At 49.5% G+C, this 57671-nt stretch carries 43 protein-coding genes, 2 pseudogenes and 2 CRISPR repeat arrays (1 of these 47 running past the window's edge); of the genes and pseudogenes, 18 read left to right on the plus strand and 27 right to left on the minus strand.

All coding sequences use genetic code 11. The annotated features are described in order from the left end of the window. Positions 1–122, plus strand: a pseudogene (locus BTA51_RS26160) (IS3 family transposase); the annotation flags it as partial. A gap of 1442 nt (positions 123–1564) precedes the next feature. Here BTA51_RS26160 and BTA51_RS26165 read toward each other — a convergent pair. The 6 genes and pseudogenes from BTA51_RS26165 to BTA51_RS30715 form a co-directional block, all read right to left on the minus strand. Continuing rightward, positions 1565–3718 carry a DEAD/DEAH box helicase gene (locus BTA51_RS26165; protein ID WP_094712035.1) on the minus strand — a complete coding sequence of 718 codons (2154 nt, stop codon included), beginning with the start codon at positions 3716–3718 and terminating at the stop codon, positions 1565–1567. Continuing rightward, positions 3715–5034, minus strand: coding sequence for an ATP-binding protein (locus BTA51_RS26170; RefSeq protein ID WP_094712036.1), 1320 nt, complete (start codon positions 5032–5034; stop codon positions 3715–3717). Before BTA51_RS26170 ends, BTA51_RS26165 begins: the two co-directional genes overlap by 4 nt. Positions 5035–5056: 22 nt before the next feature. Continuing rightward, positions 5057–7144 (minus strand): TerB N-terminal domain-containing protein, encoded by a 2088-nt coding sequence (locus tag BTA51_RS26175; protein ID WP_168188295.1) that lies wholly within the window; start codon positions 7142–7144, stop codon positions 5057–5059. Positions 7145–7968: 824 nt separating this feature from the next. Continuing rightward, the gene (locus BTA51_RS26180) at positions 7969–8436 is read right to left on the minus strand and encodes a hypothetical protein (protein WP_094712038.1); all 468 of its coding nucleotides are present in this window, start codon (positions 8434–8436) and stop codon (positions 7969–7971) included. A 205-nt stretch (positions 8437–8641) separates the two neighbouring features. Beyond that, positions 8642–8960: direct repeats of the CRISPR family, unit length 35 nt; unit sequence GTCTCAATAGCCTAAACGGCTACACCTGCTGCAAC. Between the two features lie 311 nt (positions 8961–9271). Next, positions 9272–9529, minus strand: a pseudogene (gene cas2 / locus BTA51_RS26185) (CRISPR-associated endonuclease Cas2); the annotation flags it as partial. 207 nt (positions 9530–9736) lie between these two features. Beyond that, positions 9737–9925 (minus strand): hypothetical protein, encoded by a 189-nt coding sequence (locus BTA51_RS30715; RefSeq protein ID WP_246841203.1) that lies wholly within the window; start codon positions 9923–9925, stop codon positions 9737–9739. 107 nt (positions 9926–10032) lie between these two features. Here BTA51_RS30715 and BTA51_RS26195 point away from each other — a divergent pair, with 107 nt between their 5' ends. After that, on the plus strand, positions 10033–10269 hold the full coding sequence (locus BTA51_RS26195) for a hypothetical protein (protein ID WP_094712040.1): 237 nt from the start codon (positions 10033–10035) through the stop codon (positions 10267–10269). On the opposite strand, the gene cas6 is transcribed toward BTA51_RS26195, so the two are convergent. Further along, positions 10244–11278: a CRISPR system precrRNA processing endoribonuclease RAMP protein Cas6 gene (gene cas6 / locus BTA51_RS26200; RefSeq protein ID WP_094712041.1), complete on the minus strand. Its 1035-nt coding sequence runs from the start codon at positions 11276–11278 to the stop codon at positions 10244–10246. The genes BTA51_RS26195 and cas6 overlap by 26 nt on opposite strands. Positions 11279–11501: 223 nt before the next feature. Continuing rightward, positions 11502–12308: a CRISPR direct-repeat array (repeat unit 35 nt; unit sequence GTCTCAATAGCCTAAACGGCTACACCTGTTGCAAC). Between the two features lie 680 nt (positions 12309–12988). On the opposite strand from cas6, the gene cmr1 reads away from it, so the two are divergent. The 10 genes from cmr1 to ccoG all read left to right on the plus strand — a co-directional run bounded on the left by cmr1 (position 12989) and on the right by ccoG (position 25477). Next, positions 12989–14320: a type III-B CRISPR module RAMP protein Cmr1 gene (cmr1, locus tag BTA51_RS26205; RefSeq protein WP_210404928.1), complete on the plus strand. Its 1332-nt coding sequence runs from the start codon at positions 12989–12991 to the stop codon at positions 14318–14320. Next, positions 14320–16107 carry a type III-B CRISPR-associated protein Cas10/Cmr2 gene (gene cas10 / locus BTA51_RS26210; protein WP_094712042.1) on the plus strand — a complete coding sequence of 596 codons (1788 nt, stop codon included), beginning with the start codon at positions 14320–14322 and terminating at the stop codon, positions 16105–16107. Before cmr1 ends, cas10 begins: the two co-directional genes overlap by 1 nt. Beyond that, the gene (locus tag BTA51_RS26215; protein ID WP_094712043.1) at positions 16104–17252 is read left to right on the plus strand and encodes a type III-B CRISPR module-associated Cmr3 family protein; all 1149 of its coding nucleotides are present in this window, start codon (positions 16104–16106) and stop codon (positions 17250–17252) included. The genes cas10 and BTA51_RS26215 overlap by 4 nt, the downstream gene beginning before the upstream one ends. Before the next feature lie 17 nt (positions 17253–17269). Continuing rightward, the gene (gene cmr4 / locus BTA51_RS26220) at positions 17270–18172 is read left to right on the plus strand and encodes a type III-B CRISPR module RAMP protein Cmr4 (protein WP_094712044.1); all 903 of its coding nucleotides are present in this window, start codon (positions 17270–17272) and stop codon (positions 18170–18172) included. Then, the gene (cmr5, locus tag BTA51_RS26225; protein WP_094712045.1) at positions 18169–18615 is read left to right on the plus strand and encodes a type III-B CRISPR module-associated protein Cmr5; all 447 of its coding nucleotides are present in this window, start codon (positions 18169–18171) and stop codon (positions 18613–18615) included. The genes cmr4 and cmr5 overlap by 4 nt, the downstream gene beginning before the upstream one ends. Beyond that, the gene (gene cmr6, locus BTA51_RS26230; protein WP_094712046.1) at positions 18612–19703 is read left to right on the plus strand and encodes a type III-B CRISPR module RAMP protein Cmr6; all 1092 of its coding nucleotides are present in this window, start codon (positions 18612–18614) and stop codon (positions 19701–19703) included. The genes cmr5 and cmr6 overlap by 4 nt, the downstream gene beginning before the upstream one ends. Continuing rightward, a complete protein-coding gene (locus tag BTA51_RS26235; protein ID WP_094712047.1) occupies positions 19693–20919 on the plus strand; it encodes an SAVED domain-containing protein in 1227 nt (408 codons plus the stop codon). The genes cmr6 and BTA51_RS26235 overlap by 11 nt, the downstream gene beginning before the upstream one ends. Before the next feature lie 514 nt (positions 20920–21433). Beyond that, on the plus strand, positions 21434–22183 hold the full coding sequence (locus BTA51_RS26240; RefSeq protein ID WP_168188297.1) for an ABC transporter substrate-binding protein: 750 nt from the start codon (positions 21434–21436) through the stop codon (positions 22181–22183). 249 nt (positions 22184–22432) lie between these two features. Beyond that, the gene (locus tag BTA51_RS26245) at positions 22433–23842 is read left to right on the plus strand and encodes a PLP-dependent aminotransferase family protein (RefSeq protein WP_094712049.1); all 1410 of its coding nucleotides are present in this window, start codon (positions 22433–22435) and stop codon (positions 23840–23842) included. 243 nt (positions 23843–24085) lie between these two features. Further along, on the plus strand, positions 24086–25477 hold the full coding sequence (ccoG, locus tag BTA51_RS26250; protein WP_094712050.1) for a cytochrome c oxidase accessory protein CcoG: 1392 nt from the start codon (positions 24086–24088) through the stop codon (positions 25475–25477). A gap of 127 nt (positions 25478–25604) precedes the next feature. On the opposite strand, the gene BTA51_RS30290 is transcribed toward ccoG, so the two are convergent. Together BTA51_RS30290 and BTA51_RS26260 are read right to left on the minus strand one after the other, a co-directional pair. Then, positions 25605–26234, minus strand: a complete 630-nt coding sequence (locus BTA51_RS30290; RefSeq protein ID WP_168188298.1) for a hypothetical protein — start codon at positions 26232–26234, stop codon at positions 25605–25607. A 135-nt stretch (positions 26235–26369) separates the two neighbouring features. After that, positions 26370–26870, minus strand: coding sequence for a hypothetical protein (locus tag BTA51_RS26260; RefSeq protein WP_141215682.1), 501 nt, complete (start codon positions 26868–26870; stop codon positions 26370–26372). Positions 26871–27097: 227 nt separating this feature from the next. Between BTA51_RS26260 and BTA51_RS26265 the strand changes: the two genes are divergently transcribed. Continuing rightward, positions 27098–27793 carry an HNH endonuclease gene (locus tag BTA51_RS26265; protein WP_094712053.1) on the plus strand — a complete coding sequence of 232 codons (696 nt, stop codon included), beginning with the start codon at positions 27098–27100 and terminating at the stop codon, positions 27791–27793. A gap of 429 nt (positions 27794–28222) precedes the next feature. On the opposite strand, the gene BTA51_RS26270 is transcribed toward BTA51_RS26265, so the two are convergent. The 3 genes from BTA51_RS26270 to BTA51_RS26275 all read right to left on the minus strand — a co-directional run bounded on the left by BTA51_RS26270 (position 28223) and on the right by BTA51_RS26275 (position 31429). After that, the gene (locus tag BTA51_RS26270; protein ID WP_168188299.1) at positions 28223–30304 is read right to left on the minus strand and encodes an alkaline phosphatase family protein; all 2082 of its coding nucleotides are present in this window, start codon (positions 30302–30304) and stop codon (positions 28223–28225) included. 62 nt (positions 30305–30366) lie between these two features. Further along, entirely contained in the window at positions 30367–30522 is a 156-nt protein-coding gene (locus tag BTA51_RS30295) for a hypothetical protein (RefSeq protein WP_168188300.1), read from the minus strand. 247 nt (positions 30523–30769) lie between these two features. Beyond that, positions 30770–31429 carry a hypothetical protein gene (locus BTA51_RS26275; protein ID WP_094712055.1) on the minus strand — a complete coding sequence of 220 codons (660 nt, stop codon included), beginning with the start codon at positions 31427–31429 and terminating at the stop codon, positions 30770–30772. 209 nt (positions 31430–31638) lie between these two features. Between BTA51_RS26275 and BTA51_RS26280 the strand changes: the two genes are divergently transcribed. The 3 genes from BTA51_RS26280 (at position 31639) to BTA51_RS26290 (ending at position 35436) form a co-directional block, all read left to right on the plus strand. After that, entirely contained in the window at positions 31639–32532 is an 894-nt protein-coding gene (locus BTA51_RS26280; protein WP_094712056.1) for a LysR family transcriptional regulator, read from the plus strand. A 317-nt stretch (positions 32533–32849) separates the two neighbouring features. Then, positions 32850–33413 carry a hypothetical protein gene (locus tag BTA51_RS26285; protein WP_094712057.1) on the plus strand — a complete coding sequence of 188 codons (564 nt, stop codon included), beginning with the start codon at positions 32850–32852 and terminating at the stop codon, positions 33411–33413. Positions 33414–33999: 586 nt separating this feature from the next. Continuing rightward, positions 34000–35436, plus strand: coding sequence for a trypsin-like serine protease (locus tag BTA51_RS26290; RefSeq protein ID WP_094712058.1), 1437 nt, complete (start codon positions 34000–34002; stop codon positions 35434–35436). A gap of 641 nt (positions 35437–36077) precedes the next feature. Here the strand turns inward: BTA51_RS26290 and BTA51_RS26295 are convergent. Both BTA51_RS26295 and BTA51_RS26300 read right to left on the minus strand, forming a co-directional pair. Continuing rightward, positions 36078–37685 (minus strand): RICIN domain-containing protein, encoded by a 1608-nt coding sequence (locus tag BTA51_RS26295; protein WP_094712059.1) that lies wholly within the window; start codon positions 37683–37685, stop codon positions 36078–36080. Positions 37686–37733: 48 nt separating this feature from the next. Next, on the minus strand, positions 37734–39479 hold the full coding sequence (locus BTA51_RS26300) for a right-handed parallel beta-helix repeat-containing protein (RefSeq protein WP_210404929.1): 1746 nt from the start codon (positions 39477–39479) through the stop codon (positions 37734–37736). A gap of 734 nt (positions 39480–40213) precedes the next feature. Here BTA51_RS26300 and araC point away from each other — a divergent pair. Together araC and BTA51_RS26310 are read left to right on the plus strand one after the other, a co-directional pair. After that, positions 40214–41101, plus strand: a complete 888-nt coding sequence (gene araC, locus BTA51_RS26305) for an arabinose operon transcriptional regulator AraC (RefSeq protein ID WP_094712060.1) — start codon at positions 40214–40216, stop codon at positions 41099–41101. Between the two features lie 164 nt (positions 41102–41265). Continuing rightward, the gene (locus tag BTA51_RS26310; RefSeq protein ID WP_094712061.1) at positions 41266–43179 is read left to right on the plus strand and encodes an Ig-like domain-containing protein; all 1914 of its coding nucleotides are present in this window, start codon (positions 41266–41268) and stop codon (positions 43177–43179) included. A 63-nt stretch (positions 43180–43242) separates the two neighbouring features. On the opposite strand, the gene BTA51_RS26315 is transcribed toward BTA51_RS26310, so the two are convergent. The 13 genes from BTA51_RS26315 to BTA51_RS26375 all read right to left on the minus strand — a co-directional run. Beyond that, positions 43243–43980 carry an isoprenylcysteine carboxylmethyltransferase family protein gene (locus BTA51_RS26315; protein ID WP_141215683.1) on the minus strand — a complete coding sequence of 246 codons (738 nt, stop codon included), beginning with the start codon at positions 43978–43980 and terminating at the stop codon, positions 43243–43245. A gap of 184 nt (positions 43981–44164) precedes the next feature. Beyond that, positions 44165–45193, minus strand: a complete 1029-nt coding sequence (locus BTA51_RS26320) for a Gfo/Idh/MocA family protein (RefSeq protein ID WP_094712063.1) — start codon at positions 45191–45193, stop codon at positions 44165–44167. Positions 45194–45267: 74 nt separating this feature from the next. After that, positions 45268–46074 (minus strand): 5-deoxy-glucuronate isomerase, encoded by an 807-nt coding sequence (iolB, locus tag BTA51_RS26325; protein ID WP_094712064.1) that lies wholly within the window; start codon positions 46072–46074, stop codon positions 45268–45270. Positions 46075–46078: 4 nt separating this feature from the next. Next, positions 46079–47578 (minus strand): CoA-acylating methylmalonate-semialdehyde dehydrogenase, encoded by a 1500-nt coding sequence (locus tag BTA51_RS26330; protein WP_094712065.1) that lies wholly within the window; start codon positions 47576–47578, stop codon positions 46079–46081. 106 nt (positions 47579–47684) lie between these two features. After that, on the minus strand, positions 47685–49520 hold the full coding sequence (iolD, locus tag BTA51_RS26335) for a 3D-(3,5/4)-trihydroxycyclohexane-1,2-dione acylhydrolase (decyclizing) (protein WP_094712066.1): 1836 nt from the start codon (positions 49518–49520) through the stop codon (positions 47685–47687). Further along, entirely contained in the window at positions 49513–51459 is a 1947-nt protein-coding gene (iolC, locus tag BTA51_RS26340; RefSeq protein WP_094712067.1) for a 5-dehydro-2-deoxygluconokinase, read from the minus strand. Before iolC ends, iolD begins: the two co-directional genes overlap by 8 nt. Before the next feature lie 5 nt (positions 51460–51464). Next, entirely contained in the window at positions 51465–52424 is a 960-nt protein-coding gene (locus tag BTA51_RS26345) for a TIM barrel protein (RefSeq protein ID WP_094712068.1), read from the minus strand. Positions 52425–52517: 93 nt separating this feature from the next. Continuing rightward, positions 52518–53459, minus strand: a complete 942-nt coding sequence (locus BTA51_RS26350) for a sugar phosphate isomerase/epimerase (RefSeq protein WP_094712069.1) — start codon at positions 53457–53459, stop codon at positions 52518–52520. Positions 53460–53480: 21 nt separating this feature from the next. Continuing rightward, positions 53481–54653 (minus strand): Gfo/Idh/MocA family protein, encoded by a 1173-nt coding sequence (locus BTA51_RS26355; RefSeq protein ID WP_094712070.1) that lies wholly within the window; start codon positions 54651–54653, stop codon positions 53481–53483. An 82-nt stretch (positions 54654–54735) separates the two neighbouring features. Beyond that, positions 54736–55740, minus strand: coding sequence for a Gfo/Idh/MocA family oxidoreductase (locus tag BTA51_RS26360; RefSeq protein WP_094712071.1), 1005 nt, complete (start codon positions 55738–55740; stop codon positions 54736–54738). Positions 55741–55750: 10 nt separating this feature from the next. Beyond that, positions 55751–56650, minus strand: a complete 900-nt coding sequence (locus BTA51_RS26365; protein WP_094712072.1) for a sugar phosphate isomerase/epimerase family protein — start codon at positions 56648–56650, stop codon at positions 55751–55753. A 74-nt stretch (positions 56651–56724) separates the two neighbouring features. Continuing rightward, the gene (locus BTA51_RS26370) at positions 56725–57549 is read right to left on the minus strand and encodes an ATP-binding cassette domain-containing protein (RefSeq protein WP_094712073.1); all 825 of its coding nucleotides are present in this window, start codon (positions 57547–57549) and stop codon (positions 56725–56727) included. Beyond that, positions 57546–57671, minus strand: the 3' end of a protein-coding gene (locus BTA51_RS26375) for an ABC transporter permease (RefSeq protein WP_094712074.1). 906 nt of this gene lie beyond the right edge of the window; only the last 126 of its 1032 coding nucleotides appear in the window; the start codon falls outside the window, past its right edge; the stop codon is at positions 57546–57548. The genes BTA51_RS26370 and BTA51_RS26375 overlap by 4 nt, the downstream gene beginning before the upstream one ends.

The raw sequence follows: 57671 nt of genomic DNA on the forward strand, positions 1-57671 counted from the left end.
AAGCGCGAGCAGATATTTTTGATTACATCGAGCGGTTCCATAATCCTAGGATGCGGCGTAGAGTTGCCCTTCAGGATCGGAAGTTATCAGCCGTTTTAAAACCGTCCGTGGAAACGGGGTAGAACCCGTCACAAGAATCGTGTGTCAGTGAAGTACTTTATTACTGCGGTAAGTCAGATCAGGTTTCTCAAAACATTCTGCCTATTGATATATTGAAACAGGACCGCGATACGGCTGCTGAACGAGTGTTTATTACCTGTGAATGTCATTTTTACAATATTCTTAATTTACTTTGGCCCAAAACCCTCTGGACTACGCTGAGAGACTGTTATCCAGAAATGCCCCCCATACCTATTAACGTTGACTCCGCCAGCATCTGGATCAGATTCTCTGAGATCTGTCCTGGTGGAGACTTTTTAACGGACACAATTGGAAGATGGGCATATCGGAATGGTTATAGCGGTGTCAGGTTCCCGAGTGCACGTGCTTTCGAATTGGTAAGCAATCGACTTCACCACTGTGGGGCGACTCTACGAGACATTCTCAATGGTAGCCCCATAGGTGATGATTCGATCTACATCGATGATGTAATGGAACAGATTAACCATAGAGCTACAAATGTAGTTCTTTTCTCGGGAGCAGTAATTCTTAATGGAATTACAAGATATCGAGTCGCTTATGCTGATGGCTCTACATCAGATTGGATAGATAATAAACTACAGACTAAGCCAATGACGGAAATCGAATCTTTAATCGTAGAATCTGGAGGTTACTCCTGCTCTTCATTACACACTTATTGTCGCGAAGACTTAGTTATCGACCCTAAAGACCAACCACCACCATGGATCCCATAGATAAGTATTATTTGAAGTAATGACCCCTAGCCAATTATTTCAAGGCAATATGAACTCCCGAAAAAGCATCAATGCTTTTGTCTTCTGCGAGATAGCAAGCACTTGATCATAAGATGAATTCGAGAAATCCCAAAATTTAGGCTACCTGAGCTGATAGAAGGGTACCCGAGGCCCCTGCTCTGTATTGTATTTTCAGTTATTCGCAGGTCGGCAAGAGTTTCATGCGTTACACAATGCCGTTCCTGGTTCAGGAACTTGGAATGAAATAAAGCAGAGAACCTGCTTCATAGAATATTTCTTGCGTCAGGGCACTTTTCTGAAATCTTGATGGTAGCTAAATTGTGCAGGCGCTGCTTGCACAATTGCCCTGGTGCGACATTCAGCTCCTAAATATCGAGAGAAAAGCACAACCAATTTTAAACAGATCTAAAGCTACAGGGTAAGGATCATCATTAGAGTTTTTGATTAGCCAGCCCCCGCCCCCATCAATAGTTCCAGATCCAGAATTCATGCCTCTCTTAAAGAAAGATTCAATAAAATTGAAGACCATTCTTGATTCTGGAACTGAAATTATGCGCGATTATGCGTCCTATGCATAATTATGCAAAGGACGCATAATTTCAGTTTTTAAAAAACTAGGCCAGATAGCAAAGCTGACCTTGACCTGACAGACACCTCCTAAAAACCGGTCACTGTCAGGTCTGAACCATTCACATCAGGCCACTGATGTAGGCGGCTGCCCTTTCAACATCGAGCTTTTCCCGAACAAATGCCTCTCTTATCACGTCTTCAGAGAGGGATTCATCGAACTTACCTAGAGGCTGTGGCTTTATCTCGGCGGCCAGATCGTCTTGTGTGCAGTTGGTCAGGTAATCATGGATCTTACCGATCAAATGCTTTGGGTCACCGGTATATTGCACCATGACGCACGGCCCCATCCGTTCAGCAGGGTAATCGTTCAGCGTGGCCAAGATCTTCAGCGTATCGAGCATGCGGTCGTCATCCCAGATAAACCAAAATAAATTTCTGTCGTCCTGGACAAAGTGTCTTGTATCAACATGTCGATCATGAAAGTACTGCCGTGCGCGAGCCACCAATTCAGCAGATTGTGAATCACAAAAACGAGGAATATCATCGCGTAAATATAACTCGCGCATACGTTGACGAATACGCTGATGAACGGGCGCGGACTCCCCACCAAACGTGGGAGCTAGACCACTCTTAGCTCTGACCAGCGTCATCACCTTGGCCTGAGGGTCGATTGACTGAACCGCCCATCGGCGACCACTGAATATTAATAGCTGGCCTTCCATATAAGGGGTTGTCACGGGCAATGTACCAAGGGTTTTGCCTTTGGCTACTAGTCGATACTCCTCCGGCACTTCAAATGCAGTGTAAAAGGTATGGCTACTAACGATCCTCTCACCGACATCATCGACTATGAGTTCGCCAGTGGGCAGTTGTCGAACCACTTGATTGGCGCCAAGGCCCCTTAATACTCGGGCAAAAAAATCCGGAGTAATATTCTGCCAAGGCCCTTGCTGGCAAAGAGTTCTATATGCGCTGGCCGCGTTAATCCCCCCTTTGAATGCAATCATCGAAAGAATCTGCTGTACCAATGTGGAAAGGTGTAACGAATACTGATCCGGTGGCTCTACCCACCGTTCCAGCATCAGCTCAATTACTGCGATAGCCTGAAATAACTCAGCCTCAAGGAGGTCAATTGGTGATGGGTTATGACGATCACCATGACCTGTGACCAGCAATCGTAGTATGGCTGGCGTTCCCTCTCGGCGACCAGAGCGTCCCAATCGTTGTCGGAGGCTGCTGACATTCGCTGGCGCGCCGATTTGCGCAACGGATGTCACCTCGCCGATATCGATACCAAGCTCTAGCGTGGAGGTTGCCACCGCTGTTGTAGGTTTCTCTCCGTCCTTCAAGCGTTGCTCAACAAAGTGCCGAACATCTCTGCTCAATGAACCATGATGGGCGAAAAACTCCAAAGGTAACCCTCGGGTTTCACAAAGTTTCCCCAGCCGGTCGGTGATTTCCTCTACGGTTCGCCGACTATTGGCAAACACCAAATGGCTACTACCTCGAAGCCACAGGAAGAGATCCTGTGCCATTTCAATGGATACAGGCAGGTCATCTTGTGGCGGGATGTATGATTTCAGCATCAACTGTAGCTGCAGCGACTCATGCGCAACATCCAAATGGATTCCTGAGCGACTTCCATCCGGGCGGAGGAAGCCTAATGCCATATCCGGATCCCCAATAGTGGCGGACAAGGCTATCCGACAGAGAGGCCGACCAATAAGCTGCTCCAGACGAGCCAGTAGCGACAGTAGTTGTTGGCCTCTTTCGCGACCAATGAACGCATGAAACTCATCAATCACCACATAATGCAGATTCTGCACCCGTGCTTTGAGTTCGTGAGCTCGGGTCACAAACATGGCTTCCAGAGACTCCGGTGTAATCAGCAACACTCCCTGGGGCGACTTCCATGAGCGCTTTTTCAGGCTGGAACTGATATCTCCGTGCCAGGGGGTAATTGCCGTCCCAGAACTCTCACAAAGCAACTCCAAGCGCTGGAATTGATCATTGATCAGGGCTTTCAGGGGGCTTAGGCATAATACTCCGTATCCACATTCAGGCCCGCTATCTTCCAGCCAACTGATAACGGGTAAAAAAGCGGCCTCAGTTTTCCCTCCGGCTGTAGGTGCCGTGATGAGGATGTCTTTGCTAGCATCAAGGATTACGGGAGTTGCTTTTTCCTGGACCGCACGCAGCGACTGCCAGCCCTGACGGTATATCCACCGCTGGACCCCATGGCTGAGCCGGTTAAAGCTATTTGACTCACTCACAGCTTAAAGTTCTCGAGACCACCTGTGTTGCTCTCACTGGCATCGTGAATGTCATGCTCTGAGGGGCGATCCTCCTTAATGCGGACCTGCTCAATAAAATCGCGCCAATGTTTAGCAGGATATTGCTCAAGCATCGAAAGCAGGTTCACAAATCCTCGCACGGTTTCCCGAGGGGTTTTGAAATAAGCCGCCCCGATAGTTTTCTGGCAGTGATTCATAAACGCTTTCAGGCCTTCATCATCAATGAGATATTGATCCGAGTCTCCACCAGCGAAAACATTCCGAATATTACCAAGGAGGAGGAACAGCTCTTCTGGAGTGAGGTTCTGCAGATGGATACTGGGTTGATTGAAGTCGACAAGTCCGGACTGCTCAGCAAAGCGATTCGGTGCCAAGCGCGAAGCTAAGGCGTCATATGAGCATAATCCGCGGCGAGGATCGAATAACGCTTCTGGTGTGATGCCAATTAATACGCCTAAGTTCTGGGCGCCGGCACCGGATTGTAGAGTGTCATTCAGAATCCGCAAGATCATCTCGTAATTGGTCGTTCGGGATTGAGAATTGGCTATTTTGAAGAGATTGACTGCTTCATCGAGCATGACAAACAATCCCCCGTAGCCAGCCATGGTGACGAACCGAGTCATCAGCTTGAGTGCATCGTAGATGTTCGAGTCATCAATGATGGTGCGGACATCCAGCTCCTTCCGAGCCTCTGTCTTAGTGGTAAACTCTCCTCGCAACCACCGCAGTGCAGCCGCCTTCAACGATTCATTACCCTGTTCATGGCCACGGCAGAAACTGGCGACCACCCGGGCGAAATCCCAGCCCGCCACCAAGTCCTGAAGCGAGGATAATCGCTCTTCAATAACTTGATCCGCCGAGACAGCTTTTTCTTCTGCATCTTTGAGGGCTTGTGCCACGAACATTTCGATGATTCCTGCCAGGGCATTGCCCTCTGGACGGTTGCGTGTGGCCATATTCGAAATAAGTTCTGAATACAAACTTCTCGCCTGTCCCCCTGATGCTACCAGTCTGCGTTCGGGAGAAAAGTCTGCATGGACGGTCACGAGCTTATGCTCAAAAGCTACTTGTCGCACCAGATGCAGGAAAAAGGTCTTCCCAGCGCCATAGTCACCAACAATCAATTTGAACACCGACGAGCCATCCGCCACAGCTTCCACGCTTCGTATCATGGCCTTGATCTCGGGGGCACGCCCAACCTGGATAAATTGTAGTCCTTGTGCTGGCACAACACCCGCACTGAGCGCACGTAATATGCCGTCACGTACACGGGGGCGTATTTTCTTCGCTGTCATTGTTATCTCCAAAATTTTGTACTTACGCCGGCATCACGTCGCGGTAGACTTCAACCGGGTCACCCAGCTCAAGCAGGCTATCTCCCAGAGCTTCAAAGGCTGCATCATTAATCGCTTCCAATGCCCCCTGGGCCAGCAGGTCAAGCTCACGGCATTTTGAAGTGATCTGGTCCATGCTCCATTCCTCTCCTGTCAACAGCCATGAGGCTAGTTCTTCATGTGCCGGGTCAAGTCGGCCTTCATGCCAAACATCACTGGCCGAGTTAACGTCAGCCTGAGCTTCCTCTATCTCTGGTTCATCCTGAAAAATGCGATGCAGGACGTCCTGGACCTCTTTAGTGGATTCCGCATGAGCTATAAGTGCCGATTCATCGAGGCGAATTTCACTTCCCTGATCTTGATCTGTGGTATCTGGTGTTAATGTTTGTGTGGGACTGACAACTGAGGTATGCAGGTATTGGGTGACCAAGGCTGGATCAAGACCTAGCCGTCCGTAGAGTTTCTCAAGTTGCTTGATTTCGCTACTTGGTAGCTCTCCGTCAGCTATCGCCACACTGATCAGCGTTTTACCGATCTCATTTCTTTGAGAGTCTGTAAGAGTGTCAATCTGTTTCTTCAATCCAGCGGTGCTTGGTGGGTGTCCTAGCCGCCAGTCAAGATAGGCTTCGAGGTATTCTCGTTCCCTGGAGTTTGGATGTGCATTGACTATGCGCTGCAGCGCAGTTTTCTCGTTACGATGAATGTTGCCATCTGCTATGGCAAGAATACAGCCCATATGTACTGAGAGGGCAACCCATTGGCCTTCTGGTGAAAGTTCACCTAGCCGTGGCCCACGATATACAAGGACGGTGTCCTCAGCTTTGATGGCTGAAGAGGTAATTTGTGGATCCGGAACCAATACGTAGCCACAGGTTTCTAATGCAGTGGCCATTTGTTTCATCTGGGCGGCACTTACCTTTTCTTCCACGGGTATACCGATCAGCTTACCAAGTGTAGTGACATCCGGTGATCGGTGCTTTTCAATAAACACTTTCACCCGCTGGATAACTTGGTGCAGCTTAGGTACTGAATCAGTGGGCACTCCTGAGGGCCACGCCGCAAGGATGCCCGCAATATCTTTCTTCGCAACTGATTTGGCCAACGTTCGGAGTGCAGGCATTACCTCTTCATGGACTGCTATGAGCTGAGATATGGGCCGCTTTAAACCAGTGGGGTCGCACCAACTATCTGGCACTTGCAACTGAGACACGTCACCCAATCCCCGTGATGCAGTATTTACCCACAATTGGAGTTTGGTTTTGCACGAAGGTACCTTCAATCCGCCTTTAGTTGCAGTTTCATATACTGCTTTAAATAACGAACGGAGCACCGGGTACTGCTCACGGATGGTCTTGGTTCTGCTAACCGGGCCAAAGCCCAATATCCAATGTAAAGCCCAGTCAAAATCCAATGGAGTATCCGGAGTGGTATTGGCCACTTGCGCTATCGCATACTGGGCAGCAATCGATTTGTTACTGGGGAATGAGGACTTTCGTTCACCTAAGCGGTTAGGCCAGTATACAACGTAGATGACATCCAACAGCTGAGTGGAATAGCTTTCGAAGCTACGGTTGTGTGCGAACAACTTACGAAGGCGTAGTAGTTCACCAACAATGTCAGAAAGGTTTTGATCCCTCTGTTCAACTGAATCCTGGCCTGCGTCGCGTAGCACGTAGCGCTCGAAGCCATAAAAGTACAAAAAAACGTACCCTAACTCATCTGTATCCCCCCTTCCTTCACATAGCCACGTTAGGTACCGATTACGCTGAGCGGCGTTGATTCGCGAATAATTCGGCCAATAATCTAGAGGATCAGCCAGCTTCACTTTTTTCACGGGGAGTTTGGGGTTGATAACCGCCGGTTCTTCATCGAACGTTTGGTCTGAAGTGTTACCGAGATAGATCAGACCTCCAAGCTCATAACCGTGGACGCTGACGCTTTCTCCCTTACCAAGGAATCTGAACTTTTGCTTTGTCTGCTTGGGAATCGAATACGACGCCGACCCAACATTTACGGTTCTGGATCTTGGCTTCTCAAACGACGACCTGACTTCAATTGTTGTGCTGATCACAGGCTCTTCTATCTTTGCGCTGGGCGGTTTTCGTGAGCGGAAAATTAGATATAAGGCAATAGGAAGTCCTATGAACAATACTATGATCCCAACCCCGGGATACCCTTGGCTGCCCAGAAGTCCTACTGTAAACAGCCCCCCTAGAGTGGTAAGCAACGCATACCACAATTTCTTTAATAACGACTTCATTCCCAATTCGTCCCTTCACTCTCTGTAATCTGACGTTTCCTATACTTCGGCCAGCCATTAATGGCAATGAAGTGAAGCGCCTCAAGGTTGTTCGAATCTTATTGATACGTCGAACCCCTAAGTCCCATCATTCTGCGAGATAACCCACATCAATTGCTTATTCTTTCTATGGCTACTCAGACTCACCCCATCAAAAATGTTGGTGAACAATATGATTTTAGCTAATTATTTGAGGAGGAAAATTGAGACTGGCTTTAAGACCAACTTTTCCCGTGAAGTAGGCTACTTTTTGGACATTCTTAATAAGCAGCATTCATCGACGACCATCGATGTGGCTAGAAGAATGTATCGGGATATTGCATGGACTTGGCTGTTTGCATCGCCTAGGGGGGAGAATCGCAGCAACCTTGATGTTGGCTCACCAAGGCTGCTGACCGGCACTGGTTTCAGGTATACCTGCCACAGCACCCATAAAAGAGAATTACTCTCATGAACGGTTAGAGACTGTAACAACCCTTGTTTAGCGAAGCAACATGCAAAACGCTATTACCCTGGCGATAACGTTGAACACCAGACGGCTGTAGTCCGTTAGTTTGAACACTTCTAAAAAGGGCGCAATGTGTCAGAGGGATAGGTTATTTATAGGCTAACTCTAAGGCCTTGAGTACAACATGTTTCGGAGGGGAAGTGATGTCTGGCAATAGGGGCTGCCCGTCACTGATCGTTATGCGAAAGCTATAGTCATGCTGAAGGTTTGTAATTCGATAACTATTGTCCTTTGCGGTTCGAAATATTCCCCATTCCAGGTCGTTCCATTGGGCAACTTCCTTTTCCGTTCCATCAACATTGGCAATCGCTACCAACGCTGTTTCAAGCCGCTCCACTCTCTTCTGAGCTTCTTCAAGCGCCTTTCGGGTCGTCGTTTGTGTCTGCAGTTTCTGATTCAGGGACTTCTGAATATCTTTGTTTCTTTCTCGTTGCTGAGCGAGGTTTTTCTTGGCTTTGGCAAGTTCTTTGTCTTTGTTTTCAGATTCTCTGATGTACTTTTTCCAGCTTCTTCTGTAAAACCTGAAGTTGCCGGGATAACGCCATGATCTGATCATCCTTGGTAATTTCTTCAAGTCTTTCAATAAGCTGAGCTGTTGATACTTCGGTCTGCATACCCTTCTCGGAACCTAGCTGGGATCAATCGAAGACTATTTCAAAAAATGATCAACTTCAAGCAAGGAGGGGCTTGCTATTGATCATCTATGCACCTCGGAAAGCGTACATTCACATTGTTGTACGCAATCAACCGAGAGGTTGCTTTTATCCTAATTTACATGGGCTAAACCTGCTGCAACCTATCTCTACTACGACAATCACCGTGGGTATGATTTGTCTCAATAGCCTAAACGGCTACACCTGCTGCAACAAAGTACTTCCTACCCTTTCCGAAAAGGTCAAAAGTCTCAATAGCCTAAACGGCTACACCTGCTGCAACGCAATGCTGTACTCTGCGCATGAGATGAGCAGCACACTGTCTCAATAGCCTAAACGGCTACACCTGCTGCAACCGGTCTTGATAATATTCAACCAGACGGCACATACACGTCTCAATAGCCTAAACGGCTACACCTGCTGCAACAGCACCCCTTTTTTTCCTTTGGGATACAAGAGATTATAGCCCCAATTCGGCGAGTCGAAACTTTTCGACTGAAAATACCAGTCTATTTTGCTGATTTTGCCCAATATGGTCATCTAACCTATTGATTCTATTGAACTGGTGAGACAAGCCTCATGCCATTCCTAATAAATATACCCAATCTGTTTGATTTAAAGGCCCTTTACCAGCCAAACGCCTGCGAACACCAATATTAATGATTTATATCGCCAATTTTGGTTTGTGGTGCAGGTTTATAACTCTGGAGTATGAGCAGAGCTTCTCGCCTGCCAGGCTCATACTACGATGATTCCTGGGAAACAGCCAACGGCTTCTCCGCTTGGTGTCAGGGATTTGGCTCGACAGTCCGCGCATAACCGGTACAGCGTTAACCGGTCACCTTCTTCCAGGTGCGTTTTTAGATTCTCATAGAGTTCTGTCAGGGCTTGGCGGTCCGGGACGGCAATTTCATAAACCGAATACTGCACCCGCTCACCATACTCTCGGAGATAACGCCCCACACGATCCCGGGAGCGGTCATCGCTGATGTCGAAACAGACGGCATAGACTTCCCAGCGGGGTTAGCTCTTCTAGTCTATCTGAACGATTTGTCCGGGCAGCCATCATCTGTAAACTTCAGTCAATTTTTGGACGTAGCCAACAGGGAGATGGGCTTAGTGTGCACTGAAAATCTTTATATCGTAAAAGAGGAGTTGTATCGGATGGGGAATGCGACCTCTCCGCGATTATCAAAAGTACGCTCAAAGGAAATTACGACGATTGAAACGAATGGTATAGAAATAATTGTCGCGAATGGCAATGGCGTCAGTGTGTTTAATAGAGAGGGTCTGGACCGATGCCCACTCGTTGGCTGGGTATGGGAAATCAGCAAAGGGACACCATTCCCGCCGGGCCTCAAACTTGTTCAGGATGGGTCTTTTGACCATCACATGATAGTCCCTACACAGAATATGCCACTGAGCAAGTACATTGGGTTGCTTGAGCAAATGGCGATACACTGCAAAAAAGCATTTAAGAAACTAGCATAGGTTGGCACATGAGAGAATTAGAACTGAAGGTAAGTCGATCAGCCTTCAATATGTTGTGGTGTTCTCTGCACGACAGGGAAGCAGCATTGCTACGAGTAGTGGAAAAGTACGGAATTGACTCTGATGAGGGTGCTGATGCATTGAATGATGTGACGGCCTTAAGATGCTACATGGCGGAACTCAAGGATCAAGCAGAGAAGGTTTTTGACGCCAACGCCTTTATAATCGAGGATGAATATCTCTGAAGATAGAGTGGCCCATTCGGGCAGCAATCACAGGGTATCCTGACAGGCTGGCCGGAGGCAGGTTGCGCTCCAGCAATGGCGTGGCCGCCTGCACTACCGGTAACGCCGAAACCCCTTCACTGTCGAACAGTTGATAGCGGCCCAATCCGAAGGCCCGGCGTTGCCCGATGCCGGTATATTGCCCCAGAACAAACAGCGAATACGTGGTATGGCTGAGCCGGTCGGTGGCAAGCTGGATTTCGCCGCATAAGCCGCCGACAGGCTTGGACTGTCCGCTGTCGTTTCGATAGGATGCATCTACCCAGAACAATTGGGTGGCTTCGGGGATCATATCCAACACTTCACCGCCGCTTCTGGCAGGTGTCGGCACCCCACGACGTCTGATCAAATCTGCGAGGGCATCATAAGTCCGGTCAGCTAACAATGAGGACGTCAGATCTTCCCGGCAGCGGCAGTAACGCTGCTCTCCCTTTAAACCCTCACGCCTGGCCTTGTCCCGTAGAAGCCGGACTGGGCTGAGCCAGCGCAAGGTCAAGTGGCTGCCCCGTAGCATACCGGTGTCGTCCGCTAAATGCTGTGCCGAATATTGAAAAAGGTCCTTCACCCTGGTGACGGTGGCACCTGTCCACAAGTCTTCCAGGCGGACGCACATCAGGTTGTCCCGTAACGGCATACGATCATCCAGCCCCGTCAGGCCTTCCGGTAATGCGTGTAATCGAGCCATGATTTTTGCAAGTAATAGCTCCGCGCCGGCAAAGGCATACACCACAAAGCGATAGCAGTCTCCGGGAACATACGTGCCCCGTCCTGATTCTGGCGCATCCAGGGTGAACAGCGTATCCAGATGATCTCGGGTATCGGTGAGTCGACACAGAAAAGCGTACAACGCGGGCTGGTGGAAAAAAGAGAAATGGGCCTCGGTGGTAAACCTGAGGGTGACCGTCATGGCCCGCAGAGGGAGCAGTGTTTCCAATGGCAGCAGACTTTCTTCGGTTTGGGGCTTCTCCATGGTCGTCCTTCCACGTTAGATACAACACCCGAAACAGGCTCGGACTGCCGCAGAGGACACGGCGCCAGAACCTGAAGAAGATATTAGACCATGTCGAGGGAAACGCAATTTTGGGTGAAGGAATAGGATAAAGGCGACCCGCAGGAGGACATTGCCGACCACGTTTAACGGCTAAGCCTGCTGCAACCTCTAGAAGCTCTTGGTATTAACGTAGAAACACAACGTCTCATTAGTCTAAGCGGCTATACCTGCTGCAACCTACGCTGACCGGTGGGAACTGGGCTACGCTGACGTCTCAATAGCCTAAACGGCTAAGCCTGCTGCAACTGTGTGATGTAGGCACCTAGTACGCCAACGAATGTAAGTCTCAATAGCCTATACGGCTACGCCCGCTGCAACATCGCCGGTGGCAAACGATACGTAGGTAGCCTTGCTGTGTCTCAATAGCCTAAACGGCTACACCTGTTGCAACCTCCAACAGAGAAAAACGAGATCATTTGGACAGAGTCTCAATAGCCTAAACGGCTACACCTGTTGCAACCTCCAACAGAGAAAAACGAGATCATTTGGACAGAGTCTCAATAGCCTAAACGGCTACACCTGTTGCAACCATCCTCACCCTCTCTGGCTGCAAAAGCGGAGGCGGTCTCAATAGCCTAAACGGCTACACCTGTTGCAACACGTAAACAGGAACGTGAACGTTGTATGGCGGTCCTCAATAGCCTAAACGGCTACACCTGTTGCAACGGATATAAAGGATCTAACCTGAAAATCACTATTACAGTGTCTCAATAGCCTAAACGGCTACACCTGTTGCAACCATGGATTGGCGGGAACTCGTTTCCTGGTATCTGTCTCAATAGCCTAAACGGCTACACCTGTTGCAACCTGAAACAGTGATTAAGATCTTCAACCAAGAAATTGGTCTCAATAGCCTAAACGGCTACACCTGTTGCAACCTTCTAACTGGATTTTCCATTAAATGGATTGAGTTCGTCTCAATAGCCTAAACGGCTACACCTGTTGCAACAGCACCCCTTTTTTTCCTTTGGGATACAAGAGATTATAGCCCCAATTCGGCGAGTCAATAATTTTCGGCTGAAATCCCTGCCGTTTTTTGCCTATTTTGTACTTCAATCTCATCTAACCTGTTGATTTGGTTGAACTGGCGAGACAAACCTCATGTCATTTCTGAAAAAGAATGTTGTCCTCTTTGATTCATCACCCCTTTTTCGGCTGAAGGCCAAACAAGGCCTGGTTTGGCGCTTTATATCGCCAGTTTTAGTGGGGACCAGAGCATATAAACCAGGCTTCTAAATAGCAGGGAAATTATGGTTCAAGAGCGTCATTTCTCTTATGCTCAATCAGTATATATTTTGATCAGAAAATTATAACACTTTGCCTGCATCCTGGAATTCCTTTGCTACACTTTTTCTCGATAGCGGCCTGGAAATGATCGCCGGGCGTTGTAGCTAACGTGGAAGGATGACTATGGATAAGCTCGAAACCGAGGAAAACAGGTTGCCCCAAGGGGAACTCCCCCTTGATCCAACAATCGTCACTGTCTTGAAGTTAAACCCCTGTCTATCGCCTCCCTCTTTTTGTTTTCCCCCATGACTATTTCCTATTTCAGCCAACGGATATCTGTTGATCAAGCCGCGTTCTTTAGACAGAGAGTCGGCACCTGTAACGGAATGAGGGAGAATCGTTGTGTCCAGAGTCAGAAAAAGCCTCTCGAAGGAGGATCTCGCGTCACTACTTATTGACGACGATCCCTCCGGTCAAAAGCAACCACCAAGCTGGGAAACCTATCATTGCGAGCTGAAGACTCCCCTGTATGGCGGTGGTGTTGAGGCCGGCGTTGTCGATGAGGAGATGCCGGTACGGGCAACGGAAATCCGGGGCCAGCTTCGCTTTTGGTGGAGGATTGCCTGTGGGCCTGACTCCCCGGAAGACATGTTCCAACAGGAAACGGCTATCTGGGGAGGTATCAGCAAAAAAGGCGCGACGGCCAGCCGGGTGGAGATCAGGGTCACGGATTATCTGCAAGTAACCACGGAACCAGCATTTAAGTGCAATAAAGGCAACGGTGGAGCTAAGATGAAGGCCCACTCGAAATATGGCGAAGGCTACGCCCTGTTTCCCGCTCAGGGTAAATTAACGCCCGACAAAACCGCTGTGGAAAAGGCACCAGACAAATTCGCCATTCCCGGACTCACGTTCAAGCTGCATATTCGTTTCCATGATAAGCTCAAACCGTCTTTAACTGAGCAACAGAAAGGCCAGGTAAAGACCGCATTGCGCTGGTGGGTATCCTTTGGCGGCGTGGGTGCCAGAACCCGAAGAGGCCTCGGAGCGCTCAAAGTTGAAGGTCTTCAGCCTGTCACTGTAGCCGAGGTTAAAAGTCGCAACGGCGATATTCGATTTTATCGCTCCGATAACCCCGTACAGTATCAAGTTGCGGTGCAAGCCTGGAAGAAGGCCATCCGTCAATTGAAAGGTTTTCGTCAGTACGTTAGCAAAGATGAAAACTCTTGTTCGTCAGCTTGGCCAGAAGCGGATTGGATACGAAATGTCAGTGGATGCAGCCTGCCAAGGCATCGACCAAATAACGCCTACAATCTTTTTCCCAGGGCGGTATTCGGGCTCCCCATCGTATTTCACTTTAAAGATGGGCCAGATCCAGACAGTAATAACAATCCTAAGCGAAAGGACCCTATCGACCATACTCTTGAACCCGCTGACGTATACGACGCAAGCGGCCTGAAACAGAAATACGAACGAATGGCAAGCCCACTGATTCTGCGCCCCTACTGGAACGGCGAAACCTGGCAAGCCATGGCGCTACTACTTCCCGGCTGGCAGAAAGCCCTTAATCAGCCGTTGAAATTTCGCAATCAGGAATACCCTGAATCTCCACAGCACTGGCCGGAGGATTCAGCGGCGCAGAGAGATTGGGCAGCCACTATCGCCCCGATGAAAATGAGCTCTGCGACAGACCCTCTGAGCGCGTTTATGGACTATTTCGGCGGGGTGAAGTGATGGCGGATTATCTGCTTAGCATCAGTATTGGCCCCGTACAAAGCCTGATTGACGCCGGCCGGCGAACCCGTGACCTGTGGTGTGGTTCCTGGCTATTGTCGGAATCGGCCAAGGCCGTAGCGTTAGCCTTACACCAATATCAATCCGGTTGCCTGATTTTTCCTTGTCCCGATAACCCGGATCAGGAGCTGCTACCGCAAGTCCAGTTTCAGGAAGAGGCCAATATTGCCAATGTGATCCGGGCGTTAGTCACCGCCAATAGCGAAACAGACATTCAGACACTGGCCGAAGATGCCAGCGAGGCGGCAACGGAACGTTTAAGCGCCCTGTGCGAAAACGCCAGAAAAGCGCTTGGCATCCTGCCCATTCACGAAGAAATCTGGAAGAACCAGCAACAGGACATTCTGGAATGCTTCGCCGCCTGGGTGGAGTGCCGGGAGGACTATTCTGCCGCGTCCCAAAAACTGAGAACCTTGTTGATTGCCCGTAAAAACAGTCGGAATTTTTTACCGATGGGCAATACCCTCCCCGGCATTCCAAAGTCTTCCCTGGATGGTGCCAATGAGTCCGTGATCAATGTGCCTCGGAGGGAACGAAACAAAGCGCGGTACCTGACAGCTCTGCGAAGGCTGGGGGGACTTGATGGCGAAGAGCTGGACGTTCTCGGTGTTACCAAACGCCTTGCCGGAACAGCGGAGCAGTTTACCGCATTTAGCCGGATTGCTGCGGATAGCTGGCTCAATACTCTGGAAGACGAATGTCGGGAACAACTCCGCAAGCAATACAAGCCACTGGTTGATTGCAAGCTGGCAACTGAGGTCAAAGGCAATGGTGGAATCTATCAAGCCTTTCCCTATGATGCCCAATTACTGTTTCGATGCCGGCTCGAAAACGCCCTGGGAAGTGCCAGTACCAAAGATATTCTGCCCTTACTGCATCATCTGCAAAGTGCCCTGGACACTTTAGAAAGTCAGCCGGTCCCCTATGGGGTACTGCTTAAGGCCGACGGCGATCATATGGCAGCGCTGTTGAACAAAGCGGAAACGGCGACGCAGTCACAAGAAATTTCCAAAGTGTTGCACGGTTTTGCTAGTGAAGTTCGGCAGGTGGTTCAACGTCATCGTGGCCATGCGATCTATGCCGGTGGCGACGACGTGCTGGCGTTTTTGCCTTTGCAACAAGCCCTTGGTTGCGCAGAAGAACTGGCCAGCAAATTCAGTGACACCATGAGGCCCGTTGCCAGAGATCTAGGCCTGACCCTGGAGCAGTTTCCCACACTCTCGGTCGGGCTTGCCATCGGACACATTATTCAGCCGATGCGTCGATTACGAAACCGTGCCATTGAGGCTGAGAAAGATGCCAAGGGAAATGACCGCCCGCAGCCCCGCAATGCTCTGGCGATTCACCTGGGCATACGATCCGGGCACGAGTTGAGCTGGCGTTGCCGTTGGGACGATGAGGCATCCCTTAGCGCCATGGAGCAATTTATACAGGCATACCGTCATGAACAGTGTCCTTCCCGTATCGGCTACGATCTGCGAGCTGTTGCTGACCGTTTGCAGTGGGTTAGTGGCGAAACTTTGCCCGGTATTCATCAAGCGGAACTGGAGCGCATGCTGGACCGAGCCAACCTGCCCGGAGGCGATGGTCTAAAACTGGCTCAGGCACTGAAGGAGACGCTGCTTGCGCAGGCCCAAAGCACAGGCATTTCCGCACTCTCGGACCAACTGATCATTGCCCGGTGGCTGTCCTCAAGAACCAGTGCCGATATAGGAGTGAAGGAATGAACCGGGATACCCAGCAGACTTACCTGATAGAGCCCACCGCACCGTTGATTATCCGTACCGGACGGCCGTTCGATGAACTATCCGGAACCGATCCGGCCCGCTTCCCGCCACCTTCCACGCTCGCGGGGGCGTTACGCACGGCCCATGCCCGCTGCATGGGAAAAGCTCTGAACCCGGAACTGGCAAAACTGGCCGTTGCCGGCCCATTAGCGGTGATGACGGACCTGGATGGCAACCCTCACCGGGTGTTAGTGCCACAGCCGTCAGATGCTCACTACTATCATGACGGCCATCAACGGCAACTGGTGAGAGCCGCCCCCAGAGCGCTGGCCAGTGGAGAGGGTTGCGACCTCCCCGAGGGGTTATGGCCACTGCAATTGGAACAGCAGTTCCCGGGTAAAGTTTCCCCAGGGCCGGATTGGTGGGCGATAGAGGACTTGCTGGCGTGGCGGCGAAACGACAGGTCATTGTCGTTTGGTCAGGTTGAACAGAATGGCTGGATGCCGCCGCCTGATGATATTCGCACTCATGTTGCCATCAATCGACAAACTCAGGCATCGGAAGCCGGCAAGATTTTTCAGACGGCCGGACTCAGCATGTGGCAGTCCCCCCATTCACCACAATGCTTGCCACAGTTTGCGGTTGGTTTACTGGGGCGCATCGAAGGCAACATTGAGCCTGGCGTACTCAACCTGGGAGGCGAACGACGCCTGGCCAAGGTAAAGCCTTGGCAGAATATCTGGCCCGGGATACCCAGTGCCTTGGTATCTGATATTCAACAAGCCGGCGCCCTCACATTGACCCTGTTGACTCCCGCCCTGTTCAGCGCCGGATGGATTCCCGGCTGGCTCGACCGCGACTCTTTGCAGGGCATCCCCCCTGGATGTTCCCGTTTGCGCCTCAAATTACGGGCAGCGGCAGTCAAACGCTGGCATCCCCATTCAGGCTGGGACCTGGCGGCCAACAGACCTCGAGCCAGTCGCAAAATGGTGCCTGCCGGTGCCACCTATTGGTTCGACATACAAGATGATCACGCCGACGACATCGAACGGCTCTGGCTGAATCATCTCAGTGATGAGAATCAGGATCGCCTGGATGGTTTTGGTCTGGCCCTGCCATTTCCGTATGTCAGAGCAATGTCTTAAGTCTTCGGAGTATTGACATGGAATTGAACACCTACCATTTGTACACTCACACGGTTCTGCATTGTGGTACCGGACAATCCGTTGGCGTTGTAGACCTGCCGATCGCCCGTGACCGCGCCACCCACTTGCCTTTGGTTCCCGCCTCCTCCGTGCGGGGCGTATTACGGGAGGCGATTACCGAAACCAAAGGTGTTGAAGTCGCCAATCGATTGTTCGGACCGCAAAAGGTCTCCACCAATGAAGACAGTTATGCAGGTGCTCTGTCCATCGGAGATGCCCACCTACTGCTGCTTCCGGTCAGGGCTCTGCAAGGCATTATTGCCTATGTGACCTGCCCGTTTATCCTTAAACGCTATCGCAGGGACATGAAGCTGAATATGGACGTCCCCGTGCCCGAAGGCGGCACAGCATTGCATGCCGAAAAGAATCAAAACCTCCTTATTAACAAAGACGATTCGGACGCTAGCCTGATTGTCCTGGAGGACCTGGATCTGAAGCCGCAAAGACATGACTGCGCGGATCAATGGGCGGATGTTATCGCCGCTGTTATTTTTCCTGGCGAAGAGAAGGAAGTGAGAGATGCCCGCGACGATCTCACGCAACGATTTCTGATATTACCAGATTCGGTGTTTATATTTCTGGCCGAAACTGCGACGGAAATCCGCACCCGTATTCGGATCAATCAGGAAACTGGCGTGGTGCAGAAAGGAGCGTTATGGAGCGAGGAAAATCTGCCAGCAGAAACTGTGCTTTGGGGAGGCTACGCACTGACTGAAAGCCGAAGCAGGGAAAATAACGCCACTGCGGAACAACTCGCTGTCCACATTCCGACCACCGAGTTGTTGCAGTTGGGCGGGAACGCCGGTATCGGCCATGGTCTGGTGCGGTTTTTCAAGGAAGCATCAGGAGGCAGCCAATGACACAACCCCACAGCCATCAAATTGCAGCTGTCGCCTATGAACGGGTAGAATCCCGTAAATATGACCATCAAGATCAACAAAAATGCTACGGTGCCCTGGTACATAAGCTGCCCGCCATGATCCTGCAAAATGGGTTGGCACATGCCACCGGATTCCTACTGGCTAAGGGAAAAGAGGAGCACCGGGCTGTATTAGAAGACCTCAGGAATATATTTAATCAGACCGGTCACCGCTACGAGGATGATCAAGCATTTCATCAGGCGATCATTCAAGCCGATCTACAAAAAACAATGATGATCACCCGTCATGCACTAGAGGTTGCCGGATGGATGCGTCGTTATGTACAAGGCATTCTGAAAATCAACTCGACGGGTGACAGTGACAAGCAAAATGAATCTGAAACAGCGAAGGAAGCGGATTTGCAGGAGGCGTCACAATCATGACTTTATTGATACGCCAGACATTGCGACAGTGCTTTGGCCAAGCTGCCGAGGCCCATCCAGGATTATTACTACAAAAGGGTCTTCCGGAAATTGAAGAGAACGGCAATGGTCAGCCTCAGGAAAATGAGTCAGGAGAAGCCTCTCCAAAAACCGCACACATAAAAAGAATGTGCAATATCCTGGCCCCGGATCGCTACATGAGGGCTTTTGACCGCTGGAATGATCTCACAGCCGATTCAACGCGTTTTGAGCGCTGTGTGATGAAGCTGGAAAACCGTATGTTGATCGGCTTGTCCGGAACCGGTGCTCTGGAAACCGGCTGTACTCTCAGTCATTGCCACGGTATGCCCTATATTCCCGGATCCAGCATCAAAGGAGTTGTTCGCGCTTGGGCGGAAAAACAGTTACCCGGGAAGCAGAAGATCATTCAGCAATTATTGGGAACGCCCCAAAATGAGCTACTACCGAACCTCGCCGGTGTGGTGAACTTCCATGACGCCTGGTGGATACCGAACAATCAAAAGCCATTTGTTCAGGAAATCGTGACCAGCCACCACAAGGATTATTACGCCGACGGTGGAGCGACTCCTGCCAGCGACCTGGACAGTCCTGTGCCTAATGCTCTAATCGGTGTACGTGGCAGCTTTTTGTTTGTCCTGGAAGGCAGAACCGAATATACCGGGCCTGCCATGAAGATGTTGAAAAGGGCTTTGCAGGAAAATGGCATCGGGGCCAAAACGGCGTCGGGGTATGGGTATATGCGACCAGATCAAAAACAGGAAAATCGCCTGCAAGGAGAAACTCGGCAGCGCATGGAAGAGCGGGAAGATGCCCGACTGACTGACACGCATAGGATAATTAAGAATCTGACCCAAATGCTAGAGAAGAAGGAATCCAGTCATGCTTCCGGTCATCTGCGTCAAGCTCTCAAGCAAGCAATAGGGGGCGCCACAGGCTGGCCACACAGCGACCTTCTCGCATTGCAACAAGTCACTATCGATTGTGTTCGCTATTGGGACCCCAGAAAGAAAAACCGCAAATTGAAAGAGCTGAAAAAAGAGGTGGAGGATCTGTTAAATGGAAACTGACACTACCGGGACCTGCTTTTTAAGTTATAAACGGGAATGCCATGAACAGGCGGCCAAGCTAGTTGAGGCACTACGGGACCATGGAATTCCTGTGTGGCAGGATATCAATGATTTAGCGGCGGGGGTGACGGAAACCGAAATCAGGCAAGTGCTTGAGGCCCCAAATACCGCGAGTGCCATTATGCTGGTATCCCCGGAAGTTAAAAACTCTGACATGATTCGCGAAGTGGAAGCTCCCGGAATTTTCAAGCGTTTCAATGACAAGAATGGGTTCTTTGTTGTCTTGGTGGCCGCTGAAGGTGTGGATTATTCCGATATGGCGGACATCCTCGGACCTCGGACCGGCATAACTGCTGTCAGTGGTGTGAACAGTTTAAAGACCGTCGGAGCAGTAGAGCAATCGTTTGCCACAGAAGTAGCGCAAACCGTATTAAAAAACCGTTTACGGGAAATCTTAAAAGCACTTCCTTCATCAGTGCCAATCAAGATTCAAGTCTGTACACGCGCCTTAGTCAATGAGCCCGGTATCGCATTATGCGTAGATCTTCGTCACCGTTTTGACAACCGACTGGCAAAGGAAAATGCCTGGGAGGATTTTATCAAGCCGGCAATAGCCAATCTCGTAGAACAGTTACAGCAGTCTCCCAGGAGACCTGTAGAACTGAGCGGTAAACTTTCCATCCCGGCGGCAACGGCCTTGGGGGTTGCATTTCTATCCATAGCCGGACTCAAGGCTGGCTGGTTAAACGATAACGCAAGTACTGGCAAAGCACCGGAACACTGGGGATTGTACATTCCCAAAACGGCCAGCGGGTTTATCACAGACATTGAACCTCAGAGTACATCAGCGGATGATTACGCTCTGCTGATATCAGTAAACGGAGATGTCATGGACGATTTCCGGCACTCCAGCAAAAGCTTATCTCTGCGAGCCATCGTTCACGTAAAGCCAGAGTATAGAGACGATACTGGAGTAGAATTGACCGCAGGCGCAGCCACGGACATTGCCCTTATGGCAGTTGATGCGCTACGTCGTGCCAAGCAACAATACGGTAAAAGAGGCACGGTACATCTATTTATGGCAGTCCCTGTTGCCCTCGCCTTTATGGTGGGCCAACAACTAAATACTTTTGGAGAGGTTCAAACCTACGAATACCTCGCCGAGGCAAAAGAGCATCCTTATGTACCTGCTGCCAAGCTACAGCCCTCTGGGTAATAACAACGGGAAATCCTCCAGGTTTAAAACTTTCCACTCGCCGAAACGATGCGTACAACTTGTAAACCTCCCATAATTACTGGCTCTCATAAATGGAGCCTTCCAGCCTTTGATGTTCCCGCGAGCTCAAACCACAACTGGTCGGGGAATTAAGTACTTTAGTTGGAGAGATGATCCGACAACAAATAGAAGCTAAAACTAAGATAAAATTAAGTACTTTAGTTGGCGTCGAAAAATCTAAGTGATTGATATATGGAAGAACCTTGTATCGAAGACTTAAGTACTTTAGTTGGGCGTCCACACTGGACGCGTTCCTCCCTACATTAGAGGTTTCACCCCGTATTACTAACGGGGCGACCTCGCCCCCCCCTCTTTTTCACTTTCTCTGCACCCCTGCGCATTAGAACTATAATTTGAATGTGACGCATTGCAGGAGTCGCTGCAAAGCAGAAATTCAGATGTGCGCTTATTAATTGCTGAGCACCCTAACCCAGGCCGGAAAATGGAGAGAAAAATGTTGCATCGCTATAAAGTGCTGTGTTGTTTGCATCTCTTGATAACTTTCGCGATGCCGGCTATGTCAGAAGAACGGAGTGTGACCTTAGAGTCATCGGAATACCCGCCGTTTTATGGCAAGGAACTTCTGAACCAAGGTGTCATTACTGAAATTGTCGTGAAGGCCTTTAAAAAGGTCGAATATAAAGCCGATGTACAATTCAGACCATTCGCAAGAGCGTTGAGTGATGGCAAGGATGGCAAAATCGATGGGGTTATAGCGCTCTGGCATACGCATGAACGCGAGCAATGGTTCGCTTTTTCAGATCCGCTACCAGCTAATCAAATTGGATTTTATAAAAGGAAAGACAAGACCATTCGTTATAAAACGTTATCAGATCTGGCCCCTTATAGAATTGGCGTTGTTACAGGGTATGCCGTGCCGCCTAGGTTCAAGGAAGCAAACTTAAAAACCGAGGATGTATCAGAAGACTACAAGAATTTATTGAAGTTGCAGGGCAATCGATTCGAACTAACTCTAATCGATAAGTGGGTAGCGCAATACTTGATTCGCAACAGGTATCCACACCTTGAACAGGAATTGGAATGGATGGAACCACCTTTGGAAATCAAACCTCAATATCTTGCATTTTCCATAAAGTCTCAAGGCTATAAACAACGGTTGAATGACTTCAATGAAGGGCTCCAGCAATTGAAAAAGACCGGTGAGCTCGAAGCTATTTTGACGAAGCACGGATTTTCTGAATAGCGACACCCTCTACTCCATCTCTATAGCTTCCAGAACCTCTACACCTTCGTTTCATGGGGAACAGACCTCAAAATCATGCTTGGTGAAGTTTTAGGAAGAAGATTCAGCTGGCAGCTAAAAACACGCACCAGATTAGACCTTTGACATCAGTGCAGCCTATATTACCGTCCTGATGAATGTCGTAACGGCAAGAATTAACCAGTAAGCCAACGCTATCAGGCTTAGACTCACGAGTATTTTAGGAAAGACATGAAGCGGTACGAACAGCTCGCCAATGATATAGCAGAACTGATTCGATCAGGTGTATTGAGTGCGGGGCAACGCGCGCCCTCGGTCCGCCAGGCCAGTAAGAATTATGGCGTCAGTGCCTCAACCGTATTCCAGGCTTATTACTTGCTGGAAAACAAGGGATTGCTGCGCGCAAAGCCCAGATCCGGCTATATTGTGTGCAGCCAGCCGAACCATCATGTCCCGGCGGTGGAACGGGCCCAAACCACATTAACTTCCACCCCCGTCGATGTCAGCAAACTGGTATTTTCTGTCCTCGGTTCCGTCAGGGACCCCTCTATCGCCCCCTTTGGATCAGCCTTCCCCAGCCCTGCCCTATTTCCCATGCAACGCTTGGCAAAGTCGATGGCCAAGGCGACCCGGATGATGGATTTGAGGTCACTGGTGTCTGACCTCCCTCCAGGTAATCAGATGTTACTCCGGCAAATAGCCCTCCGTTACGGTGTTATCGGCGTCAAAGCGCCCATTGATGAGATCATCGTTACCAATGGCGCCATGGAAGCACTGAACCTATGTCTACAGGCAGTCACACGCCCCGGAGATCTGGTCGCGATTGAATCTCCAGCGTTCTACGCAAGTCTACAGGTTCTGGAACGTCTCCAACTGCAAGCCGTCGAGATCCCTGTGGACGCAAAAACTGGCATTGACCTGAATGGGCTTGAAGGAGCCTTTAAGAAACACCCCATCAGGGCCTGCTGGTTTATGACCAATTTTCAAAATCCTGTTGGTGTCTCACTGACGGAAAGAAAGAAACAGGAATTGGTGAACCTGCTGCATAGATACCAGGTTCCACTCATAGAAGACGATGTCTACAACGAGCTCTTTTTCGGCAAGACACCGCCCAAACCGGCAAAGGCGTTCGATCAGGAAGGTCTGGTTATGCATTGTTGCTCCTATTCCAAGAGTCTGGCCCCGGGCTACCGAGTGGGCTGGGTATCTGGAGGAAGATACGCTAAAGAAATAGAACAACTGAAATTGATGACTACGATTTCAGCTGCCATCCCCTCACAAGTGGCACTCGCTGATTACCTGGAATTTGGTGGATACGACCGCCACTTACGAAAGCTCAGAAATAATCTCGAAATCCAACAAAATAAGATGCGCGCAGCGATTACTCGGTACTTACCCGAACAGACTCGGGTATCCCGTCCAGAAGGCGGTTACTTTCTTTGGCTGGAGATGCCTGAACAAGTAGATTCCCTCAAACTCTTCAATTTGGCGCTGCGCCAGGGCATTAGTATTGCGCCAGGCCCAATATTTTCGGCGACCCGAAGATTTCGGAACTACATCCGGCTCAACTATGGTTATCCATGGGGCCCGAATTCTGAAGCTGCAATGGAAAATCTGGGCAAAATTGCCCGCTCTCTATGACTCTCCCAATAAACTTCAACGCTCACGAGTTTCAAATTTTCTAACCAATTCACAGTCTGTTCTATCTCTGGATAGAACTCTGCGATTCTGTGCTGCTCTGAAACTGATATGCTTTAATTTCGCGAAACTGCATCTGTTCTGAGTCTGCACCTCTAACCAATAATTCCGCTCGACGTTTTTCTGCACACCACCCATCCGTAATCCTGTAGCCGACAGATGCCACCAGGGTAAAGAGTAACGATTATGAGCGAGCTTATTCCAGTCCATAACCTGCCATCAGAATCCATGAGATTTTTTACTCCCGCAAAGATACATACCCGGAGTTTTACAGGTTATTTTCGTCGTCTCAGGATACTGGGGGTACTTTCTCTATTCATACTATTCTTCGGCACTGCGTGGATGGATTGGAATGGACGTCAGGCCGTACTTTGGGACCTGTCAAAAAGTAAATTTCACATCTTTGGCAGCACTTTCTGGCCACAGGATTTTATTCTTCTATCAGCGATTCTGATCATTTGTGCATTTGGCTTGTTCTTCATTACCGTCCTGGCCGGCCGGGTTTGGTGTGGATATAGCTGTCCTCAAAGTGTTTGGACATGGATCTTTATGTGGGTTGAAAAAGTCACTGAAGGTGATCGTAACCAACGTGTAAGGCTCGACAAGGCCGCATTCAGTGCCAACAAGCTCCTACGCAGAGCCGCGAAACATGGCCTCTGGTTATTAATCAGTCTTGTTACCGCCCTGGCTTTTGTAGGTTATTTCACACCCATTCGAGAGCTGGTTACTGATCTTGCAACATTCAAACTTCAGGGTTGGCCCCTGTTTTGGACCTTCTTTTTTACCATAGCCACCTATCTAAACGCTGGATGGTTGCGTGAAAAAGTCTGCTTTCACATGTGCCCTTATGGTCGCTTTCAGTCCACTATGCTTGACGCCGACTCCTTAGTGGTAAGCTATGACTCGGCACGCGGGGAAAATCGCGGCCCCAGAAAAAAAGGGGTGAGTCCCTCTCAAGTTAATTTGGGAGATTGCATCGACTGCTATATGTGTGTCCAAGTATGTCCAACCGGCATCGACATCAGGGACGGACTTCAGATGGAATGCATCGGTTGTGCTGCTTGTATCGATGCCTGTGATTCAATCATGGATAAAATGGGGTACGAACAAGGTTTGATTAGGTACACCAGCGAAAGGGAACTCAGCGAAGGTAAACGCCAAATTATCAGGCCTCGCTTGGTTAGCTTTGCGGTCGTCTTACTTACAATGATCGCATTGTTCTTGTGGGCATTATCCGCCAGATCTTTGGTTACTCTGGATGTTGAAAAAGATCGCAGCCTTTATCAATTCAACGCGGACAATGAAATAGAGAACACCTACATACTAAAAATACTCAACAAGTCGCAAATTCCGCACACCTTCGCTGTAACGGCGTCCGGCCTCGAAGGCTTGGGGATCACGGGATCTAATATTGTGGAAGTTGATGCTGGCAGCATGGTTGAGGTCTTCGTATCTCTGGCAGTGCCTCCTGAAAACATCCATGAGAGGAGCTATAAAATTCAACTTAACCTCACCGCAACGGATGATTCTAATATACAAGCCAATTCAGCCAGCATTTTCACTGGACCGGTATTTTGATAGCAGACAGGTTTAGGCGGTGTCGATAACCAAAGACAGTATTGTCAGATCAGTGTGGTACTGTATCGAAAGACGGGGCCTTAAATAAAATAATGTTGATCTCGCAATATACACCCCCTATGTCTAATTATTTCTGCAGTTTGGCACGTAAATAGTTAGCGATGTAGTACTGTTTTTTTGAACTCAACCCCCAGCCTAAATTTAGCCGTTTGCTACCCTCAAGAGATATGTATTTATATTGACCTGAGGAATTTTCAGTAACTCTATCAATTGTTCTCCAGTCAAACCGCCGATACCAGCCTATGGAACCAATGCCGATAAATACGAGGGCTTTTCCGTTTTCAACGGAAACTAATGTACGGCCAAATAGGCTCATTAAGCAGAGAGTAATAAGAACGATACTACCAAACAAAAACGGCAGGCCAAATATGGACAGAACAGGATCAAACTTGCCACTCACTAGTTGGCTACCGTAAATACCCGAAAGAGATCCTCCGGCCCACACTAAAGTAAACGGAACAAAGAACAGTGCCATCCAACTCCTATGTGACCCGCCCACTGTCCAGCTATTCCCTCTGTCCTCAACAGATGTTCCGTGGACTGGATAGAGAGGATCAAAGCTCTTGCTCGGAGTGGATTCAAGTAATGCAGACAAAGACGTAAGGTTCTCACAGCTTGAACAATATGCCGTATCTTTAGTCACATTAATATTTTCAGTTTTAATCTTTTGCTTACAGCTAACGCAGATGACTTCCATATTTAGATAACGCTTCTCCTAAAATTTAACATAGCCAGCAAATGCTCGGAGCACGCAGTGCGAAGACGCTGCATCCAGTTTTTTGCCCCCCCTAACAGGAGTAATGATGAGTTCTATCCAGTTTTTTGCCCCCCCCTAACAGGAGTAATGATGAGTTCTATCTTCTTCCTCTGATAACTCGGCCATTCCAGCCTCCTCATCAATCTCCAAGTAGCTGTAATAAACGGAGAGAACGCCTTGATCGAACCTAAATGTATACCAATCATTTCCCTCCGTACCAATGGAGATAAAAGAGCCATCCTTTACGTATTGGGAGATTGGATGATAAAAGGCATAGATTTCTTGGTCCGAGAGACTATCCATCCAGCCTTTTTGAAAACCAACGATATTTCCTTCATTATCGTTGCTCATACTACATTCGCCAAACCATCCAGCAATCGCTGCCGCTTCTTCAAGAGTCCGTGATTTATGAAACCCTTCAAACTTCTCATGGTCATTGCCGAAACTTTGGCGAAATAAACTAAATTCGTTGTACTGATGTTTTAGAGCTTCCAGGGCTTTCAATTTGTGCTGATTGGATATAAAGAAAGAAGTTTCTTCTAAAAAAGCTGATATACCCATCATTTCCTCCATCATTTTCAGTTGACTACTGCAACGCCCTCAAACAGCTGGCACTTTCACACGTTTATCCCTGCAAAACAACAATAGCGATTTAGCGAATTGGAAACTTCACATGATATCTATGGAAGTTTGACGCAATTAAGAGTGAGGGATGAAACGTGGCAGCCACACGCCTCTTGTTATGCACTTTCATATCGGCATAATGCACCGGCATTTTTGACTCACTACGGAAATCTTTCATCATGCGAACATTTATCAGGCTGACCTTGGTCATCCTATGCCTCTCTTCGGCCGTCGTATACTGTCACCCCGGCCGACATGACTCTCAAGGCGGTCACTACGACCGACAATCCGGCGAATATCACTGCCATCAGGAGCCGTGCTTTTCCAATCAGCAACAAGTTCAAGCCGCAACAATAGATGCTGAAACGAACGGGCGTGCCTTTTCCGCAGTGTATCGCCGTGAAGATTGGAAGCATTGGTCTGACTTGGATCATAATTGCATGAACACCCGACACGAAATACTGAAGGCGCAGGCAAAAACGCCGGTGACATTGTCCGATAATCGCTGTGGCGTTTCTGCGGGCACCTGGGATGACCCTTATAGCGGCAAGATCTATCACCTGGCCAGCGATTTAGATATAGATCATATTATCCCGCTGAGATGGGCAAATGATCATGGTGGATATGTTTGGTCATCTCAACAGAAGGAGGTCTACGCCAATGACCCTGACAACCTGCTTGCCGTGGATGATCGCTTAAACCAACAGAAAGGAGCCAAAGGTCCTGATGAGTGGATGCCACCCAATCACCAATATCGTTGCGAATATATAGTGCAGTGGACCAAAATACTCAACAAGTACTCGGACCTGATAATGACGTCGAAAGAAAAAAGGACTTTTAGCCGGCAGCAGGAGGCCTGCGGTATTTCACCCTGATCACCAACTGACACTATTGTCATCGGGTAAGTAGTATTTGCCTACCCTAAAAATGAAGCAGCATTATCTGGATTTCTTAGAATACCGATTCAATATTCTTGATAGATTTTGCTGCATCGCTTGTATTGCACTTCGAAAATATTGAAGTCGGTGAGTTGTACATTTTGCTGGATGAATGGTGCGAAGATGGCGTCAAAACAAAACCTGCAGACCTTCCCTAATTAGCGGCATTCAAAATTAGAACTTTCTAAGCTTAGCAAAAATCGGTGAGGCGGGAGGCCTCACCGTATCGGAGGTTATTTAAAAACACTTGGCGGGCAGGTTTAGAAGCCATAACGAGTGCAAGGATTATAGGGGTAGCTTCCAGGTACTAATCTTTCACTACTGAGCCCGCCTCATGAAAACCTAAATAATCCCGGCATTAAATGATCATTCCACCGGCAAAATAATCCAATAGTCGCCCTGCTCTCTGGTGGTAATCCACCTTCCCTGCAGCGGCCGTTTATCCTGACTCAGTCGTTGATTGGTAAAGTGTTGGTTGACCAGGTAAACCTTGTCGCCGAACTTGACCGAACCTTCGCCTTCCAGCTTTTGAATTTGCCACAATTGCTTGGGAGCATGTTCGCCACGCAGGTAAATATTGAAGTAAAAACAGTCATGAGATTCATTCCATGCGCCGAGATAGTTAAACGAGCCGAGACCTTGTTCGTCAGAAACAATGCGCAGGACATCGTTGTGGCAAATCTCTTTAGGGTCCACGACATCGGCTGCCAGGCAAAACAAACGGGGTTTACCCTCTTGACCAAGCGTCGGAAATTTCTGCATCAAATTCAAATCGAATGCAATACCATGAATAGACTCTGGGATGTAGCTGACCGGACCCGCCAGTTCAGCCAACTTAAAGTCACTCAAGATATCCCCGTTTTGGTTTTTTAGATAGAAGCGGTCGCCATAACTGACGGGTGAACCCATCTCGCGGCCAAGGTTGAGGAAACCGATATCGCCGGCATCGCTCCTTGGTGTGTCCCGTGTGATGGTGTGGTCAAATTTTGGCGCTGCTTTGGTACGCTCGCCAAACTCGGCTGTTTTGCCGGCCATACCACACCAATCCAGTACTGTGCTGATCACCGATGTGTGATCAAAAGGCACATCCGTTTTGGAGCGGAATACGGTGCCTTTTTCAATTAACGGAGAGGCCAGAATAGCGGGAACCCTGCCGCCGAAACGGTTGAACTCAAATCCTTCTTGCAGCTTAAAGCCAGGTTGACCATCCCCCCATGGAGGCGTTGCAGACGGTGGTTTGACATGGTCGAATGAGCCGACCGGCTCATCGAAAGTGATGATAAACAAGGTCTTATTCCAGGACTCCTTGTTGGCTATCAGGCTTTCATAAATGGATTTGACGTAGTTCTCAGCTTCATTGAGATTACCTGGTGGGTGGTAATCGTTACCCATGGCAGTAAACGGGCGATAATAGCTTCGGTCGACGGTTGTTTTGGATATCGTCCAATAAGGTTCTATGTAACTGTATTTGGGTAACTTGCCAGCTCTGGCCAAGGCATGGAAATCGTCGGTCTTAGCGAAATGTGAAGCCGCATCCGGAATATTTTCTCTGACTTGAGAATAAAGCCGGTAGCTGTAACATGACTCAACTTCACCGGAAGAGATTTCATAAAGATAGTCTGCGTAAGGCGATATTTCGCTGAGCTTTTCTTGCAGCCATTTACCAAAGTCGCCGAGATAAGGCAGGATCTTCGACACCTCATTGCCGTATTCGATCAGTCTGGAGATCTTTTTGGGGATCATCGAGGTTTGGAAAAACACCTTCCAATCGTGCCCCCCCTCTTCAAGCGCATTCCATAAGGTTTTTTCCGGGAAACGGTCGTCCCCTATCCCCATCCCCAGGATGTCGCTGAGTTTTTGGGCATAAGGGTTGTCTTCCAAAAAACCATTATCAACCAGGCCATGGGCATCACCAGTTAAACCGAATGCCCGGTTGGTGTTTGTCTGGGAAGGCACAGAGGAGAACCATTCGTCGCAAACAGCATAATGTTCAGCCAATTGATTGAGCACCGGCAATTGCTCAGGAGTAAAGCTCTGCATCACCATATCGGCCATCGACTTGATTGCATCTTCTTTATACCCCCCCATTCGCAACATATCCGCATAGTCCTGCATATAGCCTTTCATGGTCGGGGTGTCACCCGTGGCCACATCATGCTTGCCAAATAACTGCATATTGATATGGTGATACTCTTCACCTGGGTGAATGTCCGGCACACTGGCGCCGATGGCGCCTCTTATCGGCGGAGAAGAAATATCGAGTTTTGCTACGTCATTGGTAAACGATGCGAGATCAACCGATTGCAAACCACGATACTCATCGCCCGGTGTTACTGGAGGGATATTGCGCTGTGGGGATTTATGCTGATACAGCCAGCCGAGTACCGAATCAAAAGACCGGTTTTCCAACATCAAATGCACTACATGCTCAATTTTATTCATCGACATAACAGATACCTTTGTCCTTGTCATCCGGAGAGAATCTGGATAACCCTAAAGTTCTGAGATAATTACAACTTTTGACGTAAATGGCTGAAGATATAGCATCCAGCCCAAACGGTGACGCTCCAGCAGATGACGGAAGTTGAGGATTGTGGTTTCATCCGGTAGTCAGTCTGACGTTTCTTATTCTGGTGTTCAGCTTCGGAGAAAGTCACCTGTTCCATGGGAAGTATTCCTGATGAGTTAATCGGACCGTATTAGGACTGATTTGGGGAGATGCTCAGAATCTCCCTGGCTACTCTTTATAGACTGAATATAGAACACTTATAGATTGAATATAGAACACGTGAAAAAGAATTCCATTGCATATCGCTGGAAACGGCAGAACACAAGGACTTGATTTGTAGATGGATGGCTTGTTAGTGAGCTGGACAGTGTCTGCAAGCGTTCCCTACTTAAAGTTTTGCTTCCCTAGATTTCATTGGCAGCATATACAACCTTAAAGTCGCTTGCTCGACCACGACGCCCCATTAAAGAATAGTCACGGGCATACAATGCAGGCTCAATACCTCTATCAACTACCCTTATTGCAGAATCGGAATTTCCTCTATTTGAAAAATCACTCTTCCTGAATCTCGGGCCATAGTTACTATATAGTGTTCCTTCATAGCCCGTCACCTGGATGCCTGGATACCGATCACGCATTGCATCACACAAGTCCTGTGCATAGCACCTACCATCATCATCCCGCGCAACCCCGCTATTGCAACAGAATAGGCGAAGGTCCACAAAATCCGTTCGCAATCCCTCTTTGTATAACGTGCTAGCTAAATGCTCTGGGGTATAGTTCTTCCATACATCACCTCTACGCGCGCCGATTAACTTTATACCATTATAGTGGTGTCGTTCCGACCGACCATGTGCCATGACATACAGCGTATCGGCGGTGGTAAGTTGTCTTAGTGCCCCTAATCCGAACAAGTGGCGCAGACCTTTTCGATTTAGTCCGTGACTATCCTTGTTAATGAGAATCGTGACATCTCCCCCTATTTTCTTGAAACCTTCAACCCAATCCTCGGCATTTCCTAGCATTTCATCGTTCGGTACGGGTAAAAATATATATGTCGGCATCTATTAACGACTCTTCTGGTTGGCAAGTGAGCAAGCTTAGAGCTCGCACTAACTCAACAGAAGACATCATCTGGAAACATGATGTATTGTGGAATAACACTTGAATTTTCGTGCGAAGAGCGGCCACCCCTATTTGCACTAAAATTTAATCGGGACTAAGACTACAGAGGGTTCTCCAACCTCGCACCGGAAATATAGAATAGTGCATCATGGATAAATGGATCGGCATTCAAGAATTCGTTACTGCTACCAAATATGGCTCATTCACATCAGCAGCCGAATACCTAGGTACAACCAAATCAAATATCAGCAAGAAAATCACCTACCTTGAGACTCGCCTGGGGGTCACATTGCTACATCGGAGTAACCGACGCTTGGTACTGACAAGTGCGGGCGAGGTATATTTCGAGCATTCGGCCAAATTGCTGAAGACGTTAGAACAAAATGACCAATTGGTGATCGAAACACAGGAGCATTTATCAGGGCCTATTGTTATTTCTTTACCTCCTGGAATTGGAGAATCACTGCTGATGGAACCAATATGCAAGTTCCAGCAGTTACACCCTGACGTCACCTTCGTTACAAATGTCTCGATCCAATGTATTGATCTGGTTGAACAGCCGTTCGACTTGGCATTTCGACTATCTCCCACCATTGATCCAAACCTGATCGCACGACCACTTAGGCGAGCGCCATACCGTTTATGCGCAAGCCCCCGATTCATCAAAACACATAGTCCTAATGAGATCCAAGATATCACTCGGTTACCCTGTCTCGCTTATTCGGATCAACTTTCCCCCAAGAGTGTAGCTTGGTCGTTCAAAAATCCGCAAAACCAGCAGGCTTTTCAATTAGAAATTAATGCCTGCATTTACTCAGATAGCGTCACTACCCTCGTTCAGGCATGCCACAAGCATGCAGGTATTCTTTTTTGTTCTGATTTTTTTGTGGCCAAACATATTGCAGAAGGTAGTCTCGTATCCCTATTTGAAGAATGGATAAACAACGAGAATCAATTATGGCTGGTGTATCCGGACCGGAAATCGGTCAAACGCAGAGTGCGGGCATTTATAGATTTCGTGCTTGAAACAGGCTTCCTGTAGATTCTCTTCGTGCTCACCGAATAACAAAACCAGTCCGATTAAAATAACATGGAACCTATACGGCTGCATTCACTGAAGTTTCCTCTGCATAACCTCTGGGCTCCACACAAAACACGGTCAGATATGTACTGATTTTGAAAACATGTAGTTTCCAAACGAGGTCTAATCATTCCTTTTTTAAGTTGTAGAATGCCGCCCGCTGAAGTTCACAACCTTCTTACTGAGGGTTAGAGCGTACTTTAAGCATCAAATGAAATTGGATTTATATCTAATCTCTAATCGGATCATTAATTTAAAACACAAAGGATAGTAAAAGAATGAAACGCATCATCAAGAATTGCGCTACATTGGCTGGCCTGGGGCTTTTCGCAACGTTACCTTTCCAAGCAATGGCGAAAGAAGGCGCTCATGGGCGCGCTTACTATGGCTTCACCAACGATACGGGACAAACACTGTACATAAAGCTGTCTGAGAATAACGTTACCTACGACGAAATGTGGCTAAAACCTGGAGAGGGTTTTCAGTCTAAAAACCGAAGCGACACGTTTCTCGTTGACCCTCCCCTGACAGACCGTGGTAAATATCTCAAATACGATAGTTTCGTTAAAAAAGGGAAGCGTGAATATCACAACCTTGAGCTGAGCGTCATAACATTGGGTGGTAAAGTGCTTGGCACCTATTTTGAGAGAGTAAAGCTTGAGCGCCCCGGCAATGGCTTTAATGATGATACGGATAAGCACGCTCTCTGCAAGATCAATACGACAAATATAGATTCCTTTCTCAATGAATTTTTAGACTGGAATGTGTTCTCAAAAGACCGCACGGATAACGGCTATGGTGCCGACGGTTACCACTGCACCCGCTATTTCCACTTTTATTAATAGTGCTATAGTCACTATCTATCTATAGCCTTCATCTGATATCTGAAGCCACTGCCCTTTATAAGGGTAGTGGCTTTTCTCACGCATTTTGCTCCTAACCTTAACCTGCCCTCAATATTTAATCCAACCGGCTAAAGAGGTGCGCAATTAAATGAATTATTATCTTTTCACCCGTTTATAGCGGCGACGATTGTTGTGGCTGCATTGCCTATTGCTACAATCACCAGTGTATCGGCGGACGCTTCCTCATTTCCATCTATCTCTTTGATTCAGGATTTGACTGCGCCATAGGGAACGCCAATCGTCGGCTAAGCTAACTTTTCAATACTTCCAGCCTCATAGATTGAACGGTGTTAAAAATAATTCCTGTCAGCATAAACCCAAATTAACAAACCATCGTAATTAGATAGTGCTTACAGGCGACCTTCTGTCGTCATGTATTCATTAAGAAAGGAAGTGATTGAACGCCAAGACTTTTTATGCAGGGCAAGAGATTTCAGCCCGGCCGGTGTTCCATCCTCGTGGGATGGCCAAAATAAAAAACCATCCTCCCTCCCAAAATACCTCAAGGAAAGGGGATTTTTAAATGAAACTGTACAAACGCAATATTTTACTCGGGACATTGGCTGGAATTTTCTGCGTCGGCCTGGTTCAGGCAGATTCCGGTGAGCCGGAGACTGCCAGTGGCTCGCGCAGCACTCTCCACAAAATTGTGGGCGGAGAGGAAGCCACACCGGGTGAATTTCCTTTTATGACATCACTGCAACTCAGCGGTTTTGGACATTACTGTGGTGCATCGGTTGTTGCCGACTCTTATGTCCTCACTGCCTCTCATTGTACCGAGGGGAAATCACCTAGTGATTTTAAAGTAGTTGCCGGGATGCATAACCAGAATGACTCGAGTGGCACCCAGTCAATTCAGGTTACTAAAATCATCAATCACCCCAGTTATGACATCGCATTACTGAAACTGGTAGATAAAGTGGATGACCGGTATACCCGTATCTCTCTCGGTGACGACAATGACGTCTACGACGGCATGACGACCACTGTGATTGGCTGGGGAGCTTTAAGTGAAGGTGGAGGTGGATCAAGCACCTTGCAGAAGGTAGATGTACCGGTTGTCTCACTGGAAGATTGCCGCGACGCTTACGGAAATTCCGTTACTGAAAACGATATTTGCGCAGGATTGACACAGGGCGGCAAGGACTCCTGTCAGGGAGATTCCGGCGGACCTCTGTTCTTTAATCAGGCGGGAGAGTTTCGTCAATTGGGGATCGTTAGCTGGGGAGAAGGCTGTGCCCGACCAGGCAAATATGGGGTCTATACGTCCGTACCAAAGTTCAAGACGTGGATTTTGTCCAACATAGACGACGGAGGCAGTGACCCCCTTCCCAATCGATTGGAAAACGGTGTCCCGAGAACCGGATTGGCTGGCGCTTCAGGCGACATGATGTACTTTATTCTTGAGGTGCCTAAAGGCGCAACCGATCTGAGCTTTGAAATTTCCGGCGGCTCAGGCGATGCGGACATGTATGTAAAAGCCGGCAGCAAACCAAGCAAATCGGACTATGATTGCCGCCCCTACAAGAACGGGAACAATGAGACCTGTGCCGATATGGCGGTGACACCAGGAGACTACTTCATTATGTTGCATGGGTATAGTAGCTATAGTGGCGTCAGCCTGGTTGGTTCATACGCCGGAGGTGATGACGGAAAAGAAGGCAGCGGCAAAGAGAGCAATCTTTCAGCAGCACGAGGTGAATGGCTGCATTTCAGTGATCGTATACCCGAAGGCACCAGAACGCTAACCGTTATTATATCTGGCGAAGGCCGTGGCGACGCCGATCTATATGTGCGTCAAGGCAGTAAACCAACAGATACTGAGTACGACTGCCGCCCATACAAAAATGGCAATAATGAAACCTGTGTTTTCGATAATCCTGCCGCGGAAGAATGGCATATGAGCCTGAAGGCTTACAGCGAGTTTAGTGATGTAACTCTGGAGTGGGTTTCCGAGTAACACCGTTTAATCAGGCAATTCTATATTGATCAGCCAGGGACTCGGCATGACATGAGCGGCACAGGGATGTGCTTTCCAGTCAATCTAGACAATACAGAGCTGCTGTTTAGCGCAGCTCTCCCCTTTTTTATAAACAATGAAGATGGCGTGATATGTCATTCAAGCCAGAAAGGTAAGTGCCCTCCCGCACGTAGTGATAGCCTTCACCTCTTATCATTTGCTTTTTCCCTGATCGATTCGCCGATATCAAAAAAGCTAACCTTGAAGGTATTAAGGGGCAGCACAAAAGAGTTACCCCGTACCAACCAAGAACCCAAATGATCAGTTACGGTGTTTAAAAAATAGTAGACCCAACCCTACGACCTGGAGTTGCTCTGGCGAAAGCAACAATTCATCGGCATTACTCAATATAAAGCTCTAGTGAGATTGGGTTGCGTAAGATACACGAAATCAAAAGGTTACGACGTACCCAGCCACCACTTGGTGCAGCAGATTACGGGGTATCTTTTTGAATCTACCAAAAATCCCCCCCCTCCCTCTTTATTTTCGACGACATAGCGGTTATGCCGCAGATGCCGACGCATTATGCGACTTCGGCACCCTGGCATTTTGTCCTGAGATGGTTACTTGTCCTGAGAGGACTACTGAGGACCTGAACCAGCCTTAAGTATTTCCGGCAAGGAATCCGCGCTATCCAGGCTATAGGGGTACTGAGGTGTATCCGAAAGTACCCAGGGACTCCCCGAGTCCTTGTACGAATCCGTTGCGGATCGTCCAGTGTATCGATTGCTTGCAATGTCGGCGTCCAGATACCCTCCCCCATGATTCCAGTGAGGTTTGGTGCTGTTTTCAAAGAAGCTTGATTCAAGCCGTGCCTGAGCTTGCTGATCGACGCTGATGGCGAAATACGTAACGTTGCGCCAGTAGTTGTTGAATATGTGTGCCCGGGTATTGGAACCGACAATTTTCGGATTTCGCCCAGATACGTTATTCCAGAAGTTGTGGTCCAGGGTTACCTGGGTGTCCTGAACAAGGCTGGTGTAATGGTGCTGGTTACCACACACCAGAGGGTTATAGCCATCGAACTGATTCCAGCTTAATGTCACGTTCTGACTGTTCTTCATGTCCACGTGGCCATCACTGATGTTTTGAAACTTAAGATGGTCCAACCATATGTGGCTGCTGTTATCCAGGGTGATGCCATCACCCGCTTCTACCAGTCCGGGGTTGACGTTTTTAATGGTCAGATTACGAATAATGACATTTTTTGAGTTGCCAAGCGTAAAACTGGCCCCGGTAATTTGCGCGTTAGGGCCAAGTCCGATAATTGATTTGTTCGATTTTACATGAATATGCCGGTCATTACGGTTTCGGTATACCACTGAGTCTGTATTTGATCCCAGCTCTGTACAGGTTTGGCTCCCCACAGGCACGCGGTAAAACGTTTTATTGGAGTCACCAGAATAGCTTGGGCACTTAATGGCACAAGCCACTTGTCGACGGTTCGCGGTATGACAATTGATGGTGGTATTGTCGGGGATGTAAATCACTCCAGGCCGCTCAGAAGATACTGCGGTAACCAGCGCATCACAACTTCTGACAATCACCCCAGTTGCATTGCCTCCCCCAGTGGTTGTATGAAGCCCGTCTTTTCCCGCAACAGACGCAAAGCCGCCCATGTCGCCCTGTTCTCCACAGGTTGAATCGACCGGATTGAAATACCAGCGTTGGGAGGCGTTGGCTTCATCAGCATTCTGGTAAATATTAGCCCCTCGATAAGAGCCAGCCACTGTCAGAGACAGTCGGCTGCTCCGGGACACAATGTTATAAGCGCCATTGGATGATTGTTTTAGCCGCCATTCCTGATTGGCACTTCCGGTGGGATTCCATTGTATGATGTTGCCTCCATTTGATGTTGAAGAGCCCAGAACATCCAGATTCATGCCACTATGGGCGGCCCGAATAGTCCAATAACCGTCAGCTGTTTCATGGAGGTAGAAATGCTGGTTGGAACCTCCCCGGTACTCCCAGCTAATGACGTTGGCCAGCGCGTCCTTCGACTTCTTTTCAACGTCAATCGCCGCTCCCGAACTGTAATTGATAATACTGTAGAGTTTTCCGCTAACAGGCATTTCGGAGCAATTTTCCGCGAACACCGACGTTGAGCTCATCGCCAAGCCCAATATTCCCGCATAGAAACAGCCGACCTTACCCAGTGCCTGACCACCAACGGCGCACTTCACAAACATAAATAGATCTCCCTTGTTATTAGCATCTGTTTAGTTCCAGAAATAAATCTAGTGCGATTCAAATGCACCAATATCGGGAGCTGAACCGTTATACGAACGACCCACATTGACTCCTGCGTCAATCAAGTCACTGCCTCTGATCAGGTGAAAGTAGTCGACATCAGGAAGGCTTCCATCAGCTTTGCGTGGTGCCAGCAGGTCATCGATATTGATACTGGAGAAGTCATTAGAGTCAGTGGAAGCTGACTGCCAACTGTTATTGGAGATATTCGTAGAGCCGGCCTTCAGGCTGTCACCCGAATGTCCATCGTAAGAGATGGTGTTTTTGACGATCAGTTGTTGAGCCGAGTTAGAATTGCTGAAGCTTATGTTCCTGCCATTTTGGTGTGCTATGGCATTGTATATAGTGACCTTGCCGCGGTTGCTATTGTGATCATAGCCGTCGTGAGAATTGCCAGCGGCGATGGTGTTAATGTAAATGGCGTTGTGTTTGAGATCCTTTGTATCGCTGCCACCTGTTTTGAAACCATTACCGTCGCCAGCGACAAGATTGTTGTGCATGTCGTAGCCGTTACGAATTGCCCAGGTGTTTTCGTAGGTGGTGGTGACATTATTGGCGCCACGAAGATACCCATCGAATCCATCGTCAAGGTTATTCCAGGCACGACATCCTTCGAATTTGTTACCACTGCCCACGTCCAGCTTTGCGGCAAAACCATCGGCATTCTCCAGCGTGGAATCAGCATTAAAATACGAATCTACATTCTTAATCAGGTTGTGGCTGGCACCGTTCCCCAGCTGCAGACCGGTATCGGAGTTCCGCGAAAAGGTTGAGAATTCAATCGTATTATTAGAGCCGCTTATGAACATCCCGTTATCGCCGGCATTCTGCACATCAATACCGTAGATGTACCAATAGTTGCCCCCTAGCTCTAAGCCCCGATTACTGGAGCGCTCAGACATACTGGAAAAATCAAACAAAGGCCTTCCAGAGTCGCCAGGATATTTGCTCAATTTAATCGGATTTGACGCGCTGCCACTTTGATCTATTTCGATGGTGTCATCGAAGTAATAGGTGCCTGCGCGGATATAGATAATATCGCCCGCAGAAGCAGTAGCTATTGCTGATAGGATTTCTGACTCCGAACCCACTACCACCCCATCCGTTGGATTGCCTCCGGAAGAACTGCCTGCGGGAGTTGCCTTGAAAGCACTGGAGTTGTGATAGGTTCCATCACTGGCGAGAAATTTGACCCAGAACCAGTAGCTTTTTCTGTTAATCAGATTTGAGGCTGTGTAACTCTGTACACTCGGGCTGACTATCGCAAGACGGGATCTGCCTTTTGGATTGGCGTCGGTATCATAATAGATTTGATAAGGAGACCCGGTTCCGGCATCTGACCAGGTGAGAGACACCTTCCTGTCACCTGCCGCCCCTGTCAGTGCAACTGTACTTACAGAGCTATCACCTGCCGAACCGCCGGTACTCGAAGATACGCCAGAAGGTACTGAACATTCCTTTATAGATTTCGTAGGAATGGGATCGCTTCCAAAGGTGCCTGCTGAGCATGAGAAGCTTCCGCTCAGGACTTTATAGACAAACTTTCGCGAGGCCCCGAAAGCAACCTTTGTGGTTTGACCAACGGAACAAATGTCATTGGTTTTACAAATGGTTGAATATCCGTCAGGACGATTGGTGGCGGCCTGGGATTGAAAGGCTACCAAGGCCAGTACTAGTGCACTTTTACTAAAGATAGGCCCTTTTAATGTACGGCTGTACATCTTGATATACATGTTAGAACTTCCTTGAATACCGGTTTTGGCGATGAATAAATATTTTTGCGAGTGTACCTATTCTTGTGAGTGTACCAATCCGGTCTGAAGGAAATGTATGGGGCAAATAACTCTATATATGGACAAATTGACTGTTTGAATGGAAAGCAAATCCAGTTTCAAAAAAGGAAGAGGGTTATCTGTATATTGGCCGACAAAATCAAGTAAGCCCGCCCTGGCCGCATTCCTTCCACACTGGATGCTTGATTATCAGGCACCAGCGCTAATCAATACAACAAAAAAGCACTGATGTACATAACACTTCTCATAATACTTCTTATTAATATTGTGAGTGGTTATATCTGCACATCATCCGAGAAAATAGATATTTACATATTCTGCTCGCTTTCTCTTTCAGCGATCCGAAAGACTGGCCACATCCGTAATAACCCATTGATCATCATCCATTTTTCCTATCATGATAGTATTAGTCCGCAGTCATTTATCCTTCATATTTTCATGTAACAAAGTATTCCATTTTTAAAGTCATTTTTTTAACGAGATTAAATAAAATAAACATATAGACAATCCTGCTACGTTTATTGATTTTTTTGCCAACTCTTTCCAAATAACGACATGTGCATTTGACGTCTATAGAGAATTTATTATTAATTCCTCACGCTTTAATACGTATTTCAATATTGCTTTGATTGACTCTATTGTCAGGCCTAAATTATGAATTGTAGTTCGCAGCTATGGGTAGCTTAAGAAAACTCGATCCCCTAAAGCCGGGGTATCCCTTTAACGCGCATTTGGTTGCTGGATTAACCCCCATTTACAAGGGAGGGGAACTCGATTTCTGGATAGACCGCCCCAAGGGGTTAAAGGGTTATGTGATTAATTTGACGGTTTCCGGTTCGGGGCTGGCTTTTCCCAATAGCGCTTCGCCAGTACAGGTCAAAAAGGGCGATATGATGCTGATTCCCACTCAGGCCACGCATGATTACGGACGCCATTTTGACTGCGACTCCTGGCATCACCGGTGGATCTATTTTCGGCCACGAGCAACATGGACAGAATGGCTGAACTGGTCTCGGACCATTAATAATGTCGGATTCCTCAAGATTCCTGACGAAAGTTATGAAACCATCGATGAACTCTTCCAGACCGTAGATCACTCCAGTAAAAACGAAACTTTTCTTTCTGAGGAGTTCTGCTTGAACCTCTTGGAACAAATATTAATTCGATGCCGGGAATTTGATCATGCCCGGCCATGCACCACGATAGATCAACGAATACTTCGTGCCTGCCATTTCATTCACGAAAATCTGGCAAGGGAATTATCAATACGAGAACTGTCTCACATAGCCTGCATGTCCAGTTCCAGATTTTCCCATTTATTTAAAGATCAATTGGGAGTTTCGGTAAGGCAATGGATTGAAGATCAACGTATTAGCATGGCCCGTCAGTTGTTAATTACATCCAGTCTTCCTGTAAATCAAGTTGCTGTCTACTTGGGCTACCAGGATGCTTTGTATTTCTCCCGCGTGTTCAAAAAGAAATTGGGAGTCAGCCCTCGAACATTCAGGGAAGGCATGCATAAATCTGTGATTAGTATAAAGCCTGAGAGAGGCGTAATGTAATTCCACGAACACCTGTTATTTGCTTAGCACCTCCCAGCTATCATGCCCGCCCAGCCTTTCTTGGATTACTAGAAAACATTTTATCACCTACTAGAATGATATCTGGAAGGCTACGACCGCTTAATGGTCAGGATGCCTAAGGGAATTTCAGGAGGAATCGTAGCATGTCGAATGACCAGCGCACTTTGATCTCAGCTTGGCTATTTGTTGGTTTGTTAGTGGCATTTCCGTTCGCCACATCCGTTCGAGCGGCTCCCTATGTGTCAAATACAAGTTATGTGGCGACAATAAACACGCCCATAGAAATAAATCTGGATACCACGGATAGTGACCAGGATCTGCAGAAGTTTGTCATCCTTGCCTCACCCTCTCACGGCATACTATCTCCACTTTCAGCACTGCCGGGGCAATCAGACAATCATTCAAAGTGGCTTTACTCTCCACAGGAGGATTTTGTTGGCATAGATGTGTTCGAGTTTTATGCCCTGGATTCACAGGGAGAAAGAGCTCAAGCCAGGGTATTCATTTCTATTGAAGACGCCTTCATCAATCGCTACTCCTTTTCACCGGATAGTGGCTACAACGGCGTATCACATATGTATGGTCCCCGCGTGGCTGATGCCGTATACGGCGCGGGAAAGCCCATCAACTTCCCCTATATCCAACCCGGAGATCGTATTGAAATATCTTCAGGTGTCCGTGACAGAACTCTTCGAATCTGGGGACTTCAAGGTACAGAAGATCGCCCCATCGTGATCATTAACAAAGGTATGGTTGAGCTGGAGAAAGGCGGACACACGATTGAATTGGATGCCTGCAAATACGTCCAGATTATGGGCGTAGGTAATGACAATCTAGAGCAAGGCATCCATGTTCATGACGGAGCGACCAAGGGAATACGCATGGGCGAAGCTTACACGCAGTTTATTGAGCTGGCGTACCTGGAAATTGACCACACCGTCATGGCAATCAGTTTTGGCAGCAAGTATCCATTAGGGGGCAACCCACCAATCACTGATGGGATACACATTCATCACAACAACATTCACGACATTGAAGAGGAAGGATTTTACCTGGGTAAATCCGCGGATCAGGCAGGTGGCGCTTATTCGACAACCCGTAATCTGACGGTTGCCTACAATCACTTGCAGGATATTGGATATGAAGGCATTCAGATTCGCGGACTCAGGGAATCGAACAATCGCATCCATCATAACGAAGTGATTAACACTGGCTGGCTGCACAACAATGGCCCCAATGACATGCACGCCATTTATGGGACCGACGTGCATCAGGTGAAAATTTACAACAACATGATAAAGGGCTCGGACAGGGCTGGCATCTATATCAAAGAATACTTCGATACGGGCACCTCTCATTTCGAGGTCTACAATAATGTCGTGATCGATTCCGGCAGACTGGAAAGTGGAGACAAGGGGCACGGTATATTGATTTCAGCCGGTCATAGTGCCGACTTATATAACAACACTATCGTCGGTGCGCGTGTATATGGCATCAGTTATTACAGCAATCTGGATAGTGGTTATATCAGCAACAACCTGTTGGTTGATATCCAGGATATGATCAGCCCCGTTCGCGACATCGGCAACAACGATATTGTGATAGAAGGCAACCAGTATTACGACACCCCATCCCAGGCTCAGTTCGTCAATCCGACGCTGGATGACTATCGCGTGGCTTCGATCAATACCAATGTCGTTGATAATGCCACCCCTCCCCTTATTGCGACGACGGATTTCGCAGACAATCTACGCCCGCAAGGCCCACATGAAGATATCGGTGCTCACGAAAATCTTCTGCCTGTCTCATGGGACCAGACGTTCTTCTATTCAGGCCCCGGCCCCTTAAAAGCTTCTTTGGCAGGGTACGACCCGGAAGCTGACGACATTACCCACACTCTGGCCGTACCACCTGAATACGGAGTTGTAACCCTGGAAGGCGCAAGCTTCGTCTACAGTCCTGCCCTGACCTTCCCAGGGCAGGACCAGTTCATAGTTGAGCTAAGCGATGGTTTTGAACGATCAACTTTGGTGACGATCACCATTACTAGCAAATAAATCATCCGCTGGCTGAGTTTCAGTGGCTTTCTAAAGGCCGCTCGCTCAGCCAGCAGATCGTCTTTATGAAGAAGCTTTTTTCGGGAGGGGAAGAAATCGGCGTACACGTTTCTGATATTGCTCATAAGGCTGTCCGATTTCACTCACCAGATCTTTTTCCTCAATGGGAGTAATGATGAGGATATAAAGGGTGGCCATCAGGGACAGGAGAAGGTGCCCGACCGTCATATCCGGACTCACCCACATCACAACAAACCAACATAAACTGATCGGGTGGCGGGTAAAACGATAGAGATAACGGGCACTAAAACCCGTTGGTTGTGCTGATCTTTTACAGTAGCTCAACCACGCCTGGCGAAGCCCGAAGAAAGACCAGTGATCAATATTAAAAGTGGCAAACACCATGACCATCCAGCCACACAAGTAGATGGCAACCAGGACTGCCCTGATGTATTCATTCGAAAGGGACCAGATGGAAATATCAATAGGTCGCCAGAGATACACAAGCAGATAAAAGGTCACGCCTGACACCAAAATGTAGGTACTTCTCTCAGCCGACTCCGGAATGAGCTGCGTCCACCTACGCTTGAATGCCGGTCGCGCCATCACCGAATGCAGAACGAAATAACCACTGACCAGGAGAAAGTTAACAGCCAAAGATGTCCAAACACCTTCAGCGTAACCGCCGTCGATTCCTTTCGGAACAAAAGCGTTGATAAGAAAGCCCACCATATAAAGCAGGGAGCTTAAACCGATCGCATATGCCAGCACGGCATAGCTCATTAAGATGATTCCTTTCATGTCGTTTTCTCTCAGAAGCTAATTTCCCTATTCCTCTGACATACTACTCCTTCGTCAGGAAAAAACTATGTGCTGAGAGCAAGCGCCGAGGTAGGACAAAGCTTTAAAAAGCATCTGGCGGCCAGAGCTTTCATGTGTCCTGGCTATACCTCTAGGCTATGGTTTTTTGGTTGCGTACTTTGAACTATATTATTTTCACAACCTGACCTTGTGCTGCGCTTAGGGCTGCGGCATCAAGCACCTTCAGCACCTCGATGGCTTCATCCGCAGCTACAGGCGGTTCAGTCCCATTTTTCACAGCTTGGGCAAAGGCCGTGTAGTAATCATGATAGCGGCCTTGCTCCGATGGAATCATTTCATCGCCCCGCTCTGTTCTCAAGTGTCCCCAAAACTCCTCTCGCTCGTAGCCCCAGGTTACCGGATCGTCTGTTGGTCTTTTTCCATTAAAAATGGCTTTCGCCTGGACGTCAGTACCGGAAGCGACGTAGCTGCCAAGCTCTGCGTATACATGAAACTCCCGGGCAACAAGATAGTTGCTCTTACTGGCGGAAAGATGAGAGCTTACTCCGCTTTTATGACGGAGCGTTAAGGTAAAACCAACATCAGTTGACCCTTCCGGCAGATCGACGCAATCCGTTTGAGCGAAAACAGAGGTCACCGGACCTAAAAGCCACAACATCTGATCAACCAGATGACTGCCAAGATCGCGCAAAACGCCGCCCGAAGGCCCGGGCTCAATTGTTTGCGGATTATCAAGGTCCATCCTCGAATGAACCCGCCAAAGAGCACCGAGCCGACCGCTATCTATCACTTTGCGAAGCGTGCGGATATCGGCGTCACATCGACGGTTATGAAATACACTGAGAATTACGCCCTTTCTCTCCGCTGCCAACTTTAACTCTCGGGCACCTTCAGCCGTTGGGGCAAAGGGCTTATCGGCAATAACATGTAGTCCGGCCTCGATGGCCTGAAGCACCAGTTCCCGCCGGGTTTCCGGTGGTGTGGATATCGTGACCGCGTCAACACCCGCTTCGATCATCTCGCGCAGACCGGGATAGATCGGAATGTCCGGCCACTCCTGCTTAACGGCCGCTATTCGTGACGGTGAGCGGGTGACGATTCCGACTAACTGCACTCCTTCGGCGGCCTCAATAAAAGGCGAATGAAAGTATCTTCCGCCGTCGCCGTAACCAACTAGCCCCAGTCTTAACATGCTGATTCTCCGTTCTAAGAGGCGATTCAATTCAAGTATTTGTTAGCGGTGAAACCAGTGAAGTTAAGGGCCCTTCATTTCTTCAGCATCCATTCGTGATCAGGATCATTCTTGAACTTCCAAACCCTTTTTGGACCGGCCATAACATTCAGGTAATAGAGATCATAGCCATAGGGAGCGCCGACGGGGTGATAGCCCTCCGGCACCATGACCGCCTGGCCGTTTTCTACCGCCATGGTTTCATCCAACGTGCGGTCATCGTTATAGACTCGCTGAAAAGAGAATCCCTGGCTTGGATTGATTCGGTGGTAATAGGTTTCCTCCAGGCAGGACTCTTCAGGCATGTTATCGACACTGTGCTTGTGTGGCGGATAACTCGACCAGTTGCCTGCAGGAGTGAAGACCTCCACGACTAACAGACTGTCAGCGCCGTCATCCCAATCCGGTAAAATATCGTGAATATAACGGGTATTTGCACCCTCACCCCGCACCGAGACTTTTTTCTCATCCGGTGCAATCAGTCGGGCAGAGTGATTACCGTGGCCGGGCGCCTTACACACTGCCAACTCAACATCGGTTAGTGCAGTCAACGTCCACTCATTGTCGTTGGGAACATAAACGGCGTAAGGCGGAATCTTTTCAAAAATGCTCATTCGCTGACCGATACCTGACCATAGTTGCCCTGCAGTCTGAACGTCAGCTTTACCGCTTAGTAACACCAGACAGACCTCGCAATCACCAGTCGCCTCAGTCAGCGACTGACCTGTCTTGAGCGTAAAAACTTCAAAACCGACATAGGACCACCCGGCAAGTTCCGGGGTTATTTGCAGAACTCTGCCATTGGCGTCTGGTTTAGTGGGTTTGACTAATAAACGAGACATCGTATTACCCCATCGTCGGCATATTGAAATCAGCCCCCGTTCGCATGCCGGTTGGCCAGCGACTCGTAATGGTCTTCATCTTGGTGAAGAAGCGCACTCCATCCGGACCATGCATGTGTAACGGACCAAATAGGGACCGCTTCCAGCCACCAAAGCTATGAAATGCCATCGGTACTGGAATTGGCACGTTAACACCGACCATACCGACCTTGATGTCTTCACTGAATTTGCGCGCAGTATCTCCATCACGGGTAAAGACGGCAGTGCCGTTGCCATATTCATGGTCATTGATAATTTTCACAGCTTCGTCATAACTGTCGACTCGAACAACCGCCAACACTGGGCCAAATATTTCCTCCTGATGTATGCGCATACCAGGCTTCACATGATCGAACAGTGTCGGTCCCACAAAGAATCCTTTACCTTCGTTAATATGGGAAGTATCTCGCCCATCAACAACCAGGGTTGCCCCCTCACCCACGCCCAGATCAATGTAATTGCGAACTTTGGCGGCGTGCTCGGCGGTAATCAAAGGCCCCATGTGAGGTTCTGGTGTACTCATTCCATCACCAATTTTCATTTTGGCTATTTCTTCGGTCAGGTCGTGTATCAAATGATCCGCGGTCTTTTCTCCCACACAGACTGCCACTGAAATCGCCATGCAGCGTTCACCCGCCGAACCATAAGCAGCTCCCATCAAAGAACCAATGACCAAGCTGGGATCTGCATCGGGCATGACCACCATATGGTTCTTGGCTCCACCCAGCGCTTGTGCGCGTTTACCGTGAGCACAGGCAGTGGAATAGATGTACTCTGCAACAGGTGTTGAACCAACAAAGCTGACCGCCTGGACCTCCGGGTCGGTGAGTAACGCATCAACCGCTTCTTTATCGCCATTGACGATATTGAAAACGCCATCGGGCAGACCCGCCTGTGTTAGTAGTTCAGCAAGGCGATAAGTCGTGCTTGGATCTTTTTCGGACGGTTTCATGACGAAAGTATTGCCACAGGCAATGGCGATCGGAAACATCCACATAGGTACCATCGCAGGGAAGTTAAAAGGGCTGATGCCAACGCACACTCCCAAAGGTTGCATCAGAGAATGACTGTCGACGCCCCGGCCAACGTTAAGACTGTGTTCGCCTTTTAGCAGGTGGGGTATGCCACAGGCAAATTCCACCACTTCCAGCCCACGGATCAGTTCACCTTTGGCGTCTGAGAAGACCTTGCCATGTTCGAGGGTGATCAGTGTTGCCAGTTCATCCGCATGGGCCTCAATCAATTCCTTGAATTTAAACATTACCCTGGCGCGGCGCAGTGGAGGAGTCTTCGACCAGCTCTCGAAGGCGTCCGCTGCTGCCTTTATGGCCGCCTGTGTTTCCTCGGCGGTCGATAATCCAACCTGAGCGACGATTTCAGAGTTGGCCGGATTATGAACATCGAGTATCCGACCGCTGTTGATCGGTGATGACTTGCCATTGATGTAGTTTCCGATAACGGTCATAAGGTTCTCCAATAATGCTCTGTTATTTGGGTGCTCTGTCGATAGCGAGATTTCACCCTGGTTGTAGTTCTGGTTTGGCCTGGATTGTTGCTCTGAGCAGACTTGCCTAATCAAAAGTCCGCTGAAAAGCAGCGCTACGGTTGTATTTTTCCCTTGCCTGCTCCAAGCGATCGGGGCCTCCTGTCTGGGGTACGGCAACGTCCCACCAATGACCACCCACACCGGTGCCGGGAGTCGCGTCAGTATCGATAACGATCACCGTAGGTATGTTACGGCCTCGCGCCGCCACCACTTTGGCTTCGAGCTCCGTGATCGACCTCGCTTTTTCGGCGTACGCCCCCATCGCCGCGGCGTGGGCGACAAAATCGATTTCCGGCTGCACTTCGATATTGGTGTCCTTATACATGTTGTTGAATTCAGCGCCACCACACTCAATTTGCAGACGATTGATACAGCCGTAACCACGGTTGTCTGTCAGTACGATGGTAAAAGGCACCCGCCGCATGACCGCAGTTGCCAGTTCTGAATTGGCCATCATGTAGGAACCGTCACCAACGAAGCAGATCACCTCTTTATCCGGCCGCGCCAACTTAATCCCCATAGCGCCGGCTACTTCATACCCCATGCAGCTATAGCCATATTCCATGTGATAGCCTCCCTGCGCAGCCTGCCAAAGCACCTGTAACGCACCGGGCATGGTTCCTGCGGCGCACATAACGACGCTGTTGTCTTGGGCAACCCGTTGCACGGCACCAATCACCTGTACGTCAGTAGGTAAAGCGACCGAGTCTGTCGACGGAGCGGAAGTGACTTGAGCGACTTTATCGAGCCAATCAAGGCGCGACTGCGTATCAAACATCGGTCCACGATAGCCGGAAAGCTCCTTGGAAAGAGCCGCCAAAGTGGCTTTGGCATCTCCGACACAGGGCATCGCGCCATGCTTACCGGCGTCATATCCATGCAGATTGATAGACACCAAACGCCGCCCTCCGTTTTTAAACAATGCCCAGGACCCGGTGGTGAAATCCTGGAAGCGGGTGCCGATACCAATCACCAGATCGGCCTGTTCACAGAGCTGATTGGCACACTGGGAGCCGGTCACTCCGGGCGATCCGAAGTTGAGAGGATGCTTCCAGTCGTTTGCCCCCTTCCCTGCCTGGGTTTCAACAAAAGGAATATTGTGAGTTTCGGCAAAGGACGCCAGCTCAGCCTCGGCTTCTGAATAAATCACACCGCCTCCCGAAACAATCACCGGTTGCTTTGCAGAACGGATCATCGAAACAATATCGGCCAATTCTCGCGGATCAGGTAGCGGGCGGCGGATTCGCCAGGTTTTTTTCGTAAAGAAGCTCTCGGGATATTCAAATGCTTCTGCCTGGACATCCTGGCAGAAGGCAAGACACACTGGGCCGCAGTTGACTGGGTCGGTCATCACCGATAAAGCTCGCGGCAGGCAAGTAAGCAAATGTTCCGGTCGGGTAATTCGGTCAAAGTAGCGAACCAACGGGCGAAAAGCGTCGTTCGCACTGACGGTACCATCGTCAAAGTCTTCAATTTGCTGGAGTACTGGATCAGGCCTGCGGTTGGCAAAGATGTCGCCGCATACCATTAACAACGGCAGACGGTTGACGTGGGCCAGCGCTGCAGCTGTCACCAGGTTGGTGGAGCCTGGTCCGATTGATGAAGTAACCGCTTGCGCGCGCTTTCGTTTATGGGTTTTGGCGTAGGCGATAGCGGCATGTGCCATCGTCTGTTCATTTTGTCCACGCCAGGTTGGGAAAGCCTCCCCGGCTCCATGCAGGGCTTCGCCGATACCGGCGACGTTACCATGTCCAAAAATCGCCCACATGCCTTCAATAAAGCGCTCCCCGTCTTCTGTCATTTGGACGGACAGCCACTTGATCATTGCCTGTGCGGCTGTAAGCCTGATTGTTTTAGCCATTTGCCTGCACCTCATGCTGGTATCCTCGCATCGCTGCGAATCTTGCTTCGTCCCAAATGTCGCAGAGGCGACGAAAGCGGCTCGTCATGTCTGCAACAGCTTCTTCGTCAGAAATTTTTCCGCTCATCCACGCCCGTGCCGCATCGCCGAATATGGTACGCCCCACGGCGAATCCTTTGACCAGATCAAACTTCGCGGCAATGTCGAAGCTTGCCTGCAGTTCTGCTTGGGGGGCATCCAGCCCCAGAACAACGATTCCGCGGGTGTGCCGGTCATGGGATTCGATGGCATCAATTACGTTGCGCCAGGCGTTTTCGTCAGTCATGGGCTCCAGCTTCCACCAGTCGGGATAAACGCCCAGTTCGTAGAACTGATGAATCAGTGCCGCCACCGTTGTGGCATCAACCGGCCCGACTTTCGAAGGGATAATTTCCAACAAAAACTCCAGCCTGTTGCGGCGAGCGCTTTCAAACAGCCGCTTGACGGTCTCCTCCTGAGCAGAGCGAGTGGCTTCGTCATCATCCGGATGGCAAAAACACAGTACTTTGACAACGTTTTCTTTTGCCCATTCCTGCAGGCCACCAAAGTCAGCACCCAGCTCGGGCTCCAATCTCAATGGCCGTGAACCGGGCCATTCTGTCGGCCGGCCAATCCACAACCCGGAACCGGATGCGGCATGCAACGCTGCTTTACCAATCCGGTTGTCGCATAGGATGCCGTAGCCATCGCGACTGTCCTGCACGGCAACAGCCGCTTGCAGGCAAAGCTTCTTGAAAGCTGCACCTTTATCCGGGTGATAGTCGGCCATTTCCTCCAGCTGCAAACGATGATCAAAGGCAAAGACCCGCATGGTCGACCAGTCGCCCCCATTGCGGGTATGGCGGGTGGTCGCCCAATGAATCTGTTCGAGTGTTTGCTCGTTACGCAAATCTGTACGAACCACTCCTCGGTTAAGGAAAAAGCTTAATTCTTTGAGGCTTGGATAAGCCGGTGTGCAACCGTGCCGGCTGACCGCAAAAGCTCCGCAAGCGTTGGCATAACGTAACGCCGCAGGCCAGCCTTCATCGTCCATCCAGCCTTTTAACAATCCAGAAAAGAAGCCGTCACCAGCTCCCAGGACATTAAATACCTCTATCGGGAAACCCTCACCGGTCAGTCCGTCATCTAACGAATCCGGTACGGTCTGTTCCAACGCCACCGCGCCAAGAGAACCACGCTTACACACCAAAGTGGCTTCCGAATGTTCTCTTACCCTGCGCAGGGCTGATACGGTATCCACTGAACCGCCAGCAATATGAAATTCCTCTTCAGTACCGACAATTAGATCAAACCAATGCAGCGTCGAAAGCAGTTTTTCGGTGACTTTTTCACTGGCCACAAAACGGCTTTCTCCCTCCCCGTGGCCGGCAACCCCCCAAAGGTTTGGACGATAATCGATATCGAGTGCGGTGCGGAGTCCATGTTTTCGAGCCAGTTGCAAAGCTTTTACAACAGCCGCTTCGGTGCGGGAGTGGCTTAAGTGCGTTCCGGTTACGACCAGGGCGCGAGCTGAAGCGATCAGCGATTCGTCAATATCGTCCTCGCAAAGAGCCATATCGGCACAATTTTCCCGGTAGAAAATCAGAGGGAACTGATCTTCATCGCGGATTCCCAGGATGACCAGGGCTGTAAGCCTTTCCGGATCAACTTTAACGCCGTCTATGCAGACTCCTTCACGCTTTAATTGCTCAAGAATAAAGCGCCCCATATGTTCATTGCCCACCCGTGAAATGAGCGCTGATCTTAAACCCAGCCTGGCAGCGCCGCAGGCGATATTGGTTGGGCTGCCGCCGATGTATTTTTCAAAGGAGCCCATATCTTCAAGTCGGCCACCAATTTGTGTCCCGTAAAGGTCAACGCCTGCACGGCCGAGGGTAATGACATCGAGTTGCTTGTTCATAACGGTCAAAATCCTGTCTGCAATAGATAGTTTCGTGATGCGGTCAGGTCGCGAAGTATTGAGCCGGCGTTGCGAGGATCTCGCTCCTGCTCAATAGTGATGTAACCGCGATAACCCTTTTCTGCCAAAAAGGAACGGATGGCCGGGTAGTCGATTGCGCCCTGCCCGATAGCGCACATGACACCCTTCGCACAGGCGTCAAAGAAACGGATGTCTTCCTTCATCACCTCGGCATAAACCTGTGCGTCGATGTCTTTGAAGTGAATGTAATCAACCCGTTGCCAGTAGCGGCTCAATGCCTCCCTGGGATCCATGCCCGCATACAACAGGTGACCGGTATCCAGGCATAGGCCCGCCGTGTCCAGATGGATGTCCTCCACAATCTTCGCCAGCTCATCTTCGAATTCGATGTAACCACCGGCGTGAGGGTGAATCACTGCACGAATGTTGTACTTGTCTCTAGCCAGCTCCGAAATCGCACGGATGTTGTCGATAAGATTCTGCCACCGGGTCGAATCCAGGCGCGGCGCCCTATCGGAATGACCGGCAGCGAAGTCACGTTCGTCGTGCCCCCAGTCCATCACCGTCAGGTAGGGCGCTTGGGGGCCGTCTTCTCCATGTTTTATTGGCTGTTTTTTCAGTGAGCGGGTCTTCTGCGGCCGAGGCAGTTGGCTCAGCAGCCCGCAGATCTCATCTGTTTGTCGCAATAATTGATCACGGTTGGTAATACTGACCAAGTCATCAAAAATAGTGCCGGCAACGATGCTCAACCCTCTATCCCGCAGAGCCGAGGACAGAACGCCCACGTCCAGCGGCATATAACCGTAAGGTCCAAGCTCCAGACCTTGAAAACCAGCCTTAGCAGCCTCATCCAGCACCTGAGTCCAGGCTGGCAGGTGCGGATTCGAAATGTCATCCACTCCCCAGCAACAGGGCGCACAGGTCAAAGAAATGGACATCGTCATCACTGATCTCTCTGTTCTATTCAGCAGCCTGAAAAAAGCAATCGTTTAAAAAAGTCCGCAAAGCGGGACTGGTATTGCTTTGCGGACAAGTGGTCAGCGAATGATGGTCGCCTGGAGAGCGTCAATAGACGACTGAATACCGGCTTCGGTAGACATCGTAAAATCTTCCATCTCCAACGAAACCCAGTCGTTGTAGCCCATCATTCCAACCACCGAGAAGAACTCTTTCCACCATTGCAGATCGTGCCCTGCACCTACCGCAACATAGTTCCAGGATCGGCTGGCAACGTCAGTCACCTCACGCAACTCAAGCAAGCCGTTAATATCTGCCAGACCACGTTCTATGCGGGTATCCTTGCCGTGAACGTGATGTATCGCATCGCCTAATGCTCTCGCTGCGGCAATGGGGCAAGCCCCTTTCCAGAACAGATGCGAAGGATCGAGGTTCATGCCGACCATAGGGCCGACTTCATTGCGAAGACGGAACAGGGTGTCCGGATTCCAAACCAACATGGCGGAGAAATTTTCCAGTGCATACTTTTCCACGCCAACCTGGGTAGCCAGGCTGACCAGATCGCGCCATAAAGGAAATGCCCTGTCTTCCCACTGGTAGCGATCTCGCTCCGGCATTTCATCCGGCCAGCTCTTGGTGTACACCAGCCAGTTAGGCACCATATCCCCGGGTGCAGCCTCCGGTAGACCGGACATGGTGACAATTTTCTTCACTCCGATTTCGCCCGCCAGACGAATGGTGTCTTCCATCTCACGACGGTGGCGTTTGCCCATCTCACCCGGATCGAGTGGATTGGCAGAGCAATTCAGTGCAGCAATTTGAAGCCCGCGAACTTCAATTTCTTTCAGTTTTTTTCTCAAAAGAGCCTTGTCTTCGAGAAGTTCCTGGGCTCGGAAATGCGGGGCCCTGGACCATCCGCCGCCAGTCATTTCCAGCCCTTCAACACCCAGGCTGACACACTTGTCGAGCATGTCGGTAAACGACAGATCACCCATGACATCGGTACAAATTGACAGTTTCATCTTGCGTTTCCTCAAACAAAATTATTGATAATCAATCCACACCGCGCCGTCATTGGCTGAACGGACGCAGTTTTCCAGCCAGCGGACACCTTCGGTGCCCGCATCGATGCCGGGATAGTGATGGTCTTGTAAAAATGCTTCGTCACCGCGCAGCTTGGCGTCGATGGCTTGGGCAATCCAAAGGTAGATGTTGGCCCAGCTGTCGCCGAGACCTTCCGTGTGCAAGGCCCCCATACGGTCAACAGCCAGACTTTCGTCTTCCAGATAAGGCATTCCGTGATGCAGGATGCGATTCGGCTCTCCCTGCACTTCATAAATCAGCTGATCCGGGTGGGAATCGGACCATTCGACAGAGGCTTTGGCCCCAACAAAACGGTAACGCTGGGAACCCATATTCCCCGCATTGACCGAAGACACCCAGAGTCGTCCGCGAGCGCCATTGTTGTAATGCATCAAAACTGTCGCATGGTCTTCCAAAGGCTCCCTGCTCGGTATAAATGCCTTACGATCACACATCAGTCTGTCGATTTTCAGATGTGGCAGCACAACTTCGGACAGGTAGTAGAGATGGGTGCCAATGTCACCAAGAACAAAGGTTGAACCTGCAGTTTCCGGATTGGTGCGCCACTTCACGGCTTCCGGGGCATCAGTATCATCGCCGGCGTTAAATCCATGGGTGTACTGCATGTCAATAATTCGAATATCACCAAGCATTCCCCTGGCCACCATGGCAGCCATCTGATGAACCAGAGGGTGGCCGGTAAAACCGTATGTCACGCCGACGATCAGGCCCTTTTCTTCCGCCAGTGCGCGAACTTCTTCGCACTCCTGTACCGTAAAGAACAATGGCTTTTCACAGATCACGTGAATTCCGGCTTGCAGCAGCGCTTTGGTAATCTCAAAATGAGTGAAGTTCGGTGTCGCAACCGATACTACCTCCACGCCATCCTCAAGGGTGGACTCTGCGGCGATCAGATCCATGTATGTGGCATAGCAGCGATCTTCCACAACTCCCAGATTGCGGCCGAAGTCCCGACCACGTTCGGCATCCAGATCAAAAGCTCCGGCTACCAGTTGATAAGTCCCGTCGCGTAGGGCTCCGGTACGATGCTTGTATCCCACTTGTCCGGTACGGCCACCACCGACCATTCCCCAACGCAGCGGGCGAGAAATTGTGCGTTCACCATTAATCATTCTGTTCACCGTGAATCATCAAGTTCACCGAAAAAATGAGCCAAACTCCTGCTGTCTTGAATTTATCTGCCAGCGAGTATGCTTATGCTTCGTAAAGCGCCGGTTTGGATATCGTGTTAACTGCTTCATAATGCCCACTGGTTACCGCTCGCAGCGCAGCATCAGCTGTCAGCGTCGAGACGTAGCCATCCCAGGCACTGGGGCCGGTGGCTCCACCGTCACGAGCGGCGGCAATCCACTCACGGAATTCCTGGTCGTAAGCCTCGATAAAACGTTCGCGCCAATCCACCGGAATGCGCTGTCGAATGCCATGACGGTCAGAAATGACTGTTGCCGGTCTATTCGGTAGCGCCGCCACCCCATTTTCACAACTGACCTCACCGCGGATGTCGTAGCCGTAGTCGATATTCACTGAAATTTCGACGTCGACGATGACACCACTGGCCATGCGTAGAAGAACGAGCGTCGGATCCCGTAATTCGCCTCCACGGGAAGAGCGTTTAGGAATGCGTACTTCGACACCGACAATTTCGTCAGACAACAACCAGCGGGAGATATCGGCGTCATGCACCAGGGTGTCATTGAGCGGCATTTCGGAGGTATACAGACCTTCAGGTACGCTGGCGTTGCGATGTACTGAGCGATACATGAGCGGGGCACCAAGATAGCCTTCATCAATCACAGCTTTCAGGTTTCGGTAGTCCGCATCAAAGCGCCGCATGAAGCCGACCTGGATCAGACGACGTCCTAACGCCACTTCGGCCTCGATCACCTTCAGAGCCGCGGCCTCAGAAGTCACCATCGGTTTTTCGCAGAACACTGGCTTTCCAGCCGCGATACAGTCCAGCAACTGCTCCTCATGGGCAGCGCCCCAAGAGCAGATCACGACGGCTTCTACCATGTCTGCACGAATCAGTGCCTGTGGGGTATCAAACACTTCTGCCCCTGCCGGTGCAGCCTGGGATGCCCGTGCCTGATCGATATCACTGACAGCGACGACCTCAACATCCTGCAGCACCTTGGTCAGGCGACGAATATGGTCCTGGCCTATCATGCCGGTACCTATTACTCCAACACGTAAAGTCATAACGTCACCTTCACTTAATGTATTTGTCGATGTAGCGCTGCATTTCGTTGCGCATGAATATTCCGCTTTGATCAGCCTTTTCTTCCCAGGCAAATACACAGGCCGTCATGATGCCGTCGAAGCCGATCTCACCTAAGGTGCGGTAAAAATCGTCCCAGGGGACTTCACCCTGCCCCATATTCAGGTGCTGGTGTACGCGGGCAGTCGAACCCGGCGGATTGATGATATAACGCAGGCCTGAACTGGCTTTGTGGTTGAAGGTGTCGGCAATATGCACGTGGGCCAACACATCAGCACACTCTCGGAGCATGGCCACAGTGTCATCACCGAAGTAGAAGGTATGCGGTGTACAATAGAGGAACTTCACGTTCGGTGAATTCACCGTGCGGATCAAGTCCACCGAAGGCTGCAGGGTTTCCACCCAGTCTTCCGGATGCGGTTCGATATGCAGGTTGATGCCTTCACGCTCAAAGATCGGTACCAGTTCTTCCATCGAACGCCACCAAGCGTCTTCACAGGCTTCGATCATTGAGCCGGTGTGGCAGCAATAACAGGTGCCCTTGTCCGGATGAGGTCCGCGACCGAATTCGGAATTCATGGTGTCGACGCCCATCTCAACAGCAATCTCGATGGCTCGCTTCCAGTGCCGGACGGCAGCTTTGCGCTCTTCCTCATCGTTGGATGCCCACCGGTACATCGGCAGTAAAGTGGCAATACCAACCCTGGCGTCAGCCAAGGCTTTTTTGAATGATTTGATACGATCCGGGAACACACGCGGAGCCTTGAACCATTCAAGAAAGTCGCCGCGCGGACTCAGTTCAATCCAGTCGTAACCCAGCTCAGCCACCTTTGACGGTAACTGTTCCAGACTTAAATGCCGGTGCATAAAGGGGTCTAGAGTAATCTTCATAAGAATTCTCCATATAAGAGCTAGCGAAAAATATTCTTTGGATCGGGCGTCAACCGGACGATTGACGCCCCGAATCAGTGTGCCGGGGGTGGCGGATGACCTTCATGAGCCGACATATAGCTCTCGATCTCACCTTCCAGATCGGCCATGGCTTCACCTCCGGCCATCAGATCCGTAATCTCCTCGCGAGTCTTTTCGCCCTTACGGAAGTCGGCCGCCAGTGCTCCGCGAATCAAGACAGCAAAATGATCTCCGACCGTCATCGCATGCATCACCTGGTGAGTGATAAAAATCACAGCCAACCCGCGCTTGCGTGCTTCAAACACAATGCGCAGCACATGGGTGGCTTCCTTTACGCCCAGCGCAGCGGTGGGTTCGTCGAGAATGAGTACCCGGGCACCAAAATGAACGGCTCGGGCAATGGCGAGTGACTGGCGCTCACCGCCGGACAGCCCCCCGATCAAACGGTCGCCGTCATCGATGCGTGTGATCCCAAATTCCTTGACCGCTTTAACTGCCGTTTCGTTGGCTGTTTTCCGGTCAAAGATGGTGAAAGGCCCAAATTTTTTGGTGGGTTCAACGCCGACGAAAAAGGAGCGTCCGATCGTCATTAGAGGAAAAGTGCCCCCGAATTGATGGACCGTGGAAATACCCCGGCTAGCGGCATCCTTTGGACAATCGAAGGAAACTTCCTCTCCGTCCATAAGCATCTGACCGCTGGTGGGCTTGTGAACACCGGCCAGGGTTTTGATCAGTGTTGACTTGCCCGCGCCGTTGTCGCCGAGCAAACACAGCACTTCACCAGCATGGACCTTTAGCGAGATGTCATGAAGTACATCGATCGGTCCGAACGACTTATTAACGTTTTTCAATTCAAGTACAGGGTTGGTCGTGTTCATGCTGCCGCCCTCGTAGTATTCAGTTTTTGTTTTTCCTTCTTCGGTTTACTGCCAGTCAGCGCCATCTTGCGGAAGCTGTTGTTCATGACGACCGCCACCAGTAGCATCACGCCGATGATCAG

It is taken from the genome of Hahella sp. CCB-MM4 (genome assembly GCF_002260525.1).
Lineage (GTDB): Bacteria > Pseudomonadota > Gammaproteobacteria > Pseudomonadales > Oleiphilaceae > Hahella.

Coding starts and splice junctions, on each gene's coding strand:
- BTA51_RS26170 (WP_094712036.1), bottom strand. CDS start 5,034: ATGACAGCGAAGAAAATACGCCCCCGTGTACGTGACGGCATATTACGT.
- BTA51_RS26180 (WP_094712038.1), bottom strand. CDS start 8,436: ATGATCAGATCATGGCGTTATCCCGGCAACTTCAGGTTTTACAGAAGA.
- BTA51_RS26195 (WP_094712040.1), top strand. CDS start 10,033: ATGAGAGAATTAGAACTGAAGGTAAGTCGATCAGCCTTCAATATGTTG.
- cas6 (WP_094712041.1), bottom strand. CDS start 11,278: ATGGAGAAGCCCCAAACCGAAGAAAGTCTGCTGCCATTGGAAACACTG.
- cas10 (WP_094712042.1), top strand. CDS start 14,320: ATGGCGGATTATCTGCTTAGCATCAGTATTGGCCCCGTACAAAGCCTG.
- BTA51_RS26215 (WP_094712043.1), top strand. CDS start 16,104: ATGAACCGGGATACCCAGCAGACTTACCTGATAGAGCCCACCGCACCG.
- cmr4 (WP_094712044.1), top strand. CDS start 17,270: ATGGAATTGAACACCTACCATTTGTACACTCACACGGTTCTGCATTGT.
- cmr5 (WP_094712045.1), top strand. CDS start 18,169: ATGACACAACCCCACAGCCATCAAATTGCAGCTGTCGCCTATGAACGG.
- cmr6 (WP_094712046.1), top strand. CDS start 18,612: ATGACTTTATTGATACGCCAGACATTGCGACAGTGCTTTGGCCAAGCT.
- BTA51_RS26235 (WP_094712047.1), top strand. CDS start 19,693: ATGGAAACTGACACTACCGGGACCTGCTTTTTAAGTTATAAACGGGAA.
- BTA51_RS26240 (WP_168188297.1), top strand. CDS start 21,434: ATGTTGCATCGCTATAAAGTGCTGTGTTGTTTGCATCTCTTGATAACT.
- BTA51_RS26245 (WP_094712049.1), top strand. CDS start 22,433: ATGAAGCGGTACGAACAGCTCGCCAATGATATAGCAGAACTGATTCGA.
- ccoG (WP_094712050.1), top strand. CDS start 24,086: ATGAGCGAGCTTATTCCAGTCCATAACCTGCCATCAGAATCCATGAGA.
- BTA51_RS30290 (WP_168188298.1), bottom strand. CDS start 26,234: ATGGAAGTCATCTGCGTTAGCTGTAAGCAAAAGATTAAAACTGAAAAT.
- BTA51_RS26260 (WP_141215682.1), bottom strand. CDS start 26,870: ATGATGGAGGAAATGATGGGTATATCAGCTTTTTTAGAAGAAACTTCT.
- BTA51_RS26265 (WP_094712053.1), top strand. CDS start 27,098: ATGCGAACATTTATCAGGCTGACCTTGGTCATCCTATGCCTCTCTTCG.
- BTA51_RS26270 (WP_168188299.1), bottom strand. CDS start 30,304: ATGTCGATGAATAAAATTGAGCATGTAGTGCATTTGATGTTGGAAAAC.
- BTA51_RS30295 (WP_168188300.1), bottom strand. CDS start 30,522: ATGGAACAGGTGACTTTCTCCGAAGCTGAACACCAGAATAAGAAACGT.
- BTA51_RS26275 (WP_094712055.1), bottom strand. CDS start 31,429: ATGCCGACATATATATTTTTACCCGTACCGAACGATGAAATGCTAGGA.
- BTA51_RS26280 (WP_094712056.1), top strand. CDS start 31,639: ATGGATAAATGGATCGGCATTCAAGAATTCGTTACTGCTACCAAATAT.
- BTA51_RS26285 (WP_094712057.1), top strand. CDS start 32,850: ATGAAACGCATCATCAAGAATTGCGCTACATTGGCTGGCCTGGGGCTT.
- BTA51_RS26290 (WP_094712058.1), top strand. CDS start 34,000: ATGAAACTGTACAAACGCAATATTTTACTCGGGACATTGGCTGGAATT.
- BTA51_RS26295 (WP_094712059.1), bottom strand. CDS start 37,685: ATGTTTGTGAAGTGCGCCGTTGGTGGTCAGGCACTGGGTAAGGTCGGC.
- BTA51_RS26300 (WP_210404929.1), bottom strand. CDS start 39,479: ATGTATATCAAGATGTACAGCCGTACATTAAAAGGGCCTATCTTTAGT.
- araC (WP_094712060.1), top strand. CDS start 40,214: ATGGGTAGCTTAAGAAAACTCGATCCCCTAAAGCCGGGGTATCCCTTT.
- BTA51_RS26310 (WP_094712061.1), top strand. CDS start 41,266: ATGTCGAATGACCAGCGCACTTTGATCTCAGCTTGGCTATTTGTTGGT.
- BTA51_RS26315 (WP_141215683.1), bottom strand. CDS start 43,980: ATGAAAGGAATCATCTTAATGAGCTATGCCGTGCTGGCATATGCGATC.
- BTA51_RS26320 (WP_094712063.1), bottom strand. CDS start 45,193: ATGTTAAGACTGGGGCTAGTTGGTTACGGCGACGGCGGAAGATACTTT.
- iolB (WP_094712064.1), bottom strand. CDS start 46,074: ATGTCTCGTTTATTAGTCAAACCCACTAAACCAGACGCCAATGGCAGA.
- BTA51_RS26330 (WP_094712065.1), bottom strand. CDS start 47,578: ATGACCGTTATCGGAAACTACATCAATGGCAAGTCATCACCGATCAAC.
- iolD (WP_094712066.1), bottom strand. CDS start 49,520: ATGGCTAAAACAATCAGGCTTACAGCCGCACAGGCAATGATCAAGTGG.
- iolC (WP_094712067.1), bottom strand. CDS start 51,459: ATGAACAAGCAACTCGATGTCATTACCCTCGGCCGTGCAGGCGTTGAC.
- BTA51_RS26345 (WP_094712068.1), bottom strand. CDS start 52,424: ATGACGATGTCCATTTCTTTGACCTGTGCGCCCTGTTGCTGGGGAGTG.
- BTA51_RS26350 (WP_094712069.1), bottom strand. CDS start 53,459: ATGAAACTGTCAATTTGTACCGATGTCATGGGTGATCTGTCGTTTACC.
- BTA51_RS26355 (WP_094712070.1), bottom strand. CDS start 54,653: ATGATTAATGGTGAACGCACAATTTCTCGCCCGCTGCGTTGGGGAATG.
- BTA51_RS26360 (WP_094712071.1), bottom strand. CDS start 55,740: ATGACTTTACGTGTTGGAGTAATAGGTACCGGCATGATAGGCCAGGAC.
- BTA51_RS26365 (WP_094712072.1), bottom strand. CDS start 56,650: ATGAAGATTACTCTAGACCCCTTTATGCACCGGCATTTAAGTCTGGAA.
- BTA51_RS26370 (WP_094712073.1), bottom strand. CDS start 57,549: ATGAACACGACCAACCCTGTACTTGAATTGAAAAACGTTAATAAGTCG.